Here is a 57,671-nt window from a genome sequence, read left to right on the forward strand (position 1 = left end):
CGGAACCGCCGGCGGCTCCGGTAACGGCCACGGTGTAGATATTCCCGGCGGTCATCGGAATGCCGTAATGCTTGCCGGTCACCGCAGCCACCATACGCACGCGGTTATTGCCGGAGACCCAGTAGTTGCCGGCAATGTAGAGGTTACCGGCGCTGTCCACCGCCACTCTGCTTAAATTCAACGCAGCTTCGACGGCCGGACCACCGTCACCGGAGATACCGCTGGAGCCATTGCCGGCCACGGTGGTGATATAGACCTCACTCAAGCCCGGGACGATCAGGGCCGAGGCCGGACCAGGGGCGGCCATCCCCAGCAAGCCGGACAGCACCGCTAACACCGCCAGACAGGTGACAAACTTTCTGATATTTGGCTTTAAGCCAAATTTCAAAAATTGCAATTCTTTTGGCCTCCTTATTCAGCTAAATACAGCTGATGGTATCCAGAGCACTTTTTTAATAACCCCTTGTCCAGCCAAACTGTGACAAGGGGTTGTCAAAAACATTAACTACTTAATTTCAACGCATTCACAATAACCGTCACAGCCTCGGCCCTGGTGGCCTGGCTATGGGGCTGGAAGGTGTTATCCGGGTAGCCTTTCATGATCCCGTTCCTGGTCGCGGTGACAACGGCATTGCCGGCCCAACCGGAAATGCTGCCGTTGTCGGCAAACTGGGTTTCTCCCGCTACCGGAGTCAGTTTGGCTGCCTTGACGATCATCACGGCCATCTGCTCGCGGGTAATCAGGTCGTCCGGCCCGAAGGCGCCGGTGTCATAACCGTTGACCACTCCGTTGTCTGCCGCTGCGGCAATGTAGTCCCTGGCCCAGTGCGCCGTGGTATCGGCAAAAACCCCGCCGCCCTTGTTCTCAAGCTTGAACGCCTTAACCAGCACAGCAGCAAATTCGGCCCGGGTAATGCTGTTGTCAGGCTTGAAAGTACCGTCGGGATAGCCGCTGATGGCGCCCAGGGCCACCAGTTGGTTGATGCTGTCCATTGCCCAGTGGCCGGTGATGTCTTTTAATGCCGCAGGGACTTGCCCTGACGGTACGGCTTCCGCTTCCCCGGCAATCATTACGGCAAACTTGGTGAAGTGGTCCACCTGCACGGTCACGGTATTGCCTGAGACAGTGCCGCCCAGGCTGACCCACTGTCCGGACGCCTCGTCGTAGTAGAATATTTCCGGTTTTTCACCGGGAGCCAGCGCTGACGGGTCGAAGCTCAGTGTTATGACCACGTCCTTGTTAAAGTTATAGCTGTTCTTGCCGTCCACACTGAACTCGTATACGCTGCCGGCCAGTTTGAACCCTTCAGGCGTTTCAGGAACTTGGTCTGCTTTCTGTACTTTTACTTCTACTTTACTGGTTCCTTGCAGTGCGTTAGCCGGTATTATTACAACGGCTTCACTACCAAGGCCTATTGTTCCGCCCGCACTGGGCGCCACCATTGCCGTTCCGGTGGTAGAGCTGACCGCTTGCGGAGCGCTTGAGCCGCTGCCGCCACCACCACCGCCGCCGGAACTTGTTGTCTTCACGGTGACGCTGGGGCCGTCCGTGCTCTCATTGCCCGCCGCGTCTACCGCCTGTACGGTGAAGGTATACTCGGTGCCCGCGCTCAGACCGCTGACATCATAGCTGTTGCCCGTTACCGGCGTTGTGGTCAAAAGGCTGTCGCCCTGATACACGTTGTATCCGGTCACGCCGACGTTGTCCGTGGCGCCGCTCCAGCTCAAGGTCAACCCGGTCCGGCCCACATCGGAAGCTGTCAGGCTGCTGCCGCTGCCCCAACTCGGCGCGGTGGTGTCGGACTCAACCGGGGTTTGGGTGTAGGTGGCGAACTTGGTAAAGTGCTTGGTCCAAATCACCAGATCGTTGCCAACATCAATCCTGCCGTCACCGTTTGTGGGCAGTTCGTCATCTGCCGCCTCCTGGCTGTCCGCGCTCATGATGTTGGTTATTTTGGTAAACACGCCTCCCCTGCTATAACCGACATCTTTGCCTGCCTGACCCGGGATCAGGATCCTTACGGCTTTGCTGAAAGACAATGGTACGTCGCCATAGCCAATTTCTATAACGCAATTGACTGTTGCAGTATTCCCGGATTCGGGGGTTACTGCTACAGAATCGTTAGGCTGTACTGTCGGCAGATGAACAATGCCGTCCCACTCTTCGGGAGCGCTTACAGCGGTTCCCGCAGGAATGTCTACCTGTATTGGATCGGTACCAACTGAAGTATTGGCCGCTATGGTTAGCGCCGGTAAAGCTGTTGTGGTTACCGTACCGGAAGCAGGCGCGTTGAGCAATGCTGCCACGCTGACCGTGGCGTCATCTACACTGGCTGGTACTGTGATGGTGACTTCCGACGGTGTATCCGCAGTTACGGCAAGGTTTTTATTGGCGCCATCGCTTGTGATTGTCACATTTTGCTCCGTAATCGGTACGGCATTGCTGGTCGTCACGGTGGTGCTGGGGCCGTCCGCGCTCTCGTTGCCCGCCGCGTCTACCGCTTGCACGGTGAAGGTATACTCCGTGCCCGGATTCAGGCCGGTGACAGTATAACTATCGCCGGTTACCAGCGTTGTGGTCAGCAGGGGGTCGCCCTGATAGACTTTGTATCCGGTCACACCGACATTGTCAGACGCCCCGCTCCAGCTCAAGGTCAGGCTGATCTGGCTCACATCGATGGCTTCCAGGTTGCCGTTATCCCAACTCGGCGCGGTGGTGTCTTCTTCCGGCGCAGACTCTGTCGTCACGGTGACGCTGGGGCCGTCGGCGCTCTCGTTACCGGCTGCGTCTACCGCCTCTACCTTGAAGGGGTACTCAGTCCCTGCGCTAAGACCGGTGACTTCATAGCTGGTCCCGGTCACCGGGGTTTCCGTCAACAAAGCACCATCTTGAAACACTTTGTAGCCTGTTACTCCCACGTTGTCCGACGCGCCGCTCCAGCTCAGGGTCAACGTAGTCTGTCCGACATTAGATGCGGTCAGGTTTCCGCCTTCCCAAACCGGGGCTTCTGTGTCGACCGGTGGCATTCCTGTTACGGTCACGCTCTTGGTATCAACGTTGCTGCCTTCACCAGTAATTACTATTAATGTGCCTGGGGCATCTGCCGGTACGACGAAGTCTATACTGTAATTTCCGCTTGCGTCTGCTTTCGTTGCATCAAATACCACTATACTCTGTGACGCGTCTACTACTTTGAGAGGAACCCATGCGTTTGGAGCTGTAGTGCCTGAGGCGGTCACGGTCTCTCCTACTGCCGCGGTAGTTTTATTTAACAGCAGGCTTATATCCGTTGAAGTATTTGACATGGAAATAGAAGGAACACATAACATCAATAGCATCAATGCTATTTGGAGATACGTCATTATCCTAAACTTCATTTTTAACCACTCCCTACTAATTCAGACCTTTTTTAATGGCTAGGCCAAGGGAGGTATCAGTAAGTCAACTAGCAAGCACATCTTCTTGGCCTTTAGGAGCGCCATCTATTATCGGCTCCTCGCTGTTTTGAGTAGGTAAACATATTTGTGCGCTAATCGCGGCCGTTCATTGAGAGAAGCGCAGACCCTTGATATGGGAGAAGTCCGTGTTAGCCTTGTTGAGCAAGAGTTCAGGCGAAGCTGCGTGTCCTTTGAACATGACGATACACGGGCGAAAGGCTCCATATCAAGGGCGGCTGCTCTGTGATTTTTGCATGACCTACACGATATAGCAAAGAACCTTATTATTGGGTACAATGGTCTTCAGCTTTCAACAACGGATATTTATTGTAAAATCGTCGGGTTGAAGTCAATCGCGTTGGTTAAATCATCAACAATATAAACCTTGATCACGTCGCCCGGCTGGACATTAAAACCGGCCTGGGCAATTTCAACCTGATCAAAATCAGCTCTGGTGGCGTTAAGTGCAAGTTGGCTGCCGTTTCTAAAATGAGTAAAGACTACTGTTTCATTACCGCTATGGGAGATCACCGGCGTAATGTTGACCGCGAAGTATTTAAACCCTGTCACACCGTCATTAACGGTCATGGTATTGATACCTTCCGGGGTTGTCCCAGCGGTATAAGCAGCATCGGCCCCAGGTGTAACTGTGTAGACCGGATTTTGCGCCGGCGCAGTCTCTATCGTCTGCACTACGGCAGCATCTTCATATCCTGCAGCCTTAACCACAACAGTGTAGTCTTTGGCTTCAGTAAATACGTCTGCGGCAATGGTAATCTTCCCGGCAGAAACCGTATATTTACCATCAGCAAGTGCTGTACCGTCCACGCTCACCTCAATAATCGCCGCCCGCCAGCCGGCATCATCGGTGAAGGTGAGGTCGATGGCCTGTCCAGCTTCGTTACTGTCGGTATCGGCGGTCAGGGCTGGCGGAGCAACCGATGTTGAGCTTACCAACTCGATACTTACAATTTTTGCAATCGATGTTGACCCGGTGACAGCCGCTCCAACGAGCCTGAGCGGCCAGTTATCATCGGACTCGGGTATCGGGCCGCCGTTCAGGGAATTGGCGATAATGTAGTTGCTGTTCCGGATAATATCCGCGCTATTGATAGTGACCGAATCGCCGTCGGAGGCGGTAATCACAACCTGGTACCCCGCCGTTGCCAGCGCATCGTTAAAGGCGTTATCGGAATGCTGGTCGGCGTCGTCGACGAATCCGGCGAGGAACCACAGGGGCATGCCTTCCCAGACCTGTTCTTCAGAATCCGTGTAGGTTGCCTTGTGATTGGCGCCGAACTGACAGGCGAGAGCCTGCTCAAAATAGGTTTTGCTTACATCATAGTTCAAACCACCGATATCCCGGCCATCGAGCTCCAGTGTCCAATCGCCCACAGGCACGGAGTATATCTTGATGGTTTCAATAAGTTTTGATGATAAGCCGGCACAAGAAGGATACTGGATACCTCCATCGTAATAGTAGTGCCAGTAATTTGACGGAAGCGTCTCGTGCATATCCCACTGGCCGTAGACGTGGTCATCCGGAGTAAAGAATAAACGCATACCATCTTGATAATTGGGAACGTATTCTCCGTCACCCCACCAGGCCAGAATGGCGTCTCCCTGGCGCGCCTGCACCGCAGGGTCGGTATATATGGAGGAATAGGGAAGCCTGGTCTCGAATGTGTCTTTTGCAACCAGTACAATTTCAGTACCTGCTCCCATGCCGCCCACAAGCTCACAAAGATCTTTGATACGGGTACCCTTCACAGCATTTTCTATCTTGTAACCGCCGGGATATGTCTCCCCGGCATCCCATACATCATCCGGGTTGTTGGTGATTCCCTCGTAGCGGTATACCGTTGTCCCGTCTCCAATCACTTCGAGGTTTTCCTGCATCCATAGATAATCGACCGTGATCTCGTCAAGGACGGTGGTGCGATCTTCGGCGTACTTGATGATACGGACTTCGGGTATGGGCTGGGCAGTCTCAAAAGAGGTTAATTCAATCTCCTCAATATTCCCAACACTGGTACCGCTAAGGACTCCTTCAACGCTGGCGACGCCGGCGCCGACCAGCCGCAGCGGCGCTCCATCGGTAAGCGGCGCATCGTTGCATTTATTCGCAATGATATAGTCGTTGCTCCAGGCTACATCCGCGCTGGCAAAATCCTTGGTGTAGCCGTCTCCGGCTTTCACCAGGATGGTGTAACCGGCAGTTGCCTGATTGGCGTCATAATCGTGCGGCTGCCGGTCATCTACCCAGCCGGTCAGGAACCAGAGAGGTATCCCTGACCATTTATTGCCGTCACCGTCAGTCCATTCTTGAAGGTGGCCCGAATTTGGGCAGGCCAGAGCGGCCTCAAACTCAGCCTGCGAAATAACATCACTGATCTTGCCGTTCAGAGCAAGGTTCCAGCTTCCGGGATCAGCCGGCGGTGTCTGCAGTTCGGGGATTTCTATCTTTACGATGTTACCGACAGCAGAGCCCCCGAGGGAGCCATCATCTTTGGTAACACCGGCCCCAACCAGGCGCAGTGGTCCTGCCTCGGTAAGCGGGGCGCCGTTGCATTTGTTCGCAACGATATAGTCGTTGCTCCCGGCTACATCCGCGCTATCAAAAGTCTTGTAAAAATCATCTCCGGCAACTACTTTCACAGTATAACCGTCTGCAGCTAATGCATCATTGAAAGTCCAGTGGCTGCCTGTCTCGATGTCGTCCACCGCGCCCAGGAGCACCCACAGGGGTACGCCGGACCAGACGTTATTGTCAATATCGGTCCATTGCCTGTAATGGCCTGAACCCGTGCAGGCAAGTCCGGCTTCAAACTCCTCCTGGGTGATGGTATCCCCTACGTCTCCGATCATCTCCAGGGTCCAACCTTCGGGTGGTTCAGGCAGGCCCGACAGCTCGATCCGGACGATGTTGCCTACCTGTTGTCCGCCAAAAACAGCCGGACCTTTCAGATAGAGCGGCCAGCAGGCTTTTCCTGATTCGGTCTCGAGCGGAAGCGGTGCTCCGTTCAGTGTATTGGCGACGATATATCCATCGTTGCGGGCGATATCGGCGCTGTCAAGGGTTGCCGACCAATCGTCGCCGGCTATAATATTGACTTCATAGTTCTGGGCGGCGAGGTCGTCGTTGAAGTTGAAGTGGTAAGGGCCAACATCCGGGTCGTCGTCAACCATGGCGACGAGCAGCCATAGCGGCACGCCTCCCCAGACATTACCGTCACCGTCGGTCCAGGTCACCTGGTGACCTGATGACGGGCAGGCAAGGGCATCCTCGAAGTAGGCCTTGGTTACGGAAGCATTCTTTGCCCCGGAGAGCTGAAGAGTCCAATCAGTAGGGTCAACTTCTGTTGAGACAACGGTTTTCACTGCGGCGATAGCCGCTGCCGTTACGGCAGTTAGCTCCGTTGGATCGTCAATACCGGCGGCGTAGTAGAACTCAACCTTATCCCCATTTACAAGCTCGATCAGGTTCAGGGCGCCGGCGGCATTGTTGTAGCCGTCTTTATAGACATCGTTGACATAAGTGTACCAGCGGCCCGGATCGCGTATATAGTCTCCTACATTGTCCAAAAGGAGAGCGCCCGACGCTGCGTAATTTTTGTCGGTGACGCCATAGGTGAAGCCGCTGACAGTTGCGGCTGCCGCAAGCGCCCCAAGCGGTGTGTTCTTGTCGACAGTATAAACTGTCCCCGAGTTATAGGCGGTCACGGTAAAGGTCTCGCCGGGTGTCAGAGCAACTGTCCCGTCATAGAGGACGTCAATTGTTGTCGCGGTGACGGTGACAGTGATAGTGTCGGTGAAATCTCCATCTTCGGTAGTAACTGTAATATCCGCAGTCCCCTCCGACACTGCGGTGACCAGACCGGTTTCACTTACTGTAGCTACAGACTCGTTGCTCGTAGACCAGCTCACATTTTTGTTCGTAGCATTTTCCGGTGCAACGGCGGCGGTGAGCTGGTTCGTTTGGCCAACCTCCAGCACCTGGTCGTCCTCTGCAATACTTACACTGGTTACAGCTACACCGGGAACCTGGTACTCTAAGGTGACGATGTCGCTGTCCGACCGGCCGGGACCGATGACGACGGCTTTGATGGTGGTGTCGCTGTTAAGGGGGCCGATTTTGTGGTTTATTTCGTCCAAATCATCGCTTCGCGACGACCACCAACGCATGGCAATCCAGTTATACATGGGGCTGTCTATGGTCGGGTCGCTGCCGTCCAGGGTGTAATGAACCTTGTCTTCATCGTCGAAGGGACTGTGCATTTCCACCATGGTCCCTGCGGGTACCTCTCCAGGCGCCGGATTGACCGTGGGATTATCCCATTTGGGCACGGGATCGGTGAGCACCTCGATTTTTACTACCAATTTGGCAAACCTGGCGTTGGTCTGCTGGGTTACCGCCCGCTGCCCGTACAGCAAATGGTTTGCGTCCGAACGGCTAAAGTTGTCCGCATCCAGGATATCGTTATAACTTTGAGCAGAGAAACTTCTGTGCGCGATGATGGTATCCACTAATACTTTACCCGACGGGTCACCGGGAAGATGGCCGGGAAGGCCGCTGCTCATAAAATTAGGGAAACGATACCGGGGGGCGTTTAATAACTCCTCCACCGTAAAGGTAACTCTAAAATTGTCTCCGGAAGTAAATCTGATCTGTGTGGCTTCCGGCTTGAGTCCCCCGGCTAAATCAAGCAGGTCGGTCAGTTTGACGCCCTGCCCCCTGTACCAGCTCTTGGTGGGCCAGGTGTTAATAGTGCTGTAGATTACGTCTTGTTGTTGTAAATAAACCCCTTCTGATACTGACTCCGTACCCCGGAGCTGGTTTTGGGTAATGGTTACGGGCACGGGGCCGTTCAGCCCGGGCCCCGATATTATAATGTCACCCCCGGCGGCCAGGGCGTCCGCGGGCGCCATCAGACTAACCGTACCGGCAAGCAACAGCACGCTGAAGACGGTCAGAAAAAGCTTAAATACCCAACTGCTCCTTATACGCATGGAATTCCCTCCTTGTTTCAACAAATAATAGTCACACTGCTGAGAAACATTTACAACAAACCACTTCTCCTCTCTCAACTCGCACATCAGAGTAGCCCCAAAGACTTAATAGTTTTCAGCCTCCGTTACACCATCTGCCATATGGCATCAGTCCAGCATTCTCAACACCCCCTTCGTCAAATGGCCTGTCGGCGCTGAACCCCTGTACTTTGGAGAAAAAACCGGTCACCTCCTGCTTGTCCCGGCTACGGGTAGCCGGAAAGATTTGTAAAGCAAAAAAGCTTTGTCCCATTGGTTGAAAGGGACAAAGCTTTAAAGTCCGGCAGCTTATGTTTCCTTTCCTCAATGGGAGGCACGGCAGTTTCCCGGCGTACCCTGTGAGGCCGATAACCATAGTCTCCCTTAGGTCATGCGGCTCGGAAAAACATACTTATTTTTGTGAACTCAGTCATGCATATTTACTTCTACTGCAGTTCCAGGCTTGTGAGAAAATTGGTAAAGCGCTGTCCGAACTCATCCTGGTAAATAATGATGCGCATAGCGCCCTCCCCGCCGGTCTTGGTTTTTAACGGTTCACCGTGGTCGGCGTAAACAATGAACACATTATTCGGCCGCAGGACTTCAGACATGTTCACCCCGGAGGTGTAGTTGTCGATGCCTCTGGTTATGATCCTGGTACATTTTTGGGACAGACCCGGATCGATGCTGTTTAAGGCGTCCAGCAGCGGGGCGCCTGTAAACTCATGTTTGGTCATGCCGGAGGTGGACTGAATCACCATTTTCTTCTGCGCCGCCGGCAGTTTCTGAAGATCGGCAACTGTCAGGACGCCGATAACATTATCTCCTGTCTTAACTAAGATTTGGCCTTCCTGCAGGTTTTCATCGCCGCGGTTCAAAAACGCAAATACCACAATAATAATGACCAGTAATGCAATCACCGCATAGAGGATCTTCTTTTGGTCAACAGCCTTACTCTCCATCAACAATACCCTCCCAAGCATAGCCGGTTTTGGCCGGATGAGACAGGAGAACCATCCCCTTGCCTGTCTTAAACCTTTGGTTACATCCTGAAGCCTTTATTCTGGTCCAGCTTTTTCTTTAGCCTAAGCGTTTTTTCGCCAATACCTGCCTTGATGCCCAACAGGCCGTCCCGGCAACCCGCAAAACACTGCATGCAGCGGACGCATTCCGGACTATTGGGGTTGTTGTATATGTCTATCCCCAACTCACATTGCTCTTGACAGCCTCCGCACTTTTTGCAGTTATCCCTATTGATTTCGAACCTCAGCAGGCTTAGCCGGTTCAGGAGGGCATAGACCGCTCCGAGCGGGCAAATAAACCTGCAAAAAGGCCTGAAGATGATCATGGACGGCAAAACCGCGACGGCAAGCAAAACCAGCTTCCACTTGAACAAGACACCTGCCGTTGTCATCAGGGAAGGTTGTAACGCCATTAAGGGCAGGTACGCTTCCAGCGTCTCCACCGGGCATAAATACTTGCAGAAGGTCGAGCCGCTCAAATAAGTCAGACCAAGGGCCGGGAACAGGAGCACAAACAGGACCAGCACGACGTATTTTAAATAGACGAGTTTTATTAACTTCCGGCCGGGCCGGTACTTGGGCAGCGGTATTTTATATAACAGTTCCTGCATGAAGCCAAAGGGACAGAGCCAGCCGCAAAGGAACCTGCCCAGCAGTCCCCCCAGCAAAAGCAGCAGCCCGGAGGTAACCATAAGGAGCAGATAATTGCCGAATATAAGCGAGCTCTGGATCAGTCCCAGCGGACACGAGCTAAAAGCGCCGGGGCAGGAAGTGCAGTTCAGTACCGGCACACAGAGCCTTTTCAGAGGCCCGTTGTACGCCGTACCCTGCAGAAAACCGGCAATATGTCCGTTTATAAGCGCCGCTGTAATGGTCTGGACAACCCTTCTTTTCAATCATCACACTCCCGGATTACGTGGTAGCGGTATCCTTCCCCTACTGTATTTCCGTGACAAACCCTTCTACCTTCAGGGGTACCGGCTCAGCTTCCTCCCCCAGGAGCAACTCGCGGTAGGTCCCCATTGCGGCGTTGACCCCGTTGATCACTGCCTGGGAGCTTACTGTAGCGCAGGTAATCTGGATAATATCATTTGGCCGGGACGGCTCCAGAACCACTCTGTTTAAATAGGCGCCGGCGCTTTTGTTGTTAAACCGGTCCAAAAACCATTCTTTGGTCAGACTATCTCCTCCGTACAAGGGTGTCTCATCATGCTGCAATACTCTGATCCCCAGCAACTCGTTTTTTTCGCCATCTATTAAAACAAATAGATCTATCGCGCTCCTGTAGCCCAGAGGACTTGATAAAAAAGCATAATTTTTCTGCTCGCCGCAAGTTATTTCGTAAGCATTTTTTACGGCAGGAAACTTTTCTTTAACTTCCTCCGTCAGTTCGATGCCCTTTATAGCTTCGTCTGCGATTTCCTGCTCGCTTCCCAGCAACTCCTGCAGGGCTTCCTTCTGGGGAGGCGTCATTTTTTTTGAATTACCGGAAGAGCACCCGGTCACGGTTAAAACCAGGATAGCTGCAGCAGCAAACAGCAAGACTACGCATTTTCGCACACTTTCACAACTCCCATCTGATACCTGAGTTTCGCGTCCTTGCTTCCTAGGGTGGTATACAGCTCTACCGATATGTACTTCTGCTCACCGGCTTACCCTTGATCGCCGCTCCCTTAGTTGGAGATACACCTGGCAAAATAGGTCTCCTACCCTGAGGTGCGAATTCATTCGCCCAAATGCAACATTGGCTGCCACAAGTGCGGCGCTGGCGCGCCGTGTGCGATTGAAATGGCGCCTACATCGGCTGGTATTTTCATGATACGTGGCGCCGCTCTAGCGGCAGGTATATGCCCCTTTTCCGCTCATTCCACATCGTAATTAAATATTGCTACCTGGCTGTTGTGTTTCCCGAAACCAATTGCAATAGCTTTAATGGTAACAGTCTGGTTAACCTGAATTGGCTTATTCAATTCCGGCCGGAAGTAGGAAGTGCTGGGATTATAAAGCAAACTCTTCGCATCCGGCTCACTCCCGTCAAGGGTGTAATATATCTTGACGAGATCCTGTTCAGGATGGCTTAAAACGACCCCTGTGCCCGGCTTTACCTTCCCGGGCGCAGGTTCGGCCCGGACCGCGCCCCACTGGCCCGGCGGCGTTGTCAATACTTCGATGGTGGTCACACCTTTGACGAAAGCGGCGGTGGCCGCATCGTTCAATCCTGTCTGGCCAAAAAGCAGGCGAAGTTTACCACTGGCCGCCTCACTCAAATTACTGGTGTCCTCCTGATACCCCCAGGCCAGGATCATAGGAACTTCCACTGCTCCCTCCGCACTGCCTTTCAACAGATCCGGATAGCAAAAACGCTTTTCCTCCAGCTGCTCTCTGGTAAAACTGGCGTTATAACCGTCCGCGGCCTTGAAGATGATTGTTTGCGCATCCTCTTTGATCCCGGCCTTTTGCAGCAGGTGGGTGAGCTTCACACCCTTACCGACAATAAATTTTTTGGCCGGCCAGTTGTTTACGGCCGAGTAGCAGGCGCCGGCCAGAGCGTCTTCCATGCTCTTCAGTTCGTCGGGGGTAAATTTGGTTTCACGCTCTACACCGTTTCCCGTAATCGTCAGCATGTCCGGTTCACCGCCGGGGTTGCCGGTTTCAAGGCCGGTACTGCCCGGCGCTATACCGGCCGTCTGCGGGGTCGTTTCCCGCTTCTGGTCCTGACAGCCTGTGATCAGGCTTAAGCATGCGATCAGCAAAACCGCCGCGAATCCTATTGTTTTAAGCAGCCTATTCATCCATAGCACTGTCATCTCTCCTGAGGCAGTATTTTGGGGGAACTTTCTCGTGCGCATTTCATCTGGGACATTCTCTAATTGGGGACATTCCCCGGCAGAGGTGTGTCCCCTTCCCGCTGGCGGAGGTGTGTTCTTTTGTTGCGAAGAATGATGCTGCTACTATGTGAATTGTTCTTCTGACGTCTAAGGTCCGGCGTCCGAAACGTATCTTCTTTCCTTAAACAGAACGGATGCGCATCAAGTTATCAATGGGGCTCAGCCCTTCCCCTTCCGTCCAGACTACCGGATAGGAGCCGTCATCTTGGGTAAGCAGAATTCCTTTGTTAAGGTCCTGCCCGCTTACCTTAACGCTATTGCCGTCTGTACCTACTAGCTCGAACTGCTTATTGTCAATATCCGTCAGTCCGACTTCCTCCAGAATTGCCCGTAAAGAAATCCCTTTTTGAGCTTCTATCTGCTGTTGCCCGGTTAATTCCACTATTTCCTCAGGGAAAAATGCCGCGTCCGCATTGGTGGAAAACCAGGCGATATGCATGACGTTCATACCCAGCTTAATATTGGGCGCCATGTTCATCGGCGCGCCCTCACCTGTAACTTTGATGTAATAGCGCTGGCTGACCATGTTTATGGCTTCATTCTTCTTGAAGCCATCCGATGATTTCATCGTAAAGAAGGCCTTACTGTTGACATTGTCAAAGCGGGAAAAGATCTGCGCCAGTTCAATGGCGTCGTCTTTACTGCCGTAATACTCATACTGGTAAGGTTCAATCCCTTCCGCCAGATTTTTAAAGACCCAAACGGAATTGATATCTTTCTCCGGAATCTCTTTGTACAAAATAATCCTGTCGACCATCTTCACCCAGTAGGGGCCGAACTCCCCCTGCACGCAGAGCCGCGCGGGGCGCAATTCGTCCGGCAGTTCACTTTGCCCGTCGATGGTTAAAGCCAGGATCAGCTGGCGTTCAGCCATGATCTCCGGCGTTACCAGACAATAATAATCATCCTTTCCGGCAAAGCCGATGCCCTTATAATCCTGATAATTGATGCCCGCGTGTTCCAGCACATCCTTGACCTCAGGACCGGTTGCTTTAAACTCTTCCAGAAGCCCGGTGGTACGGGTGAGACTGGCGTCAAGTTTTTGTTGGGGAAGCGCCCGCATTTCTCCTACAGTGATCTCTTTAGGCTGGTCTATGTCGCCCTCGACGATAACATTCTGGCTTTCATATTCCGGATTGCGGGTAGGAGTGTTCTGCTGGGCGCATCCGGTCAGGGTGATCCATATCAGGAGCAAAACCAGATAAAGATATATACCCTTTCCGCTCTTAAGCAACACATTACCCCCCCTTTACGACTCTGAAAATATTGTTGGGCTGCAAGTTTTCCTCCTTTTGCCGGCGTCGTACTGAGCGGCAGCGAAGGGGTTCACACCAAGATTCTTCATTATCGTTCAGAATGACATTGAAAAATGGCTTTTATCCTCTAATGGCGCCGTGATAGCGGCATCGCTGTCTATTGAATTCTGTATCGAAACTCAGCTATATCACTGTCATATTTGCCGAAACCCTTAACTAAAACCTTGATGGTCGTGTCCCGCTCGATTTTGATGGGCTTGTTCAATTCAGGCTGGTATGTGCTGGGATTATAGAGCGTGCTTTGTTCGGTCGGCGTGGAGCCGTCCAGCGTATAATACATCTTCACCTTGCCGGTTTCCTTATGCTGCAGTTTTACCGTATCCCCGGCGGCAACATATTCCGTCTGGGGAAAGACGGTAGCTTTCTCCCATTTTCCGGGGTCTTCCACAGTCACCAGGATCTCCCTGACGCCTTTGACAAAAGTGTGATTGGCCTGCTCGTTAACACATGCCTGCGGCATGATCAGGCATAAATCGTCCGCCCTGGCCTCGCTTAGATTATCGCTGTTTTCCACGTACTCATAAGCGATAACCGGCTCAACCGGCTGGGCGCCGGCCGGATCTCCCGCCATTACTTCCGGAAAATAATACCGCGGGGTATCCAACAACTGCTCCCGTGTAAAGGACCACTCGAAATCGTCTTTGCCCTTAACCATAATGCATTTTGCCTCATCTTTAATGCCGGCGGCTTGCAGTACTGCCGCTAATTTGACTCCCCTGACCGCATACTTCTTTGCTGCCGGCCAGTTGTTGATGGTGGAATAGACGTGATCAAAGCGGGCGCCCGGCAACTTCAGCATCTCTTCCAGAGTCAGCCGGGGTTCTTTCGTCACACCGTTGCCGGTAACCACAACCGCCTTGTCGCTCTCATTGCTGCTGACCTTATCCTGCTGCGCACCCCCATTATTGCAGGCGGCAGTCAGGAGAATGCACAGCATGAGAAGAAGGCCAACCGGAAGGTAAATTTTTTTAGAGAGAAAACTTTTCACTTTCATTGATTTCACTTCCCGTCACGCCATAATAAAGCTGCAGAATGATAAGCGCCGGCATACGTTTGAGGACATTCTTCAACTATTTATTCAACGCATTTATAATTACCGTCACAGCCTCGGCTCTCGTCGCACTGCCTCCGGGCCGGATGGTGTTATCCGAGTAACCCTTCATAATCCCGTTTTCAGTAGCGGCGGCAATGGCCTCCCCGGCCCATGCGGAAATACTGCCGCTGTCGGCAAACCGGGGCGCTTCCGCGGCCGGCGCCAATTTGGCGGCCTTCACGATCATCACGGCCATCTGTTCGCGGGTAATCAGGTCGTCCGGACCAAAAGCACCATTGGCATAACCATTGACAAGACCGTTTGCCGCTGCCGAGGCAATGTAGTCCTTGGCCCAGTGCGCCGCTGTATCAGTAAAAGTCTTGCCGTCATTATCCTCGAGCTTGAACGCCTTCACCAGCACGGCGGCGAACTCGGCCCTGGTAATGGTGCTGTCGGGCTTGAAACTGCCGTCGGGATAGCCGCTGATGCAGCCCTGCGCCACCAGCTTATGAATGTTGTCCAGTGCCCAGTGGCCTGCGACGTCATTTAAGTTTACTGTCTGCTGCGGCTCTTCTTCTTTATTTTGCTCTCCTGTACCGGGTGCGGGTCCTTCTGTTCCGGGTTCAGACTCAGCCCCTGCGACCTGATAGGTGAAGGTGACGACATCGCTGTCGTACTTACCGGGACCAATCGTTATTGCCTTGATGACTGTATCTTCATTAATAGGTCCTACCGGGCAATTCACTTTGCCCAAATCATCCGCCCGCGCCGACCACCACCGTCTGGCAATCCAGTTATACATCGGGCTGTTCAAGGTCGGGGTGCTGCCGTCCGTGGTGTAATAAACCTTATCGTCATCCATGTAGGCGTTGCTCAGCGCTATCATAGAACCTGCGGGCGCCTCTCCGCTAACCGGATTCGCCTGCGGAGCGTCCCATTTTTCCGGTTCTGCTGTGAGCACCTCGATCTTATTGACATATTTGCTGAACAAATTACCATTCTGCTCGGTAACTGCCCGCTGCCCCAGCATCAGCAGCAGTGCATTCAAGTCGTTCATATAGTCCGGGTTATCACTGCCTTCAACACTTTCCAGAGCGAGTATAGGCTCCACCTCTTTTGGGTTCGCTGCAGAGCCGGGAATATGCCCGTCGCCATCTTTTGCGGTATTACCCTTAAGGCCAGGGAAATAGTACCTTTTATCCTCCAGTAATTCTTTTACGGTCAGGTTTACTACGTAACCGTCGCTCGAAGTAAATCTAATCAGCCTGGCCTCCCCGGTCATACCCGCCTGCTTAAACAGGTCTCTCAACTTGACTCCCTTCCCGACATACCATTTCTTGGTAGGCCAGGTGTTGATGGCGCTGTACACATGCTGGTATTGTTTCATTGACTCAAGCTGTTCCCTGGTTAAGGTCAAAGGCGTGGTCACACCATCACCGGTAATTTCGAGGGTATCCGTACCGGCGGCCAGGGCCGTTGCGGGGGTCATCATGTTAGCCATACAGAAAAGTAAAAGACCCAGTATGATTATTAAACAACCATAAAACCAATTCTTCCGCTGCAGACTTATAGCTTGCACTTTTAAACTCTCCTTTCTGTTGTATGCCAGCAAGATCCCGGGCGGTTACATCACGAATACGGACGCAACCGGATTATTCACCGGTCAGCATAAACAGCTGCCCCGTAGCGTGATCCTTATAAACCGTGCCCATCTTTTCGTAAAGTTTGCCCTCCCCTTGCGTTTCGATCAAATCGTCCCTTATCTCCGGTGTCCCGGTCACCTCCTGACTGCGATTCAGGTTGATGCGCTCCCCTACCCGGCTCAGGTCTACGTTCCAGTGTATGACCAGAGAAAGCATCAGACCGCAGGCAAAAACCAGCATGGCATCTACAATATTGATGGCGCCCTCGAGGGGACTGACATCTTCAGGTACTCTGCGTCTACTGCTCCTCAATCCGCAGTCCACGGGCAAACACCTCCAGCAAGCTTTCCATCAAGGCCTCAAGAGAACTCAAGTATCCCTCATACCATCTTTTCCGCAGCCGGGAGACGGCATAGGCGACGCCGGCGGCTGCCAGGCCGGTCACGGTCGCGTCAAAGGCGGTGAGCAGTGATTCCGCCAGGGTCTTGGTGTCGCCCTGGCCCAGGGCGATCATACCGGGTCCCAGTGGAATCAGAGTAGCCATCAACCCCAACATGGGTCCCAACCGCGCCACCAGGTCAGTTCTGTTGGTGATCCTGGCATAATGCAGCTCCTCGGCGGCAAGCAGCTTGCGGGCCAGCGCCTGCAAGGAAGCGGCCGGTAAACTGCCGTGCCTGATTAGCTCGCCGAGAGCTGCTTTCTGTCGCCTGAACAGGCCGCTGCTCTCAATACCGCGCATGATCGCCCCGGCATCCTTACCCTGGAAGAATTCCACCATCTCCGGCACATTGACCTTCATCTTGCGCCGCTCGGTGAGGACCTCCACCAGCAGGCCGCCCAACTCTATTACCGAAACCGCCAACAACAATAGCAGAATGATAATGGCAGGCGCCAGTAAACCGGACGAAACAGTATGCATCGTATCTCTGAGCGGCGTCAACATATCAAGGGTCACATTTCAACCTCCCTCGCGTATTCCATGTACCTTCTGCTTGCTCCGAAAAGAAACAGGAAAGCAAACACCCCTGCTGTATAAATGTCCATGTCATTATGCTCCAACTGCAGCTGCGCGGGTCCAGCATCGACCGACACCTCGTACACCTGAACAGGTTCGCTGTCCGGCGGCGCTGCAGAGACCTCCGGCGTTGTTGAAGCGGCGGCTAAAGCCTCCTTCTCCGCCAGATACTGCCCGTTTTCGACCGGCTTCTCCGGCTCGTCAGGCTCTTTCGGTTCAACAGGCTCCTCCTGATTTTCGTCGGCGCTTTTTGGCTCAGCTGCGGCCATATCCGTTTCCACCGGCGCTTGCTCTTCAGGCTCCTCTACCGGCGAAATAAATTGTTCCTCCTGCGCTTCAGGCTCTTCCTCAAGCGCAACAATCTGCCCATTACCAGCCTGCTCCTGGTTTGACCCATTCACAACGCAGCTGGCCGTCAAGCCCCCTACTACCGTCTTCACGGTGATGACGGCCGTGCCCGGCCCGACAACCGTCACCAGGCCGGTGTTATCCACCGTGGCCACACTGGTATCGCTGGAACTCCAGAGCACGCTCTTGTCGACGGCATTGCTGGGGCCTACGGTCGCCGACAGCTCGTAGGTGCTGCCGATTTTGAGGTTGACTGCGTTCTGATCCAGGGTCACCCCGGTGGGCGGTCCGCCGGGCAGCTTAGCCCGCTCGGCGGCCCGGCCCGTGAAATCAGCTTTGTAGGTGAAGGTGACGACGTCGCTGTTCAGCTTGCCGGGCCCAATGGTTATGGCCTTGATAATTGTGTCCTCGTTAATTTCTATCGGTTTGTTGACGCGGTCCAAATCATCCCGCAGCGGCCACCACCGGCTGGCGCTCGCGTTAAACACGGGACTGTTCAAGGTCGGGGTGCTGCCGTCCGTTGTGTAATAAATCTTATCCATGTCATTACGCTTGGTGCTCAGTCTGATCAAGGCGCCTGCGGGCACTTCCCCTTCGTCTGTATCCGCCTTTGGATTCTCCCATTTTGGGGGAGGAGTGGTGAGTACTTCGATTCTATTGACATATTTTAAAAATAAAGGATTCGTCTGCTCGGTTACTACCCTCTGACCGAGCACCAGAAGCAATGAGTCCCTGTCGTTCATAGCGGCCGGATCGTTATTATCCTCGGCGCTGACCAGGGCGAGGATCGGCTCCACCTCTTCCGCATCCGCCGGAGAACCGGGAATACTCCCGTCAGTGGGGTGATGATCCATTAAGTATGGAAAATAATATCGCTTATCGCTTAACAGCTCCTGTACCGTAAGCGCCACTTCGAAACCGTCGTTCGATAGAAAGTTGACCAGCGCGGCATCTTCTTTGAGTCCCGCTAAATCAAACAGAGTCCGCAATTTGACCCCTTCCGCAACATACCATTTCTTGGTGGGCCAGGTATTTATCACACTATATACATGCCGGTATTGTTCCATTGCCTGAAGTTGTTCAAGGGTTAACGTTACGGGATTCGTTACCCCTTCGCCGGTAATTTCAACCGATTTCGACGGTTCAGCAAGGGCAACACCGGGCGCAGCTATGTGAAGCAAAGCGGCAAGCAGCAGTGAACCCAGGAAAGTCAGCAAAAGTTGGCAATATCTCTTTATTAAGCGGGGAGATACGGTGTGTCTTCTTTCCGCCACCGGTTTATCTCCTTTCCTTTTATCAGCCTGCATGTTACCCCCCTTTCACTACGCTGCCCTGATCAGCCGGCGTTTGCCATCCAATCACATAACGGCAGTCACAGCTTGATGCGGCGATACTCTATCAACTATTTGACGAGCTTATATTCAACGCATCTATAATAACCGTCACAGCCTCAGCCCTGGTTGCGTTGCCCTGAGGCCGGATGGTGTTATCGGGATACCCCTTCATAATTCCGCTCCCGGCCGCGGTGTTAACAGCTTCTGCGGCCCACCCGGAAATGCTGTCGCTGTCGTCAAACGAAGGATTTTCTGCTGCCGGAGCGATTTTGGCTGCTTTGACGATCATCACGGCCATCTGCTCGCGGGTAATCAGCTCGTCCGGACCAAAATTACCGCCGTCATAACCGTTTACTATCCCGCAGGCTGTGGCCGTAGCGATATATTCTTCGGCCCAGTGCCCGGCCGTGTCGGCAAAGCTTTTGCCTTTCTTATGCTCCAACCCGAACGCCTTCACCAGCACAGTGATAAATTCAGCCCTGGATATGGGGTTATCAGGCCTGAAAGTTCCGTCAGGATACCCTCCGATGGATCCCGTGGCCAGCAGCTTGTTGATGCTGTCAAAAGCCCAGTGGCCGGCAATATCTGTCAGAGCCGGTTCCTGCACGGCGACCATTACGGCAAACATGGTGAAGTGGTCCACCTGGACTGTTATGCTATTGCCGGATACTTCACCTCCGAGGTTTACCCACTGCTCCGACTCTTCGTCGTAGCAGTAGATGGCCGGAGTCTCGCCCCCGTTGATAGTATCGGGATCGAAGCTGAGCTTGATGGTTACGCTCTTGGCAAAGCTGTAGCTGCTCTTGCCGTCCACACTGAACGCATACGCACCGCCGGCCGGCTTGAAACCTGCGGGGGCGGCGGGCGGGGCGGCAACTTTCTCAATTTTCACCTCGACCGCACTGGATCCGGTCAGCACGCCGGCCGGTATTTCTATGGCGGCTTCGCTGCCAAGACTTACGGTACCGCCTTCACCGGGCGTGATTAGCCTGGTGGCGACCCCGGGCTCACCGGCCACCATTACGGCAAACTTGGTGAAGTGGTCCACCTGGATTGTTATGGTATTGCCGGATACTTCACCTCCGAGGTTCACCCACTGCTCCAATTCCTCGTCGTAGTAGTAGATGGACGGAATCTCACCCTCGCCTAGAGCGCCGGGATCGAAGTGAAGCGTGATGGTTACACTCTGAGCAAAGCTGTAGCTTTTCTCGCCGTCCACAATGAACTCGTAAACGCTGCTCAGCAGCTTGAAACCTGAAGGTACGGCAGGCGGGTTGCTTACTTTCCGAATGCCGACCTCCGCATCAGCGTTTGCCAGAGCTCCGGGCGGTATTTCAATGAGGGCTTCGCCGCTGCCGAACTCTACAGTGCCCCCTCGACTGGATGAAATTTTACTGCTCTCGGTTGGGTCTTCCTTCACCTTGTAGGTAAAGGTGACGACATTGCTGTTTCTCTTACCGGGACCAATCGTTACTGCCTTGATAGTCGTATCTTCTGTAATTTCGATCGGGTGATTAATACTGTCCACTTCACTCTCTCTTGACGACCACCACCGGCTGGCAATCCAGTTGTACATCGGGCTGTCTATGGTCGGGGGACTGCCGTCCGTGGTGTAATGGATTTTATCATCATCGTTTATCTCACTGCTCAGTTTTACCAGGGTCCCCGGGGCCACCTCGCCGCTATCCGGCTCCGCCTCCGGCTCATCCCACTTGTCCGGCGCTTCGGTCGAAACCTCAATTTTTACTACATACTTAAGAAACAATTGTAAATTTTGTTCGGTGACAGCCCGCTGCCCCAGCATCAGCAGCAAGGCGTTGATACCGTTCATATCGCCGGGAGCGACACTGCCTTCGGCACTTTCCAGAGCGAGGATAGGCTCTACCTCTTGCCTGCCTGCGGAAGAACCGGGTACCTGCCCGCCGTTTTCATCATTATCCTTTAATCCCGGGAAATAATAACGCCTGTCTTTAAGCAACTCCTGTACCGTAAGGGTCCTTGTAACGCCATCGCTGGCAGTAAATTTAATCAGGCTGGCGCTGCTTTTCATCCCCGCCTCATTGAGCAGGGTTCTCAATTTGACACCTTTTCCCACACACCATCTCTTACTGGGCCAGGTGTTGATTGCGCTGTACACCTGCTCATATTGGTCCATTGCCTGCAGCTGGGCCAGGGTATACGTCTTTTCAGCCGCCACCCCGTCCCCGGTGATTGTCAGTTTTACATCTCCGTCAGGATTGCCGCCACTGCCCGCCTTGATTGTCTGCGTCACGCAGGCGTCCTCGTACCCGGTTGCCTTAACCACAACAGTGTAATCTTTCGCTTTTGTAAATACAGTTGCGGCAATGGTAATCTTCCCGGCAGAAACCGTATATCCGCCGTCAACCAGGTCTGCGCCGTCCACGCTCACGCCGGTGATCGCCGCCCGCCAGGCCGCATCGTCCGTAAAGGTCAGCTCCACCGGCTGCCCCACTACGTTATCTGTAACATCAGCCGTCAGCAACGCAGAGTCAGGCACCTGGTAGGAAAAAGTGACGATGTCGCTGTCCGACCGGCCGGGACCGATGACAACGGCTTTGACGGTGGTGTCGCGGTTAAGGGGGCCGATTTTGTGGTTTATTTCGGCCAAATCATCAGGTCGTGACGACCACCACCGTTTGGCAATCCAGTTATACATGGGGCTGTCTATGGTCGGGTCGCTGCCGTCCAGGGTGTAGTGAACCTTATCTTCGTCGTCGAAGGGACTGTGCATTTCCACCATGGTCCCCGCGGGTACCACGCCAGGCGCCGGAGTGACCGTGGGATTGTCCCATTTGGGCACGGGATCGGTGAGTACCTCAATTTGTACTACCCATTTGGAAAACCTGGAATTGGTCTGCTGGGTTACCGCCCGCTGCCCGTACAGCAGAAGATTGGCGTCCGAACGGTTAAAGTTTTCCGCATCCAGGATATCGTCATAACTTTGCGTAGAGAAACTTCTATGGGCGATGATGGTATCTACCAATACTTTACCCGACGGGTTACCGGGGAGATGGCCGGGAAGGCCGCTGCTCATGAAATTAGGGAAACGATACTGGGGGGCGTTTAATAACTCATCCACCGTAAAGGTAACTTTAAACTTGTCTCCGGAAGTAAATCTGATCTGTGTGGCTTCCGGTTTGAGTCCCCCGGCTAAATCAAGCAGGTCGGTCAGTTTGACGCCCTGCCCCCTGTACCAGCTCTTGGTGGGCCAGGTGTTAATCGTGCTGTAGATTACATCTTGCTGTTGTAAATAAACCCCTTCTGATACTGACTCCGTACCCCGGAGCTGGTTTTGGGTAATGGTCACGGGCCCGGGGCCGTTCAGTCCGGGACCCGATATTGTAATGTCGCTCCCGGCGGCCAGGGCGTCCGCGGGCGCCGTCAGACTAACCGTACCAACAAGCATCAGCAAAACCAGGACAAGCATCAAGAGCTTATAGCGCCATTTCTTTTGCTTCATCGGTTACCTACCTCCATACCTCTGATATTTATTGGCCGGAGCTTATTACAGCTATCCGACAGCCTTTAATAAAGGAAATCCTGCGCCAGCACCGCGATCGTTGCTATAACAAAGAAACCCATTACCACATAGTCTGCGACTCTGTACTGTAAAAGGCGCAGGTAAGTCCGCCGCCGGTATACTCTAAACGCCCTCGCTTCCATAGTGATAGCCAGCTGGTAGGCCTTGAGCATCACGCTGGAGAGCAGGGGAGCAAAGAGATGCGTGTAAAATTTTATCTTGTGCCTCCATGGTATTCTTTGCAGGTCAACCCCCCGGAGCTGCATCGCCACGAGAGTGTCTTTGATTTCTTCTATAAAAACAGGCAGGAAGCGAAGCGCCACCAGGACCATAAAAGCTATTTCGTAAGGGATTTTTAACTGCACCAGGGCAAGGACATAGTCTTTGGAGTTGCTGGTCAGGATGATCATGGCCGAACTGAAAAAAGTAAGCAGCCTGAATAAAATAGAAAGAGAGGAATGAATACCGTTGGTCGTAAGGATATTAACGCCCTGAAAAGAAAGCATCACTTCACCGCCTGCTGTAAAAACGCTTTGAATTATCAGCATCAATAGGAGCAAAGGCAGCAATTTTTTAAACCGCATAACCATACGGAAAAAATTGATACGCATCAGTAATAAAACGACCAGCGTAAAAACGAACAATAAAAGCAACGGCCGGGGTTCATTAAGAAAAACAGCCAGCGTTGAAAGACAAATAATAATCACTATTTTGGTCCTGGGGTCAAGGCCGGTCATGCTGTATATCCCCTATTCTTCGATGAACTGTCCGTCCCGGAGCCCGATTAACCGGGTGGCGTACCTGTTTATAAATTTTTGATCATGGCTGATGAGCACGACTCCCCTGCCGGCGCCGAGCACCTTATCCAGGTAATCACCCAGTACTTTTTTGCGATAGGGATCCAGGCCCGTTGTCGGTTCATCAAGCAACAGTAACCCGGGCTCCAGCGCAAAGACGGCTGCGAGAGCCAGACGTCTTTTTTCCCCGGCGCTGAGGCTAAGGGGATAAGCTTGCGCGTGCCGGGTCAATTCAAAGTAGTCCATCACCTCTCTGACTTTTTGCGCCGCCTGGTCCGGCGGCAAACCCAGATTACGCACACCGAAGTCAATCTCTTCCTCCACTGTCTCACAGAACAACTGTTTATCAGGGTTTTGAAAAACATACCCGATTTGGCGGCCGATTTGGGCCAGAGTCAGGGAGGTCAATAACTGTCCGTTTAATTTGATCCGTCCTTTTGTCGGAGTCAATATCCCTGTAAGTAGTTTTGAAAAGGTCGTTTTACCGCTGCCGTTCGCTCCGGTAATCGCGGTAACACCTTTATTAAAGATGCTTAAATTGATCTCTCGTAAAACGGGCCTGCTTTGGCCAGGATAACAAAAAGAAACATTTTCCAACTCTATATAAGCCATTAGACCAGCCTCGGCTATGCTGAAAATACATACGGACTAGGCAACGCAATCAGCCTGGTTTCTAAGCTTTACAGGCAAATTAGCACCGGAGCATAGATTCCCATTCACCCACTACAGTTACAGCCCTATCATCCTCGATCAGGCGCCCGTCTTCCAACACCAGCACACGGTCCGCGATGGAGACTGTTTCCGGATCATGCTCAACAATTAAGATTGTTTTACCACGCCGGCGCAAGTCAGCCAGGATGCCGTTGATTCTCTTTTTGCCTGCCGGGTCCAGTTGAGCCATTACTTCGTCAAGCACAAGAATGGCGGGATCCAGCGCTAAAACCGCTCCCATGGCGACCAGGTGTTTCTGCCCCCCGGACAAGTGGCTTGGGTTTGCTTTCCTTAAGGCGCTTATGCCTAAAGTATCCAGTACTTGACTTACCCGCATGCCTACCTCTTCCGCCGGCAGGCACAGGTTTTCCGGAGCAAAAGCGATTTCATCCTCCACAGTTGGTGCGAATAGCTGCGTGTCGGGCTCCTGAAAAACCAGACCCACCTCAAGCGCCAGTTGCGCAACTCTGTATTCTCTGGTATCCTTTCCGTTTACCAGTACCTGCCCGGTCAGCTCGCCTCCCAGATAATGGGGGATAATACCACCAAGACACAGACACAGGGTACTCTTGCCGCAGCCGCTCAATCCAATCAAGGCCACGATCTCCCCCGGAGCGACTTTAAAACTGATGTTTTTCAGTATTTGCCCTCCTGCCGCTTGATATCTGTAACTGAGCCGGTCGACCACGATGGCGTCCACATCAGTTTGCCTCCAATGAACTTATGTACTTTACAGGATAGCCACATGGTTCATACGTCTTTACCATCCCCATGACAACCTTTTCCCCACGTTCTATGTTTATTAACTACTTGTATTACTTTATAAGCAATAATACCACCCAGCCCCCCTGATAAGGCCGATACGGCCAGAGCAAGCGTCAGCGGCACAAAAGGCAGCCGGAAATATATTATGTTTACCATAGACGAGCCTGAGACATTGGCTACCAAACCTGCCAGGAAGGCGCAGGGCAGGCAGCATACCCTGTGTTTAATCAAATACAGGATCAGGTCGACGGCAAGGCCGGGCAAAGTGTAACTAAGCAAGGTCATGGCTCCATGTGAACCGAAAACCCCCGTTCCGAACACCAGCAACGCCTGCACAACCCCTATCAAAGCGGCCGCGCCGGGTTTGCCCACTATGCCCGCCCCCAGGACAATCCACAACATGTAAAAGCCGCCCGCCACAACCCCGCCGGGAATCAACAGCGGCCCGGTGATGATATGGCTAAGAGGTACAATAAGGGGTTTGCTGGCGATACCCAGCGCGGATATCATGGCAATGATTATTAAGTCGAATACCGAAAATTTATCAAGCATTTTCTGCAATATTTGCAAAACCTATCATGCGCCTCCGTCAGCAGGGATGAACACGAAAGCCGGCCTGCCCCCCTGGAGATGCTCCGCCTGGTATGGCCTTTCCTGATTGGCCGTACTTTGCCCGGGACCTACACCATCGGGGCATTTCCAATAACACCCGGATTAAAAGATTACGCTCCTTTGGGAAACACCCCGCCAGGGGATCCTGCCTTTAAGTTACTCAAAAGCTTTCTTTAAGATACCTGCTGCCGGGGAAGATAAACCATTCCTCCCCCGGTATTCTTCACCGTCCCAATTACCCAAGGACTGCCGGATTAGAATTGATATCATTATAGCTATGAGTTTGTTGTTAGCATTCCGCTTATCAGCGCAAGCGGATCTTTGAGCCAAAAAACAATAAAGATTATGATAAATAGAACTATTACCCGAAAAACAACCACATCTTTTAATCACTGCTCTTTGGGTACACCCGACCCGACTATTTCATAACCACCAGTCCCGGTGAATTCAATTTGGTTAGTCAAATCATCAGTGAATGACACTTGGCTGTCCGAACCGACAATGACGCCCCCGGTACCCGACGGCTGCTCATACCGCGCTGCGGTCCCATCACAAACAATGCTGTAGATAATTCGGACAAATGTTGCATTGGCCCAAGTTTTCATTTCCTGCCGGCGCCGCTTAAAGCATGGGGATCCGGCTCAAATAAGAAAAATACCGGACAGCCTGCGAAAAACAAGCTGTCCGGCGTCAAGGCCATCCCAGTTCTCCTTTTCGCAATGGAAGGCGCAATAGTTTTCCAGCGCACCCAAACGACCGTCAGCCCTAGCTGTGACGCTTTAGGCAAAGCCAGCTCGGAGATTCATTTCAGAGATTTATTTCAGAGATTTATTTCAGAGATTTATTTCAGAGATTTATTTCAGATCGTACTTGCATTGCCAGGTTTTAATTCTCTGTCGCCGCGTCGGCGACCGGTTTACGTTACTTACCGAGATCCTCTACTTTTTTGCCGGAGTCAGGGGTGAATAGCGCCTGACCGTATTGATCTTTGCCAAATTCACCGATGGTCTTCTGGGTATCGGGGTCGACCATGAAATCAACAAATGCTTTTGCTCCATCCTTGTTGACAGTACTGAATTTTTCCGGGTTAACCTGCATCACATGGTAGATGTTCAGGAGCGACGCATCCCCTTCCGACAGGATTTCAAGGTTGATATTTTTCTTTTGGGCCAGGTATGTCGCCCGGTCGGTCAGAGTGTAGGCCTGCTTTTCATTGGCGATGTTTAAGGTCTGCCCCATCCCGGCGCCGCTCTGCTGGTACCAGTTGCCCTCCGGAGTGATTTTGACTTCCGCCCAGATTGCTTTTTCTTTACTGTGGGTGCCTGAATTGTCTCCTCTCGAAACGAAAACAGCCTTATTCTCCGCTATTTTTTTAAAGGCGTCGCCTGCTTTAGTCCCTTTGATACCGGCAGGGTCCCCAGCGGGGCCGATGATGATGAAGTCGTTATGCATCACGAGCTGGTAGTTTACAACTGCGCCACTGTCCACAATCTTTTTCTCGGCCGCGGGAGAGTGCACCAGGAGGACGTCGGCCTCTCCCTTTTCACCCATGGTGATAGCGGCGCCGCTGCCTACAGAGACAGTTTTAACGTTATATCCGGTCTTCTGTTCAAAAATCGGGATCAGCGCGTCTAAGAGCCCGCTGTCCTGGGTGCTGGTGGTGGTGGCGAGGATCACATCTTTCACTTGCGGTTTGCCGCACCCTGCGAAAACGACCAAAAGCATTGTTACCATGAGGATCATAAGGGGCGCTAAAAAGTTCTTTTTACTCAAAGTTAGTCCTCCTCCAAATATTTTACTTGAAATAACGTACTGAGTTGTCTTTATAAATGTAGGTGCGAATTCATTCGCACAAATGCAACATTGACTGCCATAAGTGCGGCGCTGGCGCGCCGTGTGCGATTGAAATCGCACCTCGCTGAGCTTTTATTCTCGCTGATACCAAAAAACGAAACTGCGAACTACATTTTCATATTAGTGTTTAATTTATTTATTGACCCAATAGGAATGCAGTATATACCTACGCCATACGACCTATGACTTACGACCTACTTGGGCAGGTTTTTCCCCTCGGTGGAATTGGGGAAAAACAATGGCTCACCGTATTTATCCTTGCCGAAATCCCTGATGATCGTCTGTCCCTCGATTGATGTGCAAAAATCAATAAACTGCTGGGCCAACTCGTCTTTAACTTCCGGGAACTTCTGGGCGTTGACGGGGATCAGGGAAATGTAGTTAAGCAGGGCCTCGTCTTTTTCCACCAGCACTTTCAATTTGACCTGGTCTTTCACGGTCAGGTATGTAGCCCGATCGATAATAGTATAAGCGTTCTGCTCATCGGTATACTTTAAGGTCTTGACGTTGCCTTCCGAACCTTTTTCATATACGTGGTACCAGTCGCCCGCCGGCTTCAGCCCGGCAGCCTTCCACTGGGCCTTTTCCGCAACATCCGTACCGGAGTTGTCCCCGCGACTAATAAAAAGGGATTTTGTATCCATAATTTTCTTCAGCGCCTCAGCCGGTGTTTTTAGTCCCTTGATTTGAGCCGGATCCGATTCCGGCCCGACAATTACAAAATCGTTGTACATCAGGTCAATGCGCTTGGTCCCGTATCCGTCGGCAACAAACTTTTCCTCCAGATCCTTGGCATGCACCATTACGACATCAAAATTGCCGCTTTTCGCCATTTCCAGGGCAGCGCCCGTACCGGCGCCCACATGTCTGACCCGTATCCCGGTCTTTTTCTCAAAACTCTCTTCCAGCGCCGCCACAATCCCGGCGTCAATCGGACCAATGGTGGAGGCCAGCAGGATTTGGCCGGCGACAGCCGGCGCTGGCGGCGCAGTCGCTTGCTGTTTAGCGCAGCCGGATAGTACAAACAAGAGAACCGTAAGAATAACAATAGCCAGGGAAACCATTTTAACTTTGTCCTGCAACGTAATTCCCTCCATAATTTGTTTGCCAATCGTCACTACAACCGGATTTACCACCTCCAAAAATAAAAATGCCGGACAGCTTGCGAAAAATAAAGCCGGCCCGGCGTCAGCGCCATTGCAGTCTCCTTTTCGCATTGGAAGGCACGACGGTTTCCCGTCACACCCTAACGGCCGGCAGTCATAGCTATAATGCCTTAGGCAAATCCGGCTCGGAGATTTTAAGTTTTAAAGTACTATATTTTAAACTATGTTTTAGGCTTTTTATGTTTTCTTGGCATTAACAGCCTTTTCCACATAATTTCTACTAAAAACCCCAAAGTCCTGCTAAATTTTTAAAATAGCTGCAAGCAATAAAATAATAGTACTCTTCAAATAATTATAGGTTATATTGAAAATAAAGGTGAAATATACCCCACGACTTGATAAAACATTGCAATAATTGACATTAAAATGCTACACATCAAATAAATGATATACGTTAAAACATTAAACATAAAATAAATACACTAAACATGAAATTCAGTTATCAGTAGAAACCCTGATCCAAGCCTATTTTGATAGCTGAGCAAGCTCATTTGAACCTTCCTTTTTACTGTGACAACTGCTTCAGGAACATCGTCCGATACAAAAGCGCCAAGATGGCCTTTATACCGCGGACACCATATACACTTTCAAGATTGAAGCGGGTTCATTTTCTATTCTTTTTTCACTTCCATTCTGTGACTGTAAACTGTGACTACTTGAATTGCCCCGTCTTTTTCAATATAGCGTACCCAATAGGTAACATTTCCAATTCGCTGATTGGCTAAGAAACTTGAATCTTCGGGATTAAAAAACCGTTCGCCGGATTCCTGCGCATGTTTTATGACTTTTTCAATGTCTTCCAGAAGAATATACCGTTCGTCCATAATGCGCCATACTTCGCTAGGAATGATTAAATCCTCCATTTTGGTTAATTCCGCCTCCGACTCTTCATTCCATAATTCTCTTAGCAATTTCTTTTTAAGCTGCGCTCTGTTTGCATGTCTTTGTGAAAGATTCGGCATTTTTTTATGCGCTATCTCATCCAAATTCTCCCCAAAAATCAGGTCCAGAATATGATAGGTGCTTTTACCGCCCTCCACAAACAAATCCTTGCATATAGCGCAGTAAACCAAAAAATCTTCATTACTTTCGTTTATTCGGTCTATCACAAAGTCATTTGTCTGTTCACGGTTCGCAAAATAGACAAGTCCGCCGTATCCGCAGCATTTTGTTTTTTCTTTTGCATATTTCAGTTCCTTTATTTCATAACCAAGCTTTACCGCGATATTTCTCAGACTTTCGTGAATATTTTTATTATGCCTTGTAGAGCAGGCATCATGGACATTCAAAATATGGTTCTTCCCATTTTGGGCGGTTTCCGGAAGTCCATAACGTTCAAAGATTTCCCACAAAGATATAAAAGGTATCTCCGGAAGATATTTTTCAAAGATGCCGCAGCAGCTTGAGCACGCCAGAATAAAAGTAGGTTTGCCCATTTCAGCCCATGCGTCTCTTAATCTTTCAATACTATTCTTCATCAAATCCTGTCTACCCGCCCAGTCGGCGGGGGCGCCGCAGCAGCCAAGCATTATTCCAACGCCTTCTTTTATCCTGGATAAAAGGTACTTATAAGCTTTTTCGACATACTCCGGATAGGACGCTGAAAGCTGGCATCCGGGATAAAACAGATAGTCTGCCTGTTCTGTACCTGATTCATCCCCTTTAAAAAGAGATTGCGCGTATTTTGGCGATGGAGACTTAACCAGGAAAAAGTGGCTGCTGTTGCTGAACTCCATATCCTGCAGCGCAAAATCATGTGCAGAAGGAGGCATTTTGCCCTTTTCTACCATACTTTCCCTGGTCTCCTGTATTATATCCTTCATGTTGATGCCCACATGACATTGTTCACCGCACAAACCGCACATTGTACAAGAATTTATCATCTTATTTGCGTACCGTGTACCCAGGATTACATTTTCGTTATGATTAATTTGCCTTGTATAATTTTTCGGACCAATATTGAACTTCTTCATATGACTGCACGAATCAATGCATTTTGTGCACCTGCATTTAAAGCATCGTCCGGCTTCATTTACAGCCTCATCTTCGCTGTATACGTCAGTGGTCCTTACAACCGGCGCTGCAGGTTCAATATCATCCACTTCATATTTAAGAGGTGTTTCAAATGCCCCCTCCCTTTCCCTTGCAGCCGTCATGGAAAGTCTCTTAACGTATCTTTCTACGGAAGCTGCAGCTCTTCTGCCTGAACTTACCGATAAAATAGTAGAGCCATTTTTATATAACAGTCTTCCCCCCGCAAATAGGGATGAATACTGTACTTGAAAAGTCTCAGGATTAATTTGCAGATTCTCATTCCATTCGCCCGTGCCAAGGAAAACCGCATTGTTCTCGTTAATAATCTCTTTTAATTCTTTTTGGCTGATACGTCTGTTAAAAATTACCTCAATATCTAACTTGCTGAATATTTGAAGCTCTTCTTCTATAATAGCCTTTTCAAGGTTTGCACCTTCGTAATCCCATAATCTACCGCCTAGTTTATCCGACTTTTCATAAATTGTGACCTTAAAACCTTTTCTGTCAAGTTCCAATGCGGCCGAAATCCCGCTTAAACCTCCTCCAATCACAGCAACCTTGCCAGCATTCTTAGGAATGGGCAGTGCTTTTTTAGGGGGTGTGTACCCATGCTTTACTGCTGCCTTCTCAAGCTCCGATATCCTTATCGCTCCACCGGCAGCCTCTCTCACACATGCACTTTCACAAGGATGGTCGCAAATCATGCCAAGCACTCTTGTAAAAGGCATTCGTTTCTCCAATATTTTATAAGCTTTATTAAAATTGCCTTTTCCCATCTCCGCCACAAATGCTGCCACATCCATGTGAATAGGGCACCATGCCGTACAAGCTGCAGGTTCATCATAAATACACCTGTCACCCGTTTTCAGCAGCTTTTCATTGTCCATTGAGAATACCTCCATTATAATAAACGGATAAATCAATAACATCAAAACCCAAATTTTATTGGTTTACCCGTTTACAATTCGCTACGCTCCATACTTCTCAGGTGAAGCTTTTTATGAAATCTAGAAATTGCAAGGCTTTGAAGCGAACTTTCCTGGATTATTAAAATATGGAATTGGAGTTTTTCCATATACTCCAATTCCATATTTATTAGTTTAGTTTACTAACATGTAATATATCAACTAACTTTAAAGGTTTTTCAAGCCCTCCAGAACCTTTTCCGGATATGCCGGCAGCTTAGTTATACGTACTCCGGTGGCATTGTAAATTGCATTGACAATCGCTGCATGCGGAGCTGAGAGAGGCATTTCTCCAGCGCCTGCCGCACCATAATAGCTAAGTGGTCTTGGAGTCTCCTGGTGAATAAGAACTATATTGTCAGGAACATCCTTAATTTCCGGGATCCCACAGCCTATAAGGGTCGTATGCTTTTTCAAATCTTCAAAGTCTTCGCTAAGCGCAAGACCTATTCCCTGTGCCAGACCACCATAAAGCTGACCTTCAAGTACCAATTTATTAATTATCGTACCGCAGTCCGATACCATAGTTAGTTTATCAACTTTAGTTTTGCCTGTTGTAGTATCAACCTCAACTTCTGCTAAAAGTACACCATACATGTAGATTGGGAATGGATTTCCTTGCCCTGTAGCTACATCACATGCAGTACATGGTGCAGTCCATTTTCCAGCATATTTTACCGGCAGTTTTTTATTAATCATTTCATTGTATGTTCTGAAAGTACCATCCGGTTTTCTCAGAGCATCCAAGAGATTTCTACATGCAACTGTTGTAGCATTACCTGTAAAAACGTTTGAACGGCTTCCACCTGCAGCTCCGCTGTCCGGTGTATATCTCATATCATTCATAACCAGTTTTATTTGTTCAAGCTTTATTCCCAATGGCCTTAATGTTTCATATGCAAAGCTCAGTGTTCCCATATCTGCGCCCTGGCCATGGTCTTCCCATGAATTTCCTACTGTAACTCCCTCTGGTGTTATCTCTGCCCATGCTTCCGAGGAATCTGCACCGTCAAGTCCGCAGCCATACTCAAGCAGTGATACGCCTACGCCATATTTGATATCTCCACTTCGTGCATTCTTGGCTGCAGCATTTTTCTTAGCCTCCTGGTAAAGAGGTCTTATTTTATCAATTGCCTGTGGGAAAGCAATTACATCAGGTTTACAACCAGTTGGTGTGGTATCGCCTTCTCTATATACATTTATATATCTTAACTCTAATGGATCCATTCCAATTTTTTCTGCCAGTTCATCCATCAATACTTCTGATGAGAACAAGCTTTGCGGTGAACCATAACCTCTGAAAGCCGAGCCCCATGCATGGTTTGTAGCAACTGTTCTACCTTCGCCTCTGATATTTGGGATATTGTAACCGGCGCCAATGAACTGGTGGCCTCTCATTGTAAGAAGATCACCAAATTCCATGTATGGACCATGGTCTACCGTCCAGTCTGATTCCATAGCAACAAGTTTTCCATCCTTATTAGCTCCCAGCTTGAGATTGATAAAGAATGGTGATCTTTTTCCTGTATAAGTTATCTGCTGGAACATGTTGAATTCGAGGTATACAGGTCTCTTTGTAACAAGTGCAGCAACACCAAGCAGACCTTCCATTGTCGGACTGAATTTATATCCAAAAGTTCCTCCTGCATTATTCTGTACAATAAATAATTTTTCTAAAGGAATTCCAATACCTTCTGCAACCATCAAAGCATGACAATGGATAGCTACACTCTTTGAATGAACCATTAAATTTCCTTTTTCATCAAGGTATGCAAACCCCACATCCGGCTCAAGAGGAAGGTGCGGCTGTCTTCCAACATAAAAATCATCCTCAACCACATGTGGCAGGCTTTTCATTAAAGGTGCGGTGTCGTTACCTTTAGCTATCTGGGTTTCGAAATATACATTTGGAGTACCGGGATGTATTTCAATTGCATCTGCAGCCATAGCTGCAGGCGCGCTCAGATATGCCGGCAGTTCTTCCAATTCAACCTTAACTTTTGCTGCTGCCCGTTCTGCCTGGTAAGGAGTATCTGCAAGGACCATAGCAACGGCGTCCCCAAACTGGAATACCTTCTTATCATTAAGAATTGGTCTTTCTTTACCGTCCCCTTTGTTCTGTGGAAACGCCAGACCATTGATTCTGTTTGTTCCAGGAACGTCCTTATAGGTTAAAACCTTGAATACTCCCGGCATTTTCTCAGCTTCTGAAGTATCTATGGAAAGAATATTTGCATGAGACACTGTCGCTTGTACAAGCTTGATATGCAGAGTATTTTTAGGAAGTTCTTTTATTTCCAAATCTGCTCCAAAATCCCAGGTTCCTGTAACTTTTGCAGCAGCGGATGGACGGATTACTTTTGACCCAAGTATACTGTCGCCGTCCTTCAGTTTAAACCACAAATTTTCTTTTTGAATTTCACCTCTCATTAGCCTGGCAGCATCCATAACTGCATCCACTAATGGTTTGTATCCTGTACATCTGCAGAGGTTTCTGTTTTTCTGGAACCAATCTCTTACATCTTCTCTAGTAGGATTTGGGTTTTGATCCAACAAAGCTTTAGCAGAAACAATAAATCCTGGAGTACAGAAACCGCACTGTGCTGATCCGTGAACCATCCAAGCAAGCTGAAGCGGGTGCAGGTTATCTTTTGTGCCTACGCCTTCGATTGTAATAATCTGAGCATTATCCGGTATTCTTTCCATTGTATAGAGACAAGACCTCACAGGCATACCGTCCCATATAACCGTACATGCACCGCATTCTCCTTCCCCACCACAGCCAACCTTGGTTCCTGTGAGCAAGAGTTGATTTCTTAATACACTTGCGAGGGATTCTTCATGATCCACCGTGAGATGTTTTTTAACTCCATTTATTAATAAGGTTTTTTTAATCATGTGATTTTCTCCTTTTTTATTCTTTACTATTTAGAAACTACCTACCTGAACCTAATCTATACTTGTACTGCAGCATTGTCCGTAGCTGCATCTTAATACTCTTATAATATCTTTCCTATTCAGCCATTTATTAATTTTACGCCTCTTCAAACAGATCTATAAATTTTGATGCAATTGCCCTTTTCTTGTTTATATTGGAGATGGTACCATCTACATACTCTATTGCTCTTGTAGGACAGTATTTTGCGCATGCGGGATTACAGTCGCACAGATTGCACTTCATTATTTTCTTTTGACTGAAGCTGTAGTGAATATTTCCCATAGGGCAAGCGCTAATACACATTTTGCATCCAATACACTTATTCGGATCTACTACAACCGCGTCGTTTTCATCTCTCGAAATAGCCCTATTGGGACACACCTTCATACACGCAGCATCTTCACACTGCATACACATTACAGGTACTGAAGCTCTCACTTCTTCAAAAGTAATCACATTTACAGCAGAATTTGAGCAAACCGCCTCACAGGTTTTGCAGTTATTACATTTCTTGGGAGAAATCAGTAAAATTTTGCTCATGATACCCTGGTTACCGCACTTGCGATACCAGTTGCACCTCCTTAAATTCAATTAGTTAATTTTGTTGTTGGCCTTTAGAACTGCTTTCAACGACTTGACCTTACATGATAAGCAGACAGTATCCTCTCGCCGGCTATAACGGCGTTGTCGTTGAGCTTTTTGTCTTCCTCGTAAAATCGCCCCACCCGCCTCGAACGTGGCGGTTTAAGATATGGTATATGCCGACCCAATCGATCTGGTTCTTTTCAATCAACGAACTAATGCCGCGTGTCATAACGACTTGCCCAAGATTAAACATTACTTCACCTCCTTTATAAGCTTGCAGACGCATATTCACTCACCCTCTCCCTTGTCCTCGTTGCGATTATTGATTTTGGATAATGTTTCAAGGTATTTCAATGTTTGTAGTTAACCGGCCCTCCCCTCCTAATCGGGTGTGAAGTTAGATTACTCATAATCTCCCACACCGGTATTATCCCCTAAATAAAAACGCCGGATTGGCCAAGGGCACACTCCGGCATTATGTTAATATTGCTGAAACCCTAAAGGGTATAGTCCAGCAATTACATGCTTTGCAGCCAATCCCCTTTCCGCCATGGGAGGTTTACCCGTTTCCAGATAAGCCCTATGGACCTGGCGCCATAGTTTTAACCGTAGGTCGCCAGGTTCGGAGATACTTATTAAATTTTTTCTTAAACATATCTAAGGCAATTTACGTGCCAATTATTTTTTAATATCACCTTAAACTTCATATAATTGTGTTATGCAGACAGAAGTCATGACCACTGGTGAAAAATATTTGAGCAAAATTCGTGCCAACAAAAAAACCCCGTAAAAGCACGGGATATTCTGAATATAATTAATGTATTTTAAGAATAGTTCCGTTATAGAACAGAAATTATCGTAATTATGTGTTACAAATAGGAACACTACTCTGTTTCAGAGTATTTAATTCCGTAACTCCGGGCACAAAGAAATTATCATAATAATTTGTTTCAAACAGGAACACTGCTCTGTTTCGGAATATTTTTGTATAGTTTTGGAAATACGCAATTACTCTTCTTTTTTCATACATTTCGCGAAATTGGTCTTTATATAATCTATTGTCTGGTTTTCCATTACCCATATTAATTTCCTCAAATGGAAGTGTATTTAAAAAAATAAGTATTTTCGAATACCTCCGTACTTTACGGGGGGGTTTTTCGTTGGCGCAAATTTTGCTTATTCTATAGTTGTTAAAATCGTTTACAGCCACAGAATGGAAATAGTAAAGGAGTAGAGCAATGAAAGAGGAAAATGAACATAACATGCCGTGGATATGTGGTAAATGCGAGAAAAAATTGGTACTTCGAAAGGTAAAGGTATCCTACCTGGGAGGAAATTTTGAAGTGGATCTGATGAAGTGCCCTCAGTGTAATAATGTATTTATCGGAGAGGATCTGGCCCTGGGTAAGATGTTGGAGGTCGAAAAAGGACTGGAGGATAAATAATGTGAGGAGGGACAGAGCATGGATGATACGGCTTTTAAAATGTTTAAGCTATTCAATGGAGGTTATTGCTGTACTCAAATTATGTTGAAAATGGCACTGGATGAAGAAGAAAAGGAGAATGAAGATTTATTAAGAGCTTTAAATGGTTTCTGCATAGGTATTGGCAGTACTCCGAAGATATGCGGCGTGCTGACAGGGGGAATTGCGATCCTGGGCCTTTATGCAGGAAAAGGGAATAGCATTGAATATCCAAAACAAGGGTACTCCAGAATGGTTGATGAATTTACAGAATGGTTTGAATCAGAGTTTGGAAGCACGGAATGCAGTGATCTTATAGGTGTAATCAGCGTAACAGATTGGAATACCAATCAAGAATATGTATTAAAATGTGGTAATATACTGATAAAAAGTTATGAAAAGGTACAAGAAATACTTGGGAATCATGGTTTTGAATTCGGAAGCAGGGAATAAACGATTTATTCTTTTGGATTCAGGTATTTTCAGGGCAGATGGAAATTGGAAATTAGCCTGTAAAACAAAGAGGAAGGTTCTACTGGGTAAGCTCAGTTGGACCTTCCTCTTTCTAGACACTCCTCTATGATTACGGTTTCAATTTGTCACTACACCTTGGGCGGGCAAAACCTTCTTAAACAACTCTTCCAGATATCCAATAGTTTCAAAAACCTCAGTACTTAATATTTCACCAAAGCCGGTGGACCTGGGCTGAATGCCCAAGAGAAAAACGTCTGCGCCGGTTTCAGCCTGCAGGAAGCGCATAAATACATCCAAACCCAGCTGGTGCGAGCTTAAACTCTTACCCTTTATATCTTCAATCTCAATAATTGCCGCCGTCCCCGGTACCGCCCTCAGTTCAGCCGCGTCAATCAACACAATCGTATCGGGATGCCGGCCGGTAATCCGGCCCAGGTAGCTTTCGGGGACCTCGCCGGCGTCCAGGAGGTCCGCTTCCACTTTTCCTCCCAGCCGTTCAATCAATTCCGGGCCGGCAGCATCGTCACTGCGCAGGGTGTTGCCGATGCCCACCAGAAACACCCGCCCTTTGAGCCGCTCACTCAAGGTTTTCAGCATGCCCTGTTTCCCCCTCCTGGTAGAAATAGGGCTCCACTTTTTTATCCACCAGGCCTAAAGCCAGGGCGACGCCGTAAATGATCGCCTCCGGCCGGGGCGGGCAGCCGGGAATAAAGTAGTCCACCGGGAAGACCTTGTCCACGCCCCCGACCACGTTATAGCTGTCAAACCAGATGCCGCCGCCGATGGCGCACGAGCCGCAGGCAATCACCAGCTTGGGGTCCGGCACGGCTTCGTACAACCGCCTGAGGCGCGGCTCCACCTGCCGGGTGACCGGACCGGAAACCAGCAGGATATCGGCGTGGCGCGGCGAGGCGACCAGCTTCAAGCCAAACCGCTCAGCGTCATAGTACGGGGTAAAGACGTTGATTTCCTCAATATCACAGCCATTGCAGGCGCCTGCGTTGGCATGATAGACCCAGAGGGACTTTTTGAAGGATTTGGCAAACAAAGATTGAATACGTTCAAGCATTGTTTTAACCTCCTACCGCGATGTACATAATGGACTGCACCGCCGGTGCAATTAACTGGTTGACCAGATTCGGGGACAAACCGATGAGTACACTCAAAGCCGCCAGCGCCGCCATCATCCCCAGCATCGACCAGGGCAGTGCAACTGCCGGTTGATTTTGGGTGTTCTCGCAAGCTGCAGCCGGTTCCTCATGCTCATCCTCACGCTCCAGGAATACCTTGTAGGCAGCACGAACCAGGCAGGTGAGCGTAAGCAAGCTGGTGAAAACCGCCACGCCGGTAGCCCACCACATACCAGACTGGGCGGCGGCTAAAAAGATGGTAAACTTGCTCCAAAAGCCGTTCAACGGGGGCATGCCGCCGATGCCCAGAGCTCCAATAAAGAAACAGATTGCCGTTAAGGCGCTCTTGCCCTTTTGCCCCTTAAGCTCGGATATCAGAGTCGTCCCGGAGGTATAGACCAGCGCCCCGACACAGAGAAAGAGCATCGATTTTAATAGGGCATGGTTTAAAAAATGGTATAAGGCCCCGAAATACCCAAGTGACGATCCCAACCCCAGGCCCATCATCACGTAACCAATCTGGCTCACGCTGCTGAAGGCCAGCATCCGTTTCAAATCGTCCTGGGCAAAAGCGAACACAATCCCGGACAGCATGGTCACCATGCCCAGCGCCACCACCAGGAGCCCAATGCCGCTGTATTCCGGGTAAAAGATGGTCAGGACCCTGGCCAGGGCATAGGCCGCCACCTTGATGCCGACCGACAAAAACGCGGCAAAAGCGCTGGGCGCCTGGGAGTAGGCATCGGGAAGCCAGGAGTGAAACGGAACCAGGCCTGCCTTGGTGCCGAAGCCCACCACGAGAAAAGCCAACGCCAGGAGGGTCAGTTCTCTGGGAAATTTATCCACCACCGGGGCCAGGGCCGTAATGAGCATAGCCTGATGCCCCCCCAGGTACGGGGAAGCCGCGGCGTAAATCAAAACGCAGCCAAGCAAGGCAAAGGTGATGCCTACGGTGCAGAGCAGCAGGTATTTAAACCCAGCCTCTAAAGACTCGCGCTTCCAGTAAAAGGTCACCAGCAAGGCTGAAGCCAGCGTAGTGGCTTCCACCACCACGTACAGCATGATCAGGTTGTTCGTCAGCGACGCCCAGAGCATGGTGCACATAAACAGGGCGTCCAGGCTGAAGTAGAGCGGCAAACGCCCCACCGCGGTTTTTCCGGCGGCAACAGCGCCCCGCAAGGCCCGGTAGCTAAAGACAGTGGCGGCAAGCCCCACGATGCTGATCACCAGGACCACCAGGGCACTAAGCCCGTCCGCATAGAGCTGCCCGCTCCAGGCCGTCAATTTTTCCCCCTGGACAACCTGCCACACCAGAACCAGGACCAGTCCCAGGGTGATGGCGGCGCCCACAATGGCAGCCAGGCCGGCTGACTGCGGCCTTTTGCGCCCCATTAGAGCCTCCAAACCTGCGGCCAGAGCTGGTATTATAATGATAAGCCAGAGCAAAATCGAATTGCTCTCCATATTCTAACCTCCTAGCCCCATAGTTTTGCCATTTCACGAATATCCGACGAGCCCACCTGTTCATACATCCCTTTAATAATTATCAGGAGGATCCAGACAGACAGCACGACGTCGGTAACCACCCCGATCATGGCTGTTTCCGGCAACCCCGGGGCGAGGCTGACCAGGCTTAAGTGGACGGCGTTTTCAATCAGGCAGACCCCCATTACCGCCTTCAAGGTATCACGACGGGACAGCAGGGCGTAAAGACCGAAGGCCAAAATGGTAAAAGCAACGCTCAGGTTGGTTCCGTAGGGTTCCCCCGCCAGCTGCGGTACCGGCGCCAGCCAGGTCATGTGGCCGTCAACCAACCAGTAGAATCCCGCCAGTACAGCCACCCCGATCACCAGAGATATGCCAAAACCCAGCGCGTTAGGTGTTTCCATTGGCGCCATGCGTTTCAGGTAATGCCATAAAAGCAGTGGAATAATGCCGGCCTTACTGATCAGAACGGTGACGCTCCATAAATAAAGGGCATGGTTCGGCAAGAGCGTAGCGTAAGCAACAAGTATCGCCACCAAGAGCAGTCCCTGGACAAAGTAAGCCAAAGCCGCATATTTTAAGTGCCTTACTTCTACCACCAACAGTGAGGTTACCACGAGGGCCAGGCTTAAGCCCACGATTACAGAGTAATGTTCAGACATGCTCTGTTCCCTCCATTCCCAACAGGGATTTGGCCAGCCTGGTTTTCCGGCATTCAGGGCACCAGAACAGCCACTCCTGCGCCTGTTGACCAAACTCATCGCCGGTTAATTTTTCCACCGTTTTCTTCAACAGCCGCTCAGGGGTAAAGAACCGGCCGCACGAGGAGCATTTGGCCATTTTCAAACTTACCGTCACGGATAAATCCTCCTTTTTACCGGTAGCCAGTTCAAACCTGTTATTTAAGCGAATGGCCCCTTCCGGGCAAACATCCGCGCAGCGGGCGCAGTAAGTGCAGCGGCTGTAATCAAGCTTAAACACACGGGAAGCTCCGTCATCAACCAGAGTTATTGAGCGAGGTGGGCAAACGCCGGCACATGTCCCGCAGCCAAGACACCTCGTGCCGTCCACTTCAGGCTGGCCGCGAAAACCGTCCTTCGTTTCCAGCGGGACAAAGGGGTAAGGCATGGTCACCCGGCCCGCCCTAAGGCAAATCAGGGCCTCCTTCAACTTACTGATAAACAATTAGTCCGCCTCCTCACATGCCCATAAGGGCAAAGGCTAGTCCGATAAGAGCCAGGACCGCCACACCCTTGAAATAGTTGATCGCCTGGTCAATCTTAAGGCGCGGGTTAACCAGCTCGATTAATTCCACCAGCCCCACAACGATGAAAACTTTGACCAGGTTTATCAAAAGGTCCGCTACCAGGATGCCGGTTTTGGGTCCTGGCAGAAATACTTCGAGAAACAGCGATACATAGATGACCACCTTGGCGTAGATAGCCCATTTGAAGAGGGCCAGCTTCGGGCCGCTGTATTCCACAAAGGGTCCCTCCATGATTTCCGTTTCCGCCTCGGCCAGGTCAAAGGGAAGCTTGGCCAGTTCCGACTGCAGGGCCAGGAGTAAAGCCAGACCGGCTATTACCAGTGAAATACTCCAGCCGTGGGACACCGACCAGCCGGTAATATCTGCAAGGACCAGGGAGTTGGCCTTGATTCCGGCGGTGAAAAGGGTGATGAAGAGTACCGGCTCCACCGTTAAAACCAGCATCATCTCACGGCTGGCGCCCAGCATGGCGTACGGGCTGCCGCTCGACATGGCCCCCAGCATGATCGCGATACCGGGGATACTCAAAAGGTAGACCAGTAAAATCAGGTCCCCGCCAAACCCCAGGGGAGCCGGGCCGCCCATGGGAGTAAACAGGGCCGCGAGCAGCACCGCGCCCAGACAGACGACCGGCGTCAGCCGGAAAACCAGATCGCTCGTTACCTCCCGGTCTTCCTTGCTGAAAAGTTTGAACAGATCGTAATAAGTCTGTAGTAAGGGCGGACCCTGTCTGGAATGCACCACCGCCTTGATCCGGCGCATAAAACCGTCCAAAAGCGGGGCCAGCGCCAGTGCTGCTGCAAGGTTAAAGAGCGCAATGAAAATTATCTTAAGCACGGCTGTCACCATCCAGGCGTCCAGATTGGCAGGCTTCCATAAGCTCCGCCTTGGTGTATACTTTTAACCGGCGTGATTTTACGTCTACTGTCTCCAACCGTTCGGTGCAGGAGAAGCACGGGTCGATGCTGCCGATAATGATCGGGGCGTCAGCCACCGTCTGGTTGTTAAACATGACCGGCACCGCCTGCAGCTGCGGGTAGGTTGAAGCACGTACCCGCCACCGTTCCGGCCGGTCCGTTCCGGTTATGACATAATGACAGCACTCACCCCGGGGGGCCTCAACCACGGACACTCCTTCCCGACCAGGCGGCACCACCGGATCCTCGGCCATGATTGGCCCGTCGGGCATTTTTTCAAGCGCCTGCCGCACCAGGTCAATAGAGACGAACAGCTCGTCCAGCCGTACCAGCGTCCGATCCCAGGAGTCCCCGTTTTTGTATACCGGTACGGTCAACTGCAGATCCGGATAGGCGGCATAAGGGTGGTCCCGGCGGCTGTCTATATCAACCCCTGAAGCACGGGCAGTGGGACCTACCACGCATATTAAACGGGCGTCCTCAGCTGACAGGCATCCAACATTCTGCAAGCGCATCAACAGGGTGGTATCACCGGAAATGGCATCCACCACCTGACGGCTCTCGGCCTCGATTTTAGCCAGCACCTCTTTGATTTTTTGCTGCAGATCGACGGTGATATCCCTCCGTACGCCACCCACCAGGTTCATACCGTACGTTTTACGGTTGCCTGTAATTTGTTCCGTCAGCCACATTAACCGTTCCCGGATACGCCACGACTGCATCAGAACCGTGTCAAAACCGATAATATGCCCTGCCAGGCCCAACCACAAGAGGTGGCTGTGAATACGCTCCAGCTCCAGCATAATGGTGCGGATGTATTTAGCCCGGGCCGGCGCCTCAATTTCCGCCGCAGCCTCCACGGCCTGGCAGTAACAGCAGGAATGGACAAAGCCGCAGATGCCGCAAATACGTTCGGCGAGGAAGGGAACCCGGTTGTAGTCAAGCACTTTGTCAGCCAGCTTTTCGATCCCGCGGTGGCTGTAGAACCCCCGGTAGTCGCTGCCTACAATCCGCTCTCCTTCTACGAATAATCGAAAATAAGCGGGCTCCTCCAGGGTGGGGAAAAATGGTCCCACGGTCATCACAGAGGTATTTTCCGGCTTTTCTTTTAACTGCGGCCGTGCGTTTTCCACCTTTGGCGGTTGGTAATCAAACGGAAAATCCTGCCTCATCGGGTAAACTTCTTCCGGCCAGTCATCGGAGAGGACCAGCCGCCGCGGGTCGGGATGGTTTTCAGGCTGCACACCGATTAAGTCCCGGACCTCCCGCTCCGCCCAATCGGCCCCGGGTATAATGGGGGTAACCGACTCAATAACCGGATTGGCCGGGTCTACTTCCACCTTGATCACCAGCAGCAAATTATCACGGTCAAAAGAAAAGATATAAGATACCTCATATTTACCGGTTACCGGGGTCCGGTCGGTTCCAACAGTGGTGATCAGACGTGCACCCAGCTGGTTGAACACATAGTCAACTGAAGTGGACAGATCTTTCTCTGCGACAACAACAAACAGCTGTTTACCGGACCCGGAGGTTGTCAGTTTTACTTTACCCAGGCGTTCTATCAGCTTTAAGCTTAACTCTTCACGTGTCACCATACCTACCCCCTTATCACCAGGAATACTGCCGCCAGCACCACGACCAACCCCGCTACCTGCCACAAGAGGTACCATCGCGGCCCGCCGGTATGGATCCGGCTGATCCAGCGGCTGAATTTAACGAATTGATTGCCCAACGGCAAATAGAGACGATCCAGGTCCAGCCAGACTGCCAGGTTCGGCAATCGCAAAGACGGCCAGGGCCAACTGCGGTACAGGGCGGCGAAGTGTTCTCTAAACGGCAGGTAAAAACTGTCTGCCCGGTAGAGGACTTCTGCTTGGGGTTCCAATTCACCGCAGTTCCAAAGCTCTGCCGGTCGTACGGGAGCTGCAGCCAGCCGGTAAATCCCGTAAGCAACCAGGCATCCCACCGCCAGTCCGAAAAGTATGATCAGCGGCGCTACTTGCCCCAACACACCGGCTAGGTTGACTTTAACAGCGCCCCACGGGGCAAAAGCCAAAAGGCTGCTGTTCCCGGCCACTGCGGCCAGTGATGAACCGTCCAGGGAGCCTGCAGCCAGGGCCAGCGGCCAGGCCGGGATAATACCGAGGACCAGGCAACCTACAGCCAGGCAGCCTTCGGTACAACGCATGGACAAGGGGACATTATGCCCTTTCTCAAGCGAAGCCGGGAGCGGCCCCAAAAAGGCCGAGCCAAAAAACTTGATGTAGCCGGCCAGGCTCACCGTGCTGATAAAAACGGCCACCACACCGTACAGCATCAATACCGGCCAGGTTTTCCCGCCGGCCACTGCCGCCTGGTAGAGCATCCACTTGCTCATAAAGCCGTTTAAAGGCGGTACCCCGGCAATGGCCAGAGAACCCACCAGAGCCGCCGCGGTGGTCAGCGGAATGAGCTTAATCAGGCCGCTCACTTTATTGAGGTCGCGCTGGCCGCTGGTGTACTCGATTGAACCTGCGTTTAAAAACAACAGTGACTTGAAACAAGAGTCGTTGATCACGTGGTAAAGGGCGCCAACCATCCCCAAAAGGCTCAACCAGGGATTGGTGGCCAGAAACATAAAGCTTACACCTAAGCCCAGCCAGACGTAACCCATCTGTCCGATGGTGCTCTGGGCTACCAGGCGTTTAGCGTCTTTTTCACTCAAAGTCCTTAAGTTACCTACAATCATTGAAACCACACCGGCAGTTGCAATGACCAGTCCCCAGCTTGTAGTCATATCGGAGGCCGGCAGCATCCAGTAGGTAAGCCTTAATAGCCCGTATACCGCAACCTTGTTCATGACCCCTGAGAGCATGGCGCTGGTACCGGCGGGGGCCGCCGGGTGAGCCTCGGGAAACCAGAAGCCCAGGGGGTAAATACCGGCCTTGGTGGCAAAGCAAACCACCAGTAAGCCAATAATCACGTTTAACATCACCGGATTGGCGGTAGCCAGCTGGCGGTAAACTTCGGGCATGGCGGTAAAGGCCATGGAACCTGACCAGCCTCCAAACAGGATTACCACCAGGATCAGGCCCGCCGAAGTGACGTGAGTCACGAAAAAGTAAAGAAAGCCGGCCTCCAGGTTTTTCTTATTATCCCGCTGGTAGACTACCAGGAAATACGAGGTGAGCGTCATGAACTCCCAGAACAACAGAAAATAGAAAAGGTCGGCGACCGTCACTACCGCCATCATCCCCAGAATAAACAGGAGAAAAGGGAAGTAATAGCGGCGCGGGTCCTCTCTTTTGATATGCGGCAAATAGCCCTGGGTATACAACACCGAAGCTGTGCTTAAAGCCCCGATCATACCCAGAAATAACGCGCTCAGCCGGTCAATGGTAAACACGGGCACAGCGGGGAAACCGGCAATGGCCAGGCTGTCGATACTGGCGGTTACCGGGCCGTTCAGATAAACCTGCACGGAGACAAATACCGCCAGAATCCCCGCCGCAGCCATGGATGCAAGAGCCAGCGGGCCGGTTACCTCGTGCCGCCTGCTAATCAAGCACAGGAAGCTGCCCAGGAGAAGTATGGCAAAAGCCAGCCAGAGACAGGTCAACAGGTACATATACTTTAACCTCCCATAATCCCGGTAGTAATGGCCAGACCGAATACAGGCGATAAGAGGCTTAAGACCATCAGGACCAGGAGCGGAATCAGCATCACCAGCGGCGGGTCAACGGCATTAGCCGCAGCGGGAGAAGGCTCTCCAAAAAACACCCGGTGTATAACGATCAGGAACCATGCAAAACCGACCAGGCTTTCCACTATAGCCAGCAGACCCAGGGCCCAGCCCCAGGCGGAACCAAGCTGTATCGCCCCCGCTATGATATAGAACTTACTCCAGAAAATACCAAAAGGCGGCACACCACTGATGGACATCGCCCCAACAATAAATGCTGCTGTGGTTACGGGCATCTTTCTGCCCAGGCCGCTCAGTGACTTCATACTTCTCGTACCGGTAGCGCAGGAAACCGCCCCCACCGCCAAAAACAGAAGAGTTTTGGTAAAGGCGTGGTTAATGAGGTGCAATAGTCCCCCTTGAAGAGCCAGCGGGGAACCGACTACCCCCAGCGACAGGCCCAGGAACATGTAGCCCAGATGAGCTATGGTTGAGTAGGCCAGAAGGCGCTTGAGGTCGTCCTGAAAGAAGTACAGAATCAGTGCGAAGAACATGGTGGCCACGGCCAATCCGCCCATAAGGTAACCGACCGATACCGGTACCGCCTGGGAGGAAACAACGATCCGGGCGGTTAAATAGACACCGGCCTTGACCATTGCCGCGGCGTGCAGGTAGGCGCTGGCCGGGGTGGGCGCTTCCATGGCCGTCGGCAGCCAGGAGGAAAAGGGCAGCTGGGCCGCCTTGCCCCAGGCTCCGATTAAGAGAAAAATGACAGCTAAAAGGCGAAGATCAGGAGTCAACTGTCCCAGGGCGCTAAATTCAAAAGATCCCGTATTGGCGTACATGATTAAGAGGGCTGCGATAAAGAACAACCCGGCGCCAGCAGTAATAGCCAGGGCTTTGAAGCCGGCCCGGACCGCGATGGTGGTCCTTTTATGTGAGATCAGCCCCCAGGAACATATGGTGGTCAATTCCCAGAACACAAATATTTGAAAGAAATTGCGCGATAATACCAGACCGGTCATTGCGCCTACAAATAAAAGCGTGAAAAAATAATACCGGCCCTTTTCCGCCTGGGTGGGATGCTCCTTGTTAAACTCACTGTAGTAATCTGCCGAATACAGAACAATGAGAAAGCCCACCACGGTAATGGGAATCAGCAATAAACTGCTTAAGGGGTCAATCTGGATCCCAAAAAGCGGGACGGGCGCGTCTAACCAGGGCAGGTTGGCCAGCGGGTAATCGAGGCGCCGGCCGCCTGACTGGATAATGGCCCAGACCGCCGCCAACATGACTGCCCCTGCCGCGACAATGGCGGTTAAATCCGCCTTTCTCCGTTGTAACGGGGCAACTGCCAGCGCCCCGGCAAAAGGCATGAACAGCAATATTACAAGTAACGTAAGCACTGTTACTCTCCTTTTCCTTTTTACGTAAGAACTGGCTTATACTGCATTTCTTACCGGTCAGGCGTAAGGCGTAGGCTTATACTGATTTGTATCTGGTTCAGGCGTAGGGCGTAAGGTTATTACAAAAGGTGAGGGATGATCCCCAGCCATTTTTTTACGCTTTATGCCTTACGGCCTACGGCTATTTTTTAGCCTCCAGCCCGCAAGTTAAGCCTTTTCGAACGTACTTTTGTATTTCTTTGGCTTATATTTAGTCTAACTTGCTCCTTAAAGTTGTTTCGAAAGCCTCTGGGGTAAGTGGGCCGGAGGTTGTCCTCTCAGGGGTTGGAGGTGCCCCTCCGTCCCTAAATAATATTGCGAATTGGTTTTAAATGTAGATGCGAATTCATTCGCACAAAAGTTACATTAGATACCCAAGGTCGGCGCTGGCGCGCCGTTGTGCGATTGAAACGGCGCCTACATCGGCTGGTATTTTTCATGATACGTAGTGTCACGTTAGCGGCATGTGGAACTACCGTGAAACAAAGGGTTTAAGACCCTATAGGAATGCAGTATATATCCACGACTCACGTCCCACGCCCCACGTCCAAATTGATATACCTGCGCCCTACGCCTTACGGCTTATGACCAATCAATAGACAGTTCCTGTAATTTCTCCTTGGTTGGCGCCCCATTGTTGTCCCAACCGCGCGCTTTATAGTACTCGGGCAGCATCACGCTCAGCTTGGAGACCTGTCCCTTGTTAGGACCGAACTTCACCGGCTCCTTTAACAGTCTGGGCGGCAGTGTATCATCAGCCCTGGTAAAACCGTTCTTCAAGTTGAACAGCCGCTCCAGGTTCCAGATCCGCTCACCGGCCAGCAATACCTCTTCCGCGGTATAGCTAACACCTGTGGCTGTCGTGAGCTGTTCGGCCAGTTCGGGAGCGCCGAGACCGCCCAAAGTGGTAAACAGGCAAATTCCTGAGGAATCCACAGCCGCCGTAAGGTCCTGGAAGAGCTTGACCCAGCCTGCCTTGCCTTCCGTAGCCAGGCTGTCCAGTTTCTCCGGGATGCCCAGGATTTCCGGCGAGGTCATATAACCCCGGACGTGGCAGCCGCCACGGTTGTTGGTGGCGTAATTCAGGCCCATCCCCTGCAGGGCGCGTGGATCGTATGCAGGCAATTCCTGCTTTTTAACGCTCATGGACAGCTCGGGATGACCGTATTTGCTGGCCAACCGGTATGACCCTTCCGCCAATTCATTGCCGAAGCCCTGACGGTAAGCCGTCTTGTAGGTCAGGTCAACAATGGCGTCCATATTACCGAAGTTTAAGAAGCATCCCGTTTCCTTGGTGGTGATGTAGCCGCTTTCAAACAATTCCATGGCGCAGGCGATGGTGGTAGGCATGGTAATGGAGTCCATCCCCAGCTCATTGCACAGGTTGTTGGCCTTGATAACCGGTTCCAGGTTGTCAATGCCGCAGTCTGCGCCGTAGCCCCAGGCGGCTTCGTATTCCGGTCCTTCACCAAAGGTTTTGAACTTGCCGGACTCGACCTCGGAGATCCGCCCGCAGCCGATGGAACAGCCCATGCAGCCCTTGTTCCGCACCAGATACTGCTCCGCCAGGCTCTCTCCGCCGGTGGCGTTGGCGTTGGGGAAAGTCCCGGAATCCCGGAAATTCCGCGCCGGCAGGCCGCCGGTCTGGTCGAGGATGTTGACCAGGATATTGGTTCCGTAAGCTTTCAAGCCTTCTCCGGTGACCGGGTGATCTTTGAGCATCTGGCGGGCCTTGGTGACAGACGCCATAAACCCGTCGGGGTCGGCCACCCCGATCCCCCCGGAACCCTTGACGGCAATAGCCTTCAGGTTCTTGGCGCCCATCACGGCGCCGACGCCGGAGCGGCCGGCGGCCCGGGTATAGTCATTCATGATGCAGGCGAACTTAACCTTATTTTCACCGGCCGGCCCGATACAGGCCACTTTGGCGTCCTCGTCGGTTGCTTCTTTCACCATGTCCGTGGTTTCATAAACCGTGGCGCCCCACAGGCTTACCGCGTTCCTGAGCTCCACCTCATCATCGTTGATCCAGAGATAAACCGGTTCTTTAGCCTTTCCTTCAAAGATGATGGCGTCATAACCGGCGTATTTCAGTTCCGGCCCCCAGTAGCCGCCTGAGTTGGAAGCTGCCATCGTGCCGGTCAGCGGCGCCTTGCAGACCACTTCATAGCGTCCGCCGCTGGTGGCCAGGGTACCGGTCAGCGGACCGGTAATAAAGATCAGGTTGTTTTTATCGCTCAAGGGATCAACCTTGGGGTCGACTTCTTTCATCCACAGGCGGGTCCCCAGGCCGCGGGCGCCAATATAATTTTTGGCCTCTACAGGATCAAGAGCTTCCTTATGAATGGTCCCATCGCTGAGGTTAACCCTTAACAACTGTCCTACCCAACCACGCATTATTCGCTCACCTCCTGGACCAGTTCCTTAAATTTAGCCGCGTAGGCCTTTTTCTTCTTCATGGTCGCCGCTGTTGGCTCTTTATAGGTGATCGCCCCATTGGGACAGAATTTCGCACAGGCCGGATCCCCCTGGCACAGGTCACATTTGATAATTTTTTCGCTTAACCCGTCGTAGGTGGTATTACCGAAAGGGCACGCGATCAAGCACATCTTGCATTTGATACAGCGGTTCTCATTGACGACCATAGCGCCATTTTCAGATTTGCTGATGGCCCCCACCGGGCAGACTTTTACGCAGGCCGCGGTGTCGCATTGCAGGCACATCATGGGTACGGAAACACCCACCGATTCCCAGGCAAAGACCGCAACCCGGGACGCCGTCGGCCGAAACTCCTGGTTGTGCTGAAAAGAACAGGCCAACTCACAGGTACGGCAGCTGGAGCACTTCTCCGGAGCCAAAGCTAATATTTTTGTCATACTTGACCTGACCTTTTACCGGACAGGTTCATTCACCTCCACAATTATAAAAATTGCTCTTCAGTCAAACCCGCTAATCCGGTCAGTTACCCCCCTTCAATACCCGTATAATGACTGCGGAATACCGTTATTGCTTACTTACACACTGCAATGCAAGCCCCGTGCCAAAAAGCAACGGAAGCAGGGGGACGGTTCTCCTGCTTCCTTTTGCTTCCGTTAGCCCCGAATTTGCAAGGATCTATTTTAGGTACTTTTTTTCGGATATACTTTGGTATCAACATTAACAGTCAAACAGCCGCAAAAAAGCCAAAATATCTCTTGAAAGGGGGATATCTTGTGCGATAGGCCCCGCCATAGTCCGTTTATTCCTCTCAAAGTTGTATCATTGTTGTACTAAGTAAGGGATTTTGTTCTGGAATGGAACAGTTAAACGCCCAAAAAACACTTGGAAATCCAATAGACTATATGTTGCGCTTGCTTTCATAGCTGGTTACAATTGAGGTGAGGAAATAGTCAAATGTGTTCGATCGTGAAACACTATTATACTTCAGACTACTTCCACACCTCCCCCAGGATAAAGAACATTGTCCAATGAAAGGAGGGTATCAAATGACCGGATCAAATCTTACCGTTACTTCCCCCGCCTGGCAGCAATTTGTCGAGAAAAGACAGGTTGATCCCGCATCAGTACCCGAAATTGTAATCGATTCATGGAGCAGGTGCGCCGGCTACAATATTGATCCCTATCGCCTCAACGATACTGATATTTTAAGCCAGCGCGCCTTGCGGGAAAGGCTGCGGGAAAATAAACAGCTGCTGGAAACCGCCGGCCCGGTCATTCAGAACCTATACGGGCTGCTTAAAGGATCAGGGTATACCGTTTTCCTCACCGACAATCAGGGTTATATCCTGGCCAGCGAGGGAGACCCGGACTTTACCGCCAAGGCGCAAAAGATCCTGCTCTCGGTGGGGGCCAACTGGCACGAGTCCGTACGCGGCACCAACGCTATCGGCACCACCCTGGCTACCCAACAACCGGTCAATATCAACAGCTGGCAGCATTACTGCCGGGAAAATCATTTCATAGTTTGTTCCGCCGCCCCTATTTGGGGATCGAACGGGGAACTGCTCGGGGTTCTGGACGTGACCGGCAATTACCAGCGTGCCCACCCGCACACCCTGGCCCTGGTTGTTTCCGCGGTTTCTCTCATTCAACACCGCCTGGCCTTGAGCGATTCCAACCGCAAACTTGTTATCGCCGACCTGTACACCGACACCATCATGGAGTCCTCCGGCGAGGGGTATGTGTGTGTGGACGGCAGTGATAAGATTACCAGGGTCAACCACCGTTTTGCCCAGACTTTCGGTTTACACCCGGAACAATGCGTAGGTCAGCCATTATCCTCGATTTTAAACGAGGACAGCTCCGCCTGGATGGAACTTTTAGACGGCCCCGGCCGCGTAGATAAATTGTTCAGGCAGGCATCCCTAAGGCATGGCTTCACCTACTCCATCCGCTCAATCTGGGGTAAAAAGCAGCGCTGGCTCGGCGCAGTGGCGTCAATCAAAAATGTTAAACAGCCCAGGCAGCAAACACCGGGGCTTACCAATACAACACATTATACCTTTGCCGACATTATCGGGCGCAGCCCGCGCCTGCAAAATACCAAACGCCTTGCCGAACTGGCCTCCCGCATTGATTCCACCGTTTTGCTGCAAGGAGAAACCGGTACCGGCAAAGAAATGTTTGCCCAGTCGATCCACCATACCAGCAACCGGAGAGAAGGGCCGTTCGTGGCCGTTAACTGTGGGGCGCTGCCGAAAACCCTGATTGAGAGCGAACTATTCGGCTATGAAGAAGGGGCCTTTACCGGAGCCAGGCGCGGCGGCCGGCAGGGTAAGTTCGAGCTGGCCAACGGCGGGACAATTTTTTTGGACGAAATAGGAGACATGCCCCTCGACATCCAGGCCAGTTTGCTCCGTGTCCTGGAAGAGCGCCAGGTCGTCCGCATCGGGGGACAACGCCCGGTTTCGGTTGACATCAGGGTAATCGCCGCCACCAACAAAAACCTGGCGGAGGAAGCGGCCAGCGGCAATTTCCGGCCTGACCTTTTCTACCGTTTGAACGTGCTCAGTATCGATATACCCAGCCTGCGCGACCGGGAAGACGACATCATGGAGTTGGCTGAGTACTTCATGAGAGTAATCAGCAACCGCCTTGGCAAGGTGGTTAATCAAATTGCCTACGGCGTTAAGGTTCTCTTCCAGAACTACAACTGGCCGGGTAACGTCCGGGAGTTGGAAAACATCATTGAACGCGCCATCAGTTTTTGTGAAGGAACAACCATCGCCCTTGAAGATATCCCTGAATACCTGAAGCAAAAACAACCTCTGCCGGGCAATAATCCCGACGTTTCGGATTTGAACCTGCGGCAGCTTGAGGAACAGGCCATCACCGAGGCTTTAAATAAATTTGACAATAACGTCTCGAAAGTTGCGCAAGCCCTTGGCATCGGCAGGAATACCCTGTACCGGAAAATGAAGGAATATGACATTAAGAGCGGAGGATAACCCCCGGCCCCCCACCCCAGAGGCTTTTTGAACGACTCTTCAAGAAACAAGTAATTCCGAAGATAAGCAAGTACGTTCGAAAAGGCTTAACTTGCGGGCTGGGGATTATCCGGAGCGAACGGAGCACCTGGATGCGTTCCTTAGCGCGTGCCTTGCATGCAGAAAAGCTCAAATAGCGCGTAGGTAACTGGTGGCAGTCTGCAGATGCGGTCGCTATGTGCTCTCGTTGCTGAAAAAGTAGAATTGCGCAGAGAGCGGAGGATAACCCCCGGCCCCCTACCCCAGAGACTTTTCGAACAACTCTTCAAGAAACAAGTAATTCTGAAGATAAGCAAGTACGTTCGAAAAGGCTTGACTTGCGGGACGGGGGTTTTCCGGAGCGAACGGAGCACCTGGGTGCGTTGCATAGCGCGTGCGTTGCTTGCAGAAAAGCTCAAATAGCGCGTAGGTAACTGGTGGCAGTCTGCAGATGCGGTCGGTATGTGCTACCGTTACTGAAAAAGTAGAATTGCGCAGAGAGCGGAGGATAACCCCCGTCCCCCTACCCCAGAGGCTTTTCGAACAACTCTTCAAGAAACAAGTAATTCGAAGATAAGCGAGGGATGCTTCCAAAAATAAGGCCCTGTCCGGGATTAATTCTTCCTGGACAGGGCTTTTTGGATAAAATGAGGTATCACCTGAATCACATCGACACTCTTTCCATATGGCTGTATACCGTAAGCCTTTCACCACGGGCGAAGCCCACCAGGGTGATGTTAAACTCATCAGCCAGTTCCACGGCCAGGAAGGTGGGCGCGGAACGCGACACCACGACCGGTATGCCGTTATGAGCCGCCTTGATCAGTATCTCTGAGGATATGCGCCCGCTTAAGAGCAGGCATTTGTCCGCCAGATTAAGCCTGTTTAAAAAAGCGTGTCCCATAACCTTGTCGACCGCGTTATGGCGGCCGATATCCTCGTGCATCACCAGCATGCCCTGGCTGTCGCCCAGCGCCGCGCTGTGCACGCCCCCTGTCTTGCGAAAGGTGGCTGACCCCTCCTCCAGCAAGCCGATTAGGCGCAACAGGTGGCCGGCTGCAAACACACAGGAAGACTGTACAGGTTTTAATTTGCGGGCGTCATTTATATAATATAACGCGGCCCTGCCTTTGCCGCAGCAGCTGGCAATCTGCCGGCGCAAAAAATTTTCCATTTGCGGGACCGGCTCGGTGGTTTCCACCCACAGAAGACCGTCCTGTTCGTTAAAGGTTATATCTTTAATGTCTGTGAGATCCTGCAGCAGCCCTTCGCTCAATAAAAACCCCACCGCCAGTTCCTTGTGGCCGCCGGGGGAACAGATCAAAGTAGCCAGCTCAGTATCGTTTACATAGACAGTAATGGGTATTTCCAGCACAACCGGAACACTGGCAGATTGCGTGTTCCCATGGTCGTAAGTTTTAACAGCGCGTTCCCTATAAAGCGGCGATTGAGTCACAGGTAAACACCGTTCCTTTCAAAATATGCCGGCAAAGAGATCCATACTGCCAGTATGCGGCAAAAAAGAATGAAAATCAAGAGGGTGAGCGCCCCCAGGATTATCATCACTATTCTGCAACCAGGGAAGCACCCCTTCCATCAATACACTATTAAGACATCAATATTGAAGTGCGGCGGCAAATACATGCTGCATTTCTCAGGGGTCTTGGCGCGCATGGATTCGCACCCACTTTTGTTTTACCGGGGTATTAGCCCGCAGGTTTTTTTTCATTTTCAGGATGACCCGCTCAAGCAAATCAGCTACCCCGGCGGCGTCGTCGAGACTGAAGTGCGGCGCAGCGGAGCCGGAGGATACATCACTGATCTCGGCCAGGAGGTCCTCCGGGTCAATTGCCGGACGCTCGGTTACTCCATGGCGAAAAATTGCAAGCTTCGGCCACCTGCCCTGTTTGTACCCTTCAATAAGAATGAGGTCCACCCCGTCAAGCATGGAGATAACTTTTTCCGGCGGGGGCTCAGTCTCAAACTCCCTGAACATGAAGACGCCATCCGGCGCGGCCAGGACCTCAACCGCGGCGCCGGCCGGGTTGGGCCGCCGGGTGTCTTTATGATGAGTATGTTTGATGACACCCAGACGATAGCCCCGCCGTTTCAGCTCAGTGATTAATTTTTCCAAAAAGGTGGTCTTACCCGAACCCGAGTAACCAGCCAGCCCGATCACAGGAATAGGCTTTTCCATACCCGCCTCCGTAAGGAAGCAGGGGGACGGTTCTTTTGCTTCCTTTTTCGAAAAAAAGGAAGCAAAAGAACCGTCCCCCTGCTTCCTAATATTTGCATATGTAACTCAATGCCTTTTTCTTTCTGCCGATTTCATACGCGTGATATAATAATTTTTTTAGATCATGCGACAGCTCATTATATTGCTTCCAATAGGACAATTTAGCTTCCTTAATTATTCTGCTCTGCGACATGTTTAATTTACTGATAGATATGCCGAGGATTTCAAAAGCTTTTTCAGTACTTGTGATCTTTGCATTAAGATAGCTTTCGTATATACGATAAAAAGCACAGAATAATAGTTGCTCTTCATAGCTTACCGGAGGATCCAGGGACGATAATTTCCAGAACAGCATACTGATGGCTTCTGAGTCCGTGCAACCTTTCAGCAGGGAATCAAGCGCAATACCTTCAATAATAGCGCGACGCTGTTGATTGACCATGGATATCACTTCCCATGATTGTCTTAAGGAAGCAGGGGGACGGTTCTTTTGCTTCCTTTTGGAAGCAAAAGAACCGTCCCCCTGCTTCCTTAAGAGTATAGTAGGATAATGGACACTTCTTGGTCTTTTTCCACTGGCGGGCTGCCCGCCGGGAGGTCAATTAAAGCGTTTGATTTAGTTAGCGCCTGGAGCATGCTTGACTTCTGGCCCGGCAATATGGTTACGCTCCACCCCTTGTCATCACACACCGCATACCCTTGCAGAAACCGGCGGGGACCTCCCTCTTTATGAAAAGAGTTGGTACATGTTGCAGATAAAACCTTCGGATATGGCGGCAGCTCCTGCAGGGCACGTAAGACAGGGCCGGCGAGCAGGTGGTAGCCGGCCGCGCAAGCTGCCGGGTTGCCGGAGAGCGCAATAATAATTTTGTTGTTGACTATGGCCGCTCCGCTGTGGCTGCCCGGTTTTATTTTTATTCCCCAGAAAAGCAAATAAGCTCCTATATTCTTCAGCATATAGGTAGCCTGGTCGTCATCCCCTGATGCGGCTCCCCCGGTAGTAATTACCAGGTCAGCTTGCTGCATCAGGTTTTCCAGGTGCTCCTTGAGGCATGCGGCGCTCTCGCCACCGCTCACCTCCACATTGGTCACTTGTCCCCCGTCCTCCAGCGCCAGCGCGGCTATAAGGGGACCGTTGCTGTCCCTGAGCTGGCCTGGTTCGGGTATATTGTGGTAAGACACGACGCCACCGCCCAGACTGAGCACCGCGACCTTGGGCCGCCGGAAAACCGTGACATTATTCTTCCCGAATGCCGCCAGCACGCTGGTGAGGCCGGGGCTGAGGCGAGTACCGCGCGATACCAGCAGGGAGCCGGCCTGGAAATCCTCTCCCGGCTCCCTGATGTTATCGCCCTGCAGGACTTCTTCCGTGAAAACAACCCGCTCTCCCGAAAGCCTCGCAATTTCATGCGGGACAACGGCTGTGGTACCGGCCGGCAAAGCGCATCCTGTCGCAACATATGCGGCCTGGCCTGAACTCAGAGGGGAGGTCGCTGTTTTGCCGGGACTCAGACGCTCTTTAACCACATAGCCCCCACCCCCACAGCTGTTAACGCCGGCGCACACCGCGTAGCCGTCCACCACCGCCTGCGGGCAGGGAGGCAAGCTTTGATCGGCATACAAGTCCCGGGCGGCGACACGCCCCAGGGCCTGCAGCAGGGGAACCGTCTCCCCCGGTAAAGGAGCTGTGAGGCTCAGTAAGATATCCTGAGCCTCTTCAAGTTTCACATTTCGCAGCACAAAAACTCCTCCCCGCGGCGCTGCCTTCAGGTAGCCTTGCCGAAAGAGCAGGCCGGGTATCTACAAGCCTCGCATTCCTCACACAGGCCGCCGTGTCCCAGCGCCACGATTTCGGGGCGGCTGATGCGTTCGCCGGCGAAAATGCGCGGCAGGATGAGATCAAAGATGGTAGAGTTGTTGAACATGACGCAGCCGGGCAGGCCGCATACCGGCACATGTCCCAGGTAAGCCAGCATAAACATGGCGCCGGGCAGCGACGGAGCCCCGTAGGTGACGACCTCGGCTCCGCTGGCCCTGATCCCGGCGGGAGTCACGTCGTCCGGATCTACCGACATCCCGCCGGTAACCATAACCAGCCCCGCTCCATCAGCTATCAACATGCGGATTTCCTTGGAAATCACATCCGGATCGTCCGGCACAATAATCTGACCGAGCAGCCTGGCGCCGAAAGGAGCGATCTTCTTCTTGATAACGCTGCAAAAGCCATCTTGAATGCGCCCTGAATAAACCTCGCTGCCCGTTGTGACAATCCCCACCCAAAGTGGTTGAAAGGGCTTTACAGATAAGAGCGGGCCGGGCTCGCTGCAGATTTTTTCGGCCTCCTCCAGGATCTGACGCCGGACTGCCAGCGGTATGACCCTGGTACCGGCAACGACCTGCTCTTTGCACACAACCCTGTTGTTGTGCAAAGTAGCCATGACAATATCCTCCAGGCTGTTGGCCCTATATAAACTGCTCGCCTGTACTTTTAAGAGACCCTCACGCGCCGCACGGATATTGACCCGGCCCTGATTTGGCTGATCCCAGTAGAGGCCCGGCCCGGCGGCATGCCGCGCCAGACTCAAGGCGGCCTCATCCTCGTGGACAAGGTCGTCCTCCGGCTCCCATACATAGATGTGTTTCTTGCCCAGATCCAGGAGTTTGGGGATATCCTCGGTCGTTACAACCTGGCCTTTTTGGTATGCGCGTCCCTTTTCGCAGCCGGGAACAATTTTTGTAATGTCATGACACAGGATCATGCCAACCGCTTCCGTCACCGGCACCTTCCGCATGCAATAACCTCCTAGATCTTCTCTATTCTTGCGGCAGCGACCTTATACTCACCGGTTTTCGTAATGGGGTCCAAACCGTGGCTGGTCAGAGCGTTCGCCGGGCTTGCCGTGTAGTGGAACGACATCCAGATCATTCCCGGCGGCACCCGGTCCGTAACTTTAATTTTCGTGGTAAGCTGCCCCCGGCGGGAAAATACCTTGACTTTATCGCCGGTTGTCACCTGCAGCCGCGCGGCGTCCTGCGGATGCAGTTCGGATTGCTCTTCCGACCACATGCTGTGAATGCCGGTTGAATAAGGA

The 57,671-nt window shown here is 51.5% G+C and carries 46 protein-coding genes and 4 riboswitches (1 of these 50 running past the window's edge); of the genes, 4 read left to right on the forward strand and 42 right to left on the reverse strand.

What is annotated here, in order from left to right; translation table 11 throughout:
• The 19 genes from Psfp_RS09090 to Psfp_RS09175 all read right to left on the reverse strand — a co-directional run.
• Window positions 1-397: hypothetical protein (locus Psfp_RS09090; protein ID WP_205079525.1), on the reverse strand; the 397-nt coding region annotated here is incomplete at its 3' end.
• Between the two features lie 104 nt (window positions 398-501).
• Window positions 502-3,306 (reverse strand): S-layer homology domain-containing protein, encoded by a 2,805-nt coding sequence (locus Psfp_RS22500; protein WP_192895345.1) that lies wholly within the window; start codon window positions 3,304-3,306, stop codon window positions 502-504.
• A 456-nt stretch (window positions 3,307-3,762) separates the two neighbouring features.
• On the reverse strand, window positions 3,763-8,448 hold the full coding sequence (locus Psfp_RS09100; protein ID WP_192895346.1) for an Ig-like domain-containing protein: 4,686 nt from the start codon (window positions 8,446-8,448) through the stop codon (window positions 3,763-3,765).
• 115 nt (window positions 8,449-8,563) lie between these two features.
• Window positions 8,564-8,740: a hypothetical protein gene (locus Psfp_RS21595; RefSeq protein ID WP_192895347.1), complete on the reverse strand. Its 177-nt coding sequence runs from the start codon at window positions 8,738-8,740 to the stop codon at window positions 8,564-8,566.
• A 25-nt stretch (window positions 8,741-8,765) separates the two neighbouring features.
• Window positions 8,766-8,882, reverse strand: a riboswitch (molybdenum cofactor riboswitch).
• Between the two features lie 30 nt (window positions 8,883-8,912).
• On the reverse strand, window positions 8,913-9,428 hold the full coding sequence (locus Psfp_RS09105) for a molybdopterin-dependent oxidoreductase (RefSeq protein ID WP_134218231.1): 516 nt from the start codon (window positions 9,426-9,428) through the stop codon (window positions 8,913-8,915).
• Window positions 9,429-9,508: 80 nt separating this feature from the next.
• On the reverse strand, window positions 9,509-10,384 hold the full coding sequence (locus Psfp_RS09110) for a 4Fe-4S binding protein (protein ID WP_134218232.1): 876 nt from the start codon (window positions 10,382-10,384) through the stop codon (window positions 9,509-9,511).
• Between the two features lie 40 nt (window positions 10,385-10,424).
• Entirely contained in the window at window positions 10,425-11,048 is a 624-nt protein-coding gene (locus tag Psfp_RS09115; RefSeq protein WP_134218233.1) for an FMN-binding protein, read from the reverse strand.
• Between the two features lie 302 nt (window positions 11,049-11,350).
• Complete coding sequence (locus Psfp_RS09120; RefSeq protein ID WP_243120559.1) at window positions 11,351-12,280, reverse strand: FN3 associated domain-containing protein; 930 nt, start codon at window positions 12,278-12,280, stop codon at window positions 11,351-11,353.
• Between the two features lie 217 nt (window positions 12,281-12,497).
• Complete coding sequence (locus Psfp_RS09125) at window positions 12,498-13,610, reverse strand: molybdopterin-dependent oxidoreductase (protein ID WP_192895348.1); 1,113 nt, start codon at window positions 13,608-13,610, stop codon at window positions 12,498-12,500.
• 179 nt (window positions 13,611-13,789) lie between these two features.
• Entirely contained in the window at window positions 13,790-14,686 is an 897-nt protein-coding gene (locus tag Psfp_RS09130; RefSeq protein WP_134218236.1) for an FN3 associated domain-containing protein, read from the reverse strand.
• 76 nt (window positions 14,687-14,762) lie between these two features.
• Window positions 14,763-16,304, reverse strand: a complete 1,542-nt coding sequence (locus tag Psfp_RS09135; protein ID WP_134218237.1) for an S-layer homology domain-containing protein — start codon at window positions 16,302-16,304, stop codon at window positions 14,763-14,765.
• A gap of 73 nt (window positions 16,305-16,377) precedes the next feature.
• A complete protein-coding gene (locus Psfp_RS09140) occupies window positions 16,378-16,692 on the reverse strand; it encodes a DUF2149 domain-containing protein (protein ID WP_134218238.1) in 315 nt (104 codons plus the stop codon).
• Window positions 16,667-17,323, reverse strand: coding sequence for a MotA/TolQ/ExbB proton channel family protein (locus Psfp_RS09145; protein WP_243120556.1), 657 nt, complete (start codon window positions 17,321-17,323; stop codon window positions 16,667-16,669). Before Psfp_RS09145 ends, Psfp_RS09140 begins: the two co-directional genes overlap by 26 nt.
• Complete coding sequence (locus Psfp_RS09150) at window positions 17,320-19,038, reverse strand: FN3 associated domain-containing protein (protein WP_134218239.1); 1,719 nt, start codon at window positions 19,036-19,038, stop codon at window positions 17,320-17,322. Before Psfp_RS09150 ends, Psfp_RS09145 begins: the two co-directional genes overlap by 4 nt.
• 91 nt (window positions 19,039-19,129) lie before the next feature.
• Window positions 19,130-22,546, reverse strand: coding sequence for an S-layer homology domain-containing protein (locus tag Psfp_RS09155; RefSeq protein WP_134218240.1), 3,417 nt, complete (start codon window positions 22,544-22,546; stop codon window positions 19,130-19,132).
• A 65-nt stretch (window positions 22,547-22,611) separates the two neighbouring features.
• Window positions 22,612-23,343 (reverse strand): energy-coupling factor transporter transmembrane component T, encoded by a 732-nt coding sequence (locus tag Psfp_RS09160; RefSeq protein WP_134218241.1) that lies wholly within the window; start codon window positions 23,341-23,343, stop codon window positions 22,612-22,614.
• Between the two features lie 12 nt (window positions 23,344-23,355).
• Entirely contained in the window at window positions 23,356-24,015 is a 660-nt protein-coding gene (locus tag Psfp_RS09165) for an ABC transporter ATP-binding protein (RefSeq protein WP_134218242.1), read from the reverse strand.
• A gap of 79 nt (window positions 24,016-24,094) precedes the next feature.
• Window positions 24,095-24,814: an ABC transporter ATP-binding protein gene (locus Psfp_RS09170; RefSeq protein WP_134218243.1), complete on the reverse strand. Its 720-nt coding sequence runs from the start codon at window positions 24,812-24,814 to the stop codon at window positions 24,095-24,097.
• A 50-nt stretch (window positions 24,815-24,864) separates the two neighbouring features.
• Window positions 24,865-25,431: an ECF transporter S component gene (locus tag Psfp_RS09175; RefSeq protein WP_134218278.1), complete on the reverse strand. Its 567-nt coding sequence runs from the start codon at window positions 25,429-25,431 to the stop codon at window positions 24,865-24,867.
• Window positions 25,432-25,443: 12 nt separating this feature from the next.
• On the opposite strand from Psfp_RS09175, the gene Psfp_RS21295 reads away from it, so the two are divergent.
• Window positions 25,444-25,668, forward strand: a complete 225-nt coding sequence (locus Psfp_RS21295) for a hypothetical protein (RefSeq protein ID WP_153189515.1) — start codon at window positions 25,444-25,446, stop codon at window positions 25,666-25,668.
• A 212-nt stretch (window positions 25,669-25,880) separates the two neighbouring features.
• Here the strand turns inward: Psfp_RS21295 and Psfp_RS09180 are convergent, their stop codons facing one another.
• The 6 genes from Psfp_RS09180 to Psfp_RS09205 form a co-directional block, all read right to left on the reverse strand.
• On the reverse strand, window positions 25,881-26,096 hold the full coding sequence (locus Psfp_RS09180; protein ID WP_134218244.1) for a hypothetical protein: 216 nt from the start codon (window positions 26,094-26,096) through the stop codon (window positions 25,881-25,883).
• 86 nt (window positions 26,097-26,182) lie between these two features.
• Window positions 26,183-26,303, reverse strand: a riboswitch (molybdenum cofactor riboswitch).
• Between the two features lie 109 nt (window positions 26,304-26,412).
• Window positions 26,413-27,225 (reverse strand): substrate-binding domain-containing protein, encoded by an 813-nt coding sequence (locus Psfp_RS09185; protein WP_243120560.1) that lies wholly within the window; start codon window positions 27,223-27,225, stop codon window positions 26,413-26,415.
• A gap of 314 nt (window positions 27,226-27,539) precedes the next feature.
• Window positions 27,540-28,562, reverse strand: coding sequence for a substrate-binding domain-containing protein (locus tag Psfp_RS09190; RefSeq protein WP_243120557.1), 1,023 nt, complete (start codon window positions 28,560-28,562; stop codon window positions 27,540-27,542).
• Window positions 28,534-28,654, reverse strand: a riboswitch (molybdenum cofactor riboswitch). Its footprint overlaps the gene before it by 29 nt.
• A 468-nt stretch (window positions 28,655-29,122) precedes the next feature.
• Window positions 29,123-31,432, reverse strand: coding sequence for a pyridine nucleotide-disulfide oxidoreductase/dicluster-binding protein (locus Psfp_RS09195; protein WP_134218245.1), 2,310 nt, complete (start codon window positions 31,430-31,432; stop codon window positions 29,123-29,125).
• Window positions 31,433-31,678: 246 nt separating this feature from the next.
• Window positions 31,679-34,408 carry a molybdopterin-dependent aldehyde oxidoreductase gene (locus Psfp_RS09200; RefSeq protein WP_134218246.1) on the reverse strand — a complete coding sequence of 910 codons (2,730 nt, stop codon included), beginning with the start codon at window positions 34,406-34,408 and terminating at the stop codon, window positions 31,679-31,681.
• A 136-nt stretch (window positions 34,409-34,544) separates the two neighbouring features.
• Complete coding sequence (locus Psfp_RS09205) at window positions 34,545-34,988, reverse strand: 4Fe-4S dicluster domain-containing protein (protein ID WP_134218247.1); 444 nt, start codon at window positions 34,986-34,988, stop codon at window positions 34,545-34,547.
• 567 nt (window positions 34,989-35,555) lie between these two features.
• A riboswitch (molybdenum cofactor riboswitch) is annotated at window positions 35,556-35,673 on the reverse strand.
• A 598-nt stretch (window positions 35,674-36,271) separates the two neighbouring features.
• Between Psfp_RS09205 and Psfp_RS09210 the strand changes: the two genes are divergently transcribed.
• Window positions 36,272-36,478 carry a DVU_1557 family redox protein gene (locus Psfp_RS09210; protein WP_134218248.1) on the forward strand — a complete coding sequence of 69 codons (207 nt, stop codon included), beginning with the start codon at window positions 36,272-36,274 and terminating at the stop codon, window positions 36,476-36,478.
• Window positions 36,479-36,496: 18 nt separating this feature from the next.
• Complete coding sequence (locus tag Psfp_RS09215; RefSeq protein WP_134218249.1) at window positions 36,497-36,949, forward strand: DVU_1555 family C-GCAxxG-C-C protein; 453 nt, start codon at window positions 36,497-36,499, stop codon at window positions 36,947-36,949.
• A gap of 138 nt (window positions 36,950-37,087) precedes the next feature.
• On the opposite strand, the gene Psfp_RS09220 is transcribed toward Psfp_RS09215, so the two are convergent.
• The 11 genes from Psfp_RS09220 to Psfp_RS09270 form a co-directional block, all read right to left on the reverse strand.
• Complete coding sequence (locus tag Psfp_RS09220) at window positions 37,088-37,567, reverse strand: hydrogenase 3 maturation endopeptidase HyCI (protein ID WP_134218250.1); 480 nt, start codon at window positions 37,565-37,567, stop codon at window positions 37,088-37,090.
• Window positions 37,548-38,039, reverse strand: a complete 492-nt coding sequence (locus Psfp_RS09225; RefSeq protein ID WP_134218251.1) for an NADH-quinone oxidoreductase subunit B family protein — start codon at window positions 38,037-38,039, stop codon at window positions 37,548-37,550. Before Psfp_RS09225 ends, Psfp_RS09220 begins: the two co-directional genes overlap by 20 nt.
• A gap of 4 nt (window positions 38,040-38,043) precedes the next feature.
• Window positions 38,044-39,564 carry a proton-conducting transporter membrane subunit gene (locus Psfp_RS09230; RefSeq protein WP_134218252.1) on the reverse strand — a complete coding sequence of 507 codons (1,521 nt, stop codon included), beginning with the start codon at window positions 39,562-39,564 and terminating at the stop codon, window positions 38,044-38,046.
• Between the two features lie 11 nt (window positions 39,565-39,575).
• Window positions 39,576-40,247 (reverse strand): NADH-quinone oxidoreductase subunit K, encoded by a 672-nt coding sequence (locus Psfp_RS09235; RefSeq protein WP_192895349.1) that lies wholly within the window; start codon window positions 40,245-40,247, stop codon window positions 39,576-39,578.
• Complete coding sequence (locus tag Psfp_RS09240) at window positions 40,240-40,770, reverse strand: 4Fe-4S dicluster domain-containing protein (protein ID WP_134218254.1); 531 nt, start codon at window positions 40,768-40,770, stop codon at window positions 40,240-40,242. The genes Psfp_RS09235 and Psfp_RS09240 overlap by 8 nt, the downstream gene beginning before the upstream one ends.
• Window positions 40,771-40,783: 13 nt before the next feature.
• Window positions 40,784-41,689: an NADH-quinone oxidoreductase subunit H gene (locus Psfp_RS09245; RefSeq protein WP_190239826.1), complete on the reverse strand. Its 906-nt coding sequence runs from the start codon at window positions 41,687-41,689 to the stop codon at window positions 40,784-40,786.
• Window positions 41,682-43,367, reverse strand: a complete 1,686-nt coding sequence (locus Psfp_RS09250; RefSeq protein ID WP_134218256.1) for an NADH-quinone oxidoreductase subunit C — start codon at window positions 43,365-43,367, stop codon at window positions 41,682-41,684. Before Psfp_RS09250 ends, Psfp_RS09245 begins: the two co-directional genes overlap by 8 nt.
• Window positions 43,368-43,369: 2 nt before the next feature.
• Complete coding sequence (locus tag Psfp_RS09255) at window positions 43,370-45,379, reverse strand: proton-conducting transporter membrane subunit (protein ID WP_134218257.1); 2,010 nt, start codon at window positions 45,377-45,379, stop codon at window positions 43,370-43,372.
• A gap of 5 nt (window positions 45,380-45,384) precedes the next feature.
• Window positions 45,385-46,839 carry a hydrogenase 4 subunit D gene (locus tag Psfp_RS09260; RefSeq protein ID WP_134218258.1) on the reverse strand — a complete coding sequence of 485 codons (1,455 nt, stop codon included), beginning with the start codon at window positions 46,837-46,839 and terminating at the stop codon, window positions 45,385-45,387.
• A gap of 621 nt (window positions 46,840-47,460) precedes the next feature.
• On the reverse strand, window positions 47,461-49,275 hold the full coding sequence (locus Psfp_RS09265) for an aldehyde ferredoxin oxidoreductase family protein (RefSeq protein WP_134218259.1): 1,815 nt from the start codon (window positions 49,273-49,275) through the stop codon (window positions 47,461-47,463).
• Entirely contained in the window at window positions 49,275-49,754 is a 480-nt protein-coding gene (locus Psfp_RS09270) for a 4Fe-4S dicluster domain-containing protein (protein ID WP_134218260.1), read from the reverse strand. The genes Psfp_RS09265 and Psfp_RS09270 overlap by 1 nt, the downstream gene beginning before the upstream one ends.
• 609 nt (window positions 49,755-50,363) lie before the next feature.
• Here Psfp_RS09270 and Psfp_RS09275 point away from each other — a divergent pair.
• Window positions 50,364-52,325: a sigma-54-dependent Fis family transcriptional regulator gene (locus tag Psfp_RS09275; protein WP_192895350.1), complete on the forward strand. Its 1,962-nt coding sequence runs from the start codon at window positions 50,364-50,366 to the stop codon at window positions 52,323-52,325.
• A gap of 682 nt (window positions 52,326-53,007) precedes the next feature.
• On the opposite strand, the gene fdhD is transcribed toward Psfp_RS09275, so the two are convergent.
• The 6 genes from fdhD to fdhF form a co-directional block, all read right to left on the reverse strand.
• Window positions 53,008-53,799, reverse strand: a complete 792-nt coding sequence (gene fdhD / locus Psfp_RS09280) for a formate dehydrogenase accessory sulfurtransferase FdhD (protein ID WP_134218262.1) — start codon at window positions 53,797-53,799, stop codon at window positions 53,008-53,010.
• Between the two features lie 198 nt (window positions 53,800-53,997).
• Complete coding sequence (gene mobB / locus Psfp_RS09285) at window positions 53,998-54,540, reverse strand: molybdopterin-guanine dinucleotide biosynthesis protein B (RefSeq protein ID WP_134218263.1); 543 nt, start codon at window positions 54,538-54,540, stop codon at window positions 53,998-54,000.
• An 85-nt stretch (window positions 54,541-54,625) separates the two neighbouring features.
• On the reverse strand, window positions 54,626-55,021 hold the full coding sequence (locus tag Psfp_RS09290) for a hypothetical protein (RefSeq protein WP_134218264.1): 396 nt from the start codon (window positions 55,019-55,021) through the stop codon (window positions 54,626-54,628).
• An 89-nt stretch (window positions 55,022-55,110) separates the two neighbouring features.
• Window positions 55,111-56,319 (reverse strand): molybdopterin molybdotransferase MoeA, encoded by a 1,209-nt coding sequence (locus Psfp_RS09295; protein WP_134218265.1) that lies wholly within the window; start codon window positions 56,317-56,319, stop codon window positions 55,111-55,113.
• A 26-nt stretch (window positions 56,320-56,345) separates the two neighbouring features.
• The gene (locus Psfp_RS09300; protein WP_134218266.1) at window positions 56,346-57,371 is read right to left on the reverse strand and encodes a molybdopterin-binding protein; all 1,026 of its coding nucleotides are present in this window, start codon (window positions 57,369-57,371) and stop codon (window positions 56,346-56,348) included.
• A gap of 11 nt (window positions 57,372-57,382) precedes the next feature.
• Window positions 57,383-57,671 carry the final stretch of a formate dehydrogenase subunit alpha gene (gene fdhF / locus Psfp_RS09305; RefSeq protein ID WP_134218267.1) on the reverse strand. It continues 2,390 nt past the right edge of the window, so 289 of the gene's 2,679 nt are visible here — the last part of the coding sequence; its start codon lies off the right edge, out of view — the gene reads right to left on this strand; its stop codon occupies window positions 57,383-57,385.

The organism is Pelotomaculum sp. FP, assembly GCF_004369245.1.
Lineage (GTDB): Bacteria > Bacillota > Desulfotomaculia > Desulfotomaculales > Pelotomaculaceae > Pelotomaculum_C > Pelotomaculum_C schinkii.

Bases quoted from the DNA above. Each gene is read 5' to 3' on its own strand.
- Psfp_RS09255 (WP_134218257.1), bottom strand. From the start codon at position 45,379: ATGTACCTGTTGACCTGTCTCTGGCTGGCTTTTGCCATACTTCTCCTG.
- Psfp_RS22500 (WP_192895345.1), bottom strand. From the start codon at position 3,306: ATGTCAAATACTTCAACGGATATAAGCCTGCTGTTAAATAAAACTACC.
- Psfp_RS09210 (WP_134218248.1), top strand. From the start codon at position 36,272: ATGAAAGAGGAAAATGAACATAACATGCCGTGGATATGTGGTAAATGC.
- Psfp_RS09150 (WP_134218239.1), bottom strand. From the start codon at position 19,038: ATGCAGGCTGATAAAAGGAAAGGAGATAAACCGGTGGCGGAAAGAAGA.
- Psfp_RS09195 (WP_134218245.1), bottom strand. From the start codon at position 31,432: ATGGACAATGAAAAGCTGCTGAAAACGGGTGACAGGTGTATTTATGAT.
- Psfp_RS09215 (WP_134218249.1), top strand. From the start codon at position 36,497: ATGGATGATACGGCTTTTAAAATGTTTAAGCTATTCAATGGAGGTTAT.
- Psfp_RS09100 (WP_192895346.1), bottom strand. From the start codon at position 8,448: ATGCGTATAAGGAGCAGTTGGGTATTTAAGCTTTTTCTGACCGTCTTC.
- Psfp_RS09185 (WP_243120560.1), bottom strand. From the start codon at position 27,225: ATGGTAACAATGCTTTTGGTCGTTTTCGCAGGGTGCGGCAAACCGCAA.
- Psfp_RS09275 (WP_192895350.1), top strand. From the start codon at position 50,364: ATGACCGGATCAAATCTTACCGTTACTTCCCCCGCCTGGCAGCAATTT.
- Psfp_RS09265 (WP_134218259.1), bottom strand. From the start codon at position 49,275: ATGCGTGGTTGGGTAGGACAGTTGTTAAGGGTTAACCTCAGCGATGGG.
- Psfp_RS09230 (WP_134218252.1), bottom strand. From the start codon at position 39,564: ATGGAGAGCAATTCGATTTTGCTCTGGCTTATCATTATAATACCAGCT.
- Psfp_RS09190 (WP_243120557.1), bottom strand. From the start codon at position 28,562: ATGCGAAAAGGAGACTGCAATGGCGCTGACGCCGGGCCGGCTTTATTT.
- Psfp_RS09220 (WP_134218250.1), bottom strand. From the start codon at position 37,567: ATGCTGAAAACCTTGAGTGAGCGGCTCAAAGGGCGGGTGTTTCTGGTG.
- Psfp_RS09225 (WP_134218251.1), bottom strand. From the start codon at position 38,039: ATGCTTGAACGTATTCAATCTTTGTTTGCCAAATCCTTCAAAAAGTCC.
- Psfp_RS09105 (WP_134218231.1), bottom strand. From the start codon at position 9,428: ATGGAGAGTAAGGCTGTTGACCAAAAGAAGATCCTCTATGCGGTGATT.
- Psfp_RS09250 (WP_134218256.1), bottom strand. From the start codon at position 43,367: ATGGTGACACGTGAAGAGTTAAGCTTAAAGCTGATAGAACGCCTGGGT.
- Psfp_RS09160 (WP_134218241.1), bottom strand. From the start codon at position 23,343: ATGACCGGCCTTGACCCCAGGACCAAAATAGTGATTATTATTTGTCTT.
- Psfp_RS09270 (WP_134218260.1), bottom strand. From the start codon at position 49,754: ATGACAAAAATATTAGCTTTGGCTCCGGAGAAGTGCTCCAGCTGCCGT.
- Psfp_RS09290 (WP_134218264.1), bottom strand. From the start codon at position 55,021: ATGGTCAATCAACAGCGTCGCGCTATTATTGAAGGTATTGCGCTTGAT.
- Psfp_RS09235 (WP_192895349.1), bottom strand. From the start codon at position 40,247: ATGTCTGAACATTACTCTGTAATCGTGGGCTTAAGCCTGGCCCTCGTG.
- Psfp_RS09300 (WP_134218266.1), bottom strand. From the start codon at position 57,371: ATGCGGAAGGTGCCGGTGACGGAAGCGGTTGGCATGATCCTGTGTCAT.
- Psfp_RS09180 (WP_134218244.1), bottom strand. From the start codon at position 26,096: ATGAAAACTTGGGCCAATGCAACATTTGTCCGAATTATCTACAGCATT.
- Psfp_RS09120 (WP_243120559.1), bottom strand. From the start codon at position 12,280: ATGAATAGGCTGCTTAAAACAATAGGATTCGCGGCGGTTTTGCTGATC.
- Psfp_RS09205 (WP_134218247.1), bottom strand. From the start codon at position 34,988: ATGAGCAAAATTTTACTGATTTCTCCCAAGAAATGTAATAACTGCAAA.
- Psfp_RS09200 (WP_134218246.1), bottom strand. From the start codon at position 34,408: ATGATTAAAAAAACCTTATTAATAAATGGAGTTAAAAAACATCTCACG.
- Psfp_RS21595 (WP_192895347.1), bottom strand. From the start codon at position 8,740: ATGGGACAAAGCTTTTTTGCTTTACAAATCTTTCCGGCTACCCGTAGC.
- Psfp_RS09130 (WP_134218236.1), bottom strand. From the start codon at position 14,686: ATGAAAGTGAAAAGTTTTCTCTCTAAAAAAATTTACCTTCCGGTTGGC.
- mobB (WP_134218263.1), bottom strand. From the start codon at position 54,540: ATGGAAAAGCCTATTCCTGTGATCGGGCTGGCTGGTTACTCGGGTTCG.
- Psfp_RS09175 (WP_134218278.1), bottom strand. From the start codon at position 25,431: ATGCTTGATAAATTTTCGGTATTCGACTTAATAATCATTGCCATGATA.
- Psfp_RS09155 (WP_134218240.1), bottom strand. From the start codon at position 22,546: ATGAAGCAAAAGAAATGGCGCTATAAGCTCTTGATGCTTGTCCTGGTT.
- Psfp_RS09165 (WP_134218242.1), bottom strand. From the start codon at position 24,015: ATGGCTTATATAGAGTTGGAAAATGTTTCTTTTTGTTATCCTGGCCAA.